Source organism: Tessaracoccus lubricantis, from assembly GCF_039544535.1.
Lineage (GTDB): Bacteria > Actinomycetota > Actinomycetes > Propionibacteriales > Propionibacteriaceae > Arachnia > Arachnia lubricantis.
Window position 1 is genome coordinate 1 of sequence record NZ_BAABLV010000016.1, and the last position, 57259, is coordinate 57259.

The 57259-nt window shown below is 69.8% G+C and carries 49 protein-coding genes, 1 pseudogene and 1 riboswitch (1 of these 51 cut by a window edge); of the genes and pseudogenes, 31 read left to right on the plus strand and 19 right to left on the minus strand.

All coding sequences use genetic code 11. The features are described 5' to 3' along the window. Nucleotides 1–86: 86 nt before the first annotated feature. Nucleotides 87–5606, minus strand: coding sequence for an ATP-binding protein (locus tag ABEA30_RS04540; protein WP_345579638.1), 5520 nt, complete (start codon nt 5604–5606; stop codon nt 87–89). A 453-nt stretch (nt 5607–6059) separates the two neighbouring features. On the opposite strand from ABEA30_RS04540, the pseudogene ABEA30_RS04545 reads away from it, so the two are divergent. The 9 genes and pseudogenes from ABEA30_RS04545 to ABEA30_RS04585 all read left to right on the plus strand — a co-directional run. Beyond that, nucleotides 6060–8354: pseudogene (locus tag ABEA30_RS04545) on the plus strand (nitric-oxide reductase large subunit); the annotation flags it as partial. Nucleotides 8355–8491: 137 nt separating this feature from the next. Beyond that, nucleotides 8492–9127, plus strand: a complete 636-nt coding sequence (locus ABEA30_RS04550; protein ID WP_345579641.1) for a hypothetical protein — start codon at nt 8492–8494, stop codon at nt 9125–9127. Continuing rightward, on the plus strand, nt 9117–9950 hold the full coding sequence (locus ABEA30_RS04555; RefSeq protein WP_345579644.1) for an SPFH domain-containing protein: 834 nt from the start codon (nt 9117–9119) through the stop codon (nt 9948–9950). The genes ABEA30_RS04550 and ABEA30_RS04555 overlap by 11 nt, the downstream gene beginning before the upstream one ends. A gap of 6 nt (nt 9951–9956) precedes the next feature. Further along, entirely contained in the window at nt 9957–10277 is a 321-nt protein-coding gene (locus ABEA30_RS04560) for a hypothetical protein (RefSeq protein WP_345579647.1), read from the plus strand. Next, nucleotides 10274–10429: a hypothetical protein gene (locus tag ABEA30_RS04565; protein WP_345579650.1), complete on the plus strand. Its 156-nt coding sequence runs from the start codon at nt 10274–10276 to the stop codon at nt 10427–10429. The genes ABEA30_RS04560 and ABEA30_RS04565 overlap by 4 nt, the downstream gene beginning before the upstream one ends. Nucleotides 10430–10469: 40 nt before the next feature. Continuing rightward, complete coding sequence (locus ABEA30_RS04570) at nt 10470–10886, plus strand: hypothetical protein (RefSeq protein WP_345579653.1); 417 nt, start codon at nt 10470–10472, stop codon at nt 10884–10886. Next, nucleotides 10886–11041 carry a hypothetical protein gene (locus ABEA30_RS04575; RefSeq protein ID WP_345579656.1) on the plus strand — a complete coding sequence of 52 codons (156 nt, stop codon included), beginning with the start codon at nt 10886–10888 and terminating at the stop codon, nt 11039–11041. The genes ABEA30_RS04570 and ABEA30_RS04575 overlap by 1 nt, the downstream gene beginning before the upstream one ends. A gap of 122 nt (nt 11042–11163) precedes the next feature. Further along, a complete protein-coding gene (locus ABEA30_RS04580; protein WP_345579659.1) occupies nt 11164–11997 on the plus strand; it encodes a DUF72 domain-containing protein in 834 nt (277 codons plus the stop codon). 249 nt (nt 11998–12246) lie between these two features. Continuing rightward, a complete protein-coding gene (locus ABEA30_RS04585; protein ID WP_345579662.1) occupies nt 12247–13098 on the plus strand; it encodes a DUF559 domain-containing protein in 852 nt (283 codons plus the stop codon). 200 nt (nt 13099–13298) lie between these two features. On the opposite strand, the gene ABEA30_RS04590 is transcribed toward ABEA30_RS04585, so the two are convergent. Continuing rightward, complete coding sequence (locus ABEA30_RS04590; RefSeq protein WP_345579665.1) at nt 13299–14033, minus strand: hypothetical protein; 735 nt, start codon at nt 14031–14033, stop codon at nt 13299–13301. Between the two features lie 40 nt (nt 14034–14073). Then, nucleotides 14074–14601, minus strand: a complete 528-nt coding sequence (locus ABEA30_RS04595) for a hypothetical protein (protein WP_345579668.1) — start codon at nt 14599–14601, stop codon at nt 14074–14076. Between the two features lie 162 nt (nt 14602–14763). On the opposite strand from ABEA30_RS04595, the gene ABEA30_RS04600 reads away from it, so the two are divergent. From ABEA30_RS04600 to ABEA30_RS04620, 5 genes are read left to right on the plus strand one after another with little or no spacing between them, the layout of a single operon-like run. Beyond that, entirely contained in the window at nt 14764–15669 is a 906-nt protein-coding gene (locus tag ABEA30_RS04600; RefSeq protein WP_345579671.1) for a PIG-L deacetylase family protein, read from the plus strand. Then, the gene (locus ABEA30_RS04605) at nt 15669–16517 is read left to right on the plus strand and encodes an ATP-grasp domain-containing protein (RefSeq protein WP_345579674.1); all 849 of its coding nucleotides are present in this window, start codon (nt 15669–15671) and stop codon (nt 16515–16517) included. The genes ABEA30_RS04600 and ABEA30_RS04605 overlap by 1 nt, the downstream gene beginning before the upstream one ends. Beyond that, the gene (locus ABEA30_RS04610; RefSeq protein WP_345579677.1) at nt 16514–17758 is read left to right on the plus strand and encodes a glycosyltransferase family 2 protein; all 1245 of its coding nucleotides are present in this window, start codon (nt 16514–16516) and stop codon (nt 17756–17758) included. The genes ABEA30_RS04605 and ABEA30_RS04610 overlap by 4 nt, the downstream gene beginning before the upstream one ends. A gap of 25 nt (nt 17759–17783) precedes the next feature. Beyond that, nucleotides 17784–19250 carry a sensor histidine kinase gene (locus ABEA30_RS04615; protein WP_345579680.1) on the plus strand — a complete coding sequence of 489 codons (1467 nt, stop codon included), beginning with the start codon at nt 17784–17786 and terminating at the stop codon, nt 19248–19250. Then, nucleotides 19247–19915, plus strand: a complete 669-nt coding sequence (locus tag ABEA30_RS04620; protein ID WP_345579683.1) for a response regulator transcription factor — start codon at nt 19247–19249, stop codon at nt 19913–19915. Before ABEA30_RS04615 ends, ABEA30_RS04620 begins: the two co-directional genes overlap by 4 nt. Nucleotides 19916–19918: 3 nt before the next feature. Here the strand turns inward: ABEA30_RS04620 and ABEA30_RS04625 are convergent, their stop codons facing one another. Together ABEA30_RS04625 and ABEA30_RS04630 are read right to left on the minus strand one after the other, a co-directional pair. Further along, nucleotides 19919–20314, minus strand: a complete 396-nt coding sequence (locus tag ABEA30_RS04625) for a hypothetical protein (RefSeq protein ID WP_345579686.1) — start codon at nt 20312–20314, stop codon at nt 19919–19921. A 216-nt stretch (nt 20315–20530) separates the two neighbouring features. Further along, nucleotides 20531–22231, minus strand: a complete 1701-nt coding sequence (locus ABEA30_RS04630; protein WP_345579689.1) for a fumarate hydratase — start codon at nt 22229–22231, stop codon at nt 20531–20533. 64 nt (nt 22232–22295) lie between these two features. Between ABEA30_RS04630 and ABEA30_RS04635 the strand changes: the two genes are divergently transcribed. From ABEA30_RS04635 to rplI, 9 genes are all read left to right on the plus strand, one after another. Next, nucleotides 22296–23018, plus strand: a complete 723-nt coding sequence (locus ABEA30_RS04635) for an SDR family oxidoreductase (RefSeq protein WP_345579692.1) — start codon at nt 22296–22298, stop codon at nt 23016–23018. Between the two features lie 350 nt (nt 23019–23368). After that, a complete protein-coding gene (locus ABEA30_RS04640) occupies nt 23369–23785 on the plus strand; it encodes a hypothetical protein (protein WP_345579695.1) in 417 nt (138 codons plus the stop codon). A gap of 287 nt (nt 23786–24072) precedes the next feature. Further along, on the plus strand, nt 24073–24396 hold the full coding sequence (locus ABEA30_RS04645; RefSeq protein ID WP_345579698.1) for a hypothetical protein: 324 nt from the start codon (nt 24073–24075) through the stop codon (nt 24394–24396). Between the two features lie 29 nt (nt 24397–24425). Continuing rightward, nucleotides 24426–24806, plus strand: a complete 381-nt coding sequence (locus ABEA30_RS04650; protein ID WP_345579701.1) for a rhodanese-like domain-containing protein — start codon at nt 24426–24428, stop codon at nt 24804–24806. Continuing rightward, a complete protein-coding gene (locus ABEA30_RS04655) occupies nt 24803–25567 on the plus strand; it encodes an SGNH/GDSL hydrolase family protein (protein ID WP_345579702.1) in 765 nt (254 codons plus the stop codon). The genes ABEA30_RS04650 and ABEA30_RS04655 overlap by 4 nt, the downstream gene beginning before the upstream one ends. 649 nt (nt 25568–26216) lie before the next feature. Beyond that, complete coding sequence (gene rpsF, locus ABEA30_RS04660; protein ID WP_345579704.1) at nt 26217–26504, plus strand: 30S ribosomal protein S6; 288 nt, start codon at nt 26217–26219, stop codon at nt 26502–26504. Nucleotides 26505–26645: 141 nt separating this feature from the next. Further along, nucleotides 26646–27182: a single-stranded DNA-binding protein gene (locus ABEA30_RS04665; protein ID WP_345579705.1), complete on the plus strand. Its 537-nt coding sequence runs from the start codon at nt 26646–26648 to the stop codon at nt 27180–27182. 150 nt (nt 27183–27332) lie between these two features. Further along, nucleotides 27333–27572 (plus strand): 30S ribosomal protein S18, encoded by a 240-nt coding sequence (gene rpsR / locus ABEA30_RS04670; protein WP_077349061.1) that lies wholly within the window; start codon nt 27333–27335, stop codon nt 27570–27572. A gap of 23 nt (nt 27573–27595) precedes the next feature. After that, nucleotides 27596–28042 carry a 50S ribosomal protein L9 gene (gene rplI, locus ABEA30_RS04675; RefSeq protein WP_345579775.1) on the plus strand — a complete coding sequence of 149 codons (447 nt, stop codon included), beginning with the start codon at nt 27596–27598 and terminating at the stop codon, nt 28040–28042. Nucleotides 28043–28099: 57 nt separating this feature from the next. Here rplI and ABEA30_RS04680 read toward each other — a convergent pair whose 3' ends face one another. Beyond that, a complete protein-coding gene (locus tag ABEA30_RS04680; protein ID WP_345579712.1) occupies nt 28100–29146 on the minus strand; it encodes an adenosine deaminase in 1047 nt (348 codons plus the stop codon). Nucleotides 29147–29210: 64 nt separating this feature from the next. Here ABEA30_RS04680 and ABEA30_RS04685 point away from each other — a divergent pair, with 64 nt between their 5' ends. Beyond that, entirely contained in the window at nt 29211–29423 is a 213-nt protein-coding gene (locus tag ABEA30_RS04685) for a hypothetical protein (protein WP_345579715.1), read from the plus strand. Here ABEA30_RS04685 and ABEA30_RS04690 read toward each other — a convergent pair. From ABEA30_RS04690 to ABEA30_RS04715, 6 genes are all read right to left on the minus strand, one after another. Further along, nucleotides 29395–30972, minus strand: coding sequence for a discoidin domain-containing protein (locus tag ABEA30_RS04690; RefSeq protein WP_345579718.1), 1578 nt, complete (start codon nt 30970–30972; stop codon nt 29395–29397). The genes ABEA30_RS04685 and ABEA30_RS04690 overlap by 29 nt on opposite strands. 195 nt (nt 30973–31167) lie before the next feature. Further along, a complete protein-coding gene (gene galE, locus ABEA30_RS04695; RefSeq protein ID WP_345579721.1) occupies nt 31168–32184 on the minus strand; it encodes a UDP-glucose 4-epimerase GalE in 1017 nt (338 codons plus the stop codon). A 104-nt stretch (nt 32185–32288) separates the two neighbouring features. Beyond that, on the minus strand, nt 32289–33665 hold the full coding sequence (locus ABEA30_RS04700; RefSeq protein WP_345579723.1) for an L-serine ammonia-lyase: 1377 nt from the start codon (nt 33663–33665) through the stop codon (nt 32289–32291). 45 nt (nt 33666–33710) lie between these two features. Beyond that, nucleotides 33711–35006, minus strand: a complete 1296-nt coding sequence (locus tag ABEA30_RS04705; protein WP_345579726.1) for an MFS transporter — start codon at nt 35004–35006, stop codon at nt 33711–33713. Next, nucleotides 34999–35460 (minus strand): MarR family winged helix-turn-helix transcriptional regulator, encoded by a 462-nt coding sequence (locus tag ABEA30_RS04710; protein WP_345579729.1) that lies wholly within the window; start codon nt 35458–35460, stop codon nt 34999–35001. The genes ABEA30_RS04705 and ABEA30_RS04710 overlap by 8 nt, the downstream gene beginning before the upstream one ends. Before the next feature lie 145 nt (nt 35461–35605). Continuing rightward, entirely contained in the window at nt 35606–36082 is a 477-nt protein-coding gene (locus ABEA30_RS04715) for a cupin domain-containing protein (RefSeq protein ID WP_345579732.1), read from the minus strand. 57 nt (nt 36083–36139) lie between these two features. Here ABEA30_RS04715 and ABEA30_RS04720 point away from each other — a divergent pair, with 57 nt between their 5' ends. Next, the gene (locus ABEA30_RS04720) at nt 36140–37024 is read left to right on the plus strand and encodes an oxygenase MpaB family protein (protein ID WP_345579735.1); all 885 of its coding nucleotides are present in this window, start codon (nt 36140–36142) and stop codon (nt 37022–37024) included. On the opposite strand, the gene ABEA30_RS04725 is transcribed toward ABEA30_RS04720, so the two are convergent. From ABEA30_RS04725 to ABEA30_RS04735, 3 genes are all read right to left on the minus strand, one after another. Then, nucleotides 36975–37652, minus strand: coding sequence for a thiamine phosphate synthase (locus ABEA30_RS04725; RefSeq protein WP_345579738.1), 678 nt, complete (start codon nt 37650–37652; stop codon nt 36975–36977). The two genes, ABEA30_RS04720 and ABEA30_RS04725, sit on opposite strands and share 50 nt — an antisense overlap. Further along, nucleotides 37649–38422: a hydroxyethylthiazole kinase gene (gene thiM / locus ABEA30_RS04730; RefSeq protein ID WP_345579741.1), complete on the minus strand. Its 774-nt coding sequence runs from the start codon at nt 38420–38422 to the stop codon at nt 37649–37651. Before thiM ends, ABEA30_RS04725 begins: the two co-directional genes overlap by 4 nt. Beyond that, on the minus strand, nt 38419–39759 hold the full coding sequence (locus ABEA30_RS04735; protein WP_345579744.1) for an MFS transporter: 1341 nt from the start codon (nt 39757–39759) through the stop codon (nt 38419–38421). Before ABEA30_RS04735 ends, thiM begins: the two co-directional genes overlap by 4 nt. Continuing rightward, nucleotides 39750–39859, minus strand: a riboswitch (TPP riboswitch). (Overlaps the previous gene by 10 nt.) A gap of 64 nt (nt 39860–39923) precedes the next feature. Here ABEA30_RS04735 and ABEA30_RS04740 point away from each other — a divergent pair. Further along, nucleotides 39924–40280: a plasmid stabilization protein gene (locus ABEA30_RS04740; protein ID WP_345579747.1), complete on the plus strand. Its 357-nt coding sequence runs from the start codon at nt 39924–39926 to the stop codon at nt 40278–40280. 1 nt (nt 40281) lies between these two features. On the opposite strand, the gene ABEA30_RS04745 is transcribed toward ABEA30_RS04740, so the two are convergent. Further along, nucleotides 40282–40971 carry an SDR family NAD(P)-dependent oxidoreductase gene (locus ABEA30_RS04745; protein WP_345579749.1) on the minus strand — a complete coding sequence of 230 codons (690 nt, stop codon included), beginning with the start codon at nt 40969–40971 and terminating at the stop codon, nt 40282–40284. 81 nt (nt 40972–41052) lie between these two features. Here ABEA30_RS04745 and ABEA30_RS04750 point away from each other — a divergent pair, with 81 nt between their 5' ends. Continuing rightward, nucleotides 41053–41418 carry an RNA-binding S4 domain-containing protein gene (locus tag ABEA30_RS04750; RefSeq protein WP_345579751.1) on the plus strand — a complete coding sequence of 122 codons (366 nt, stop codon included), beginning with the start codon at nt 41053–41055 and terminating at the stop codon, nt 41416–41418. A gap of 91 nt (nt 41419–41509) precedes the next feature. Here ABEA30_RS04750 and ABEA30_RS04755 read toward each other — a convergent pair whose 3' ends face one another. After that, nucleotides 41510–43120 (minus strand): alcohol dehydrogenase catalytic domain-containing protein, encoded by a 1611-nt coding sequence (locus ABEA30_RS04755; RefSeq protein WP_345579755.1) that lies wholly within the window; start codon nt 43118–43120, stop codon nt 41510–41512. 96 nt (nt 43121–43216) lie between these two features. Here ABEA30_RS04755 and ABEA30_RS04760 point away from each other — a divergent pair, with 96 nt between their 5' ends. Then, nucleotides 43217–44155 (plus strand): sugar-binding transcriptional regulator, encoded by a 939-nt coding sequence (locus ABEA30_RS04760; RefSeq protein ID WP_345579758.1) that lies wholly within the window; start codon nt 43217–43219, stop codon nt 44153–44155. A 119-nt stretch (nt 44156–44274) separates the two neighbouring features. Here the strand turns inward: ABEA30_RS04760 and ABEA30_RS04765 are convergent, their stop codons facing one another. Beyond that, on the minus strand, nt 44275–44835 hold the full coding sequence (locus ABEA30_RS04765; RefSeq protein WP_345579760.1) for a protein-L-isoaspartate O-methyltransferase family protein: 561 nt from the start codon (nt 44833–44835) through the stop codon (nt 44275–44277). A gap of 94 nt (nt 44836–44929) precedes the next feature. Then, nucleotides 44930–45370: an Hsp20/alpha crystallin family protein gene (locus tag ABEA30_RS04770; protein ID WP_345579763.1), complete on the minus strand. Its 441-nt coding sequence runs from the start codon at nt 45368–45370 to the stop codon at nt 44930–44932. A 164-nt stretch (nt 45371–45534) separates the two neighbouring features. Between ABEA30_RS04770 and ABEA30_RS04775 the strand changes: the two genes are divergently transcribed. The 3 genes from ABEA30_RS04775 to ABEA30_RS04785 form a co-directional block, all read left to right on the plus strand. After that, on the plus strand, nt 45535–46266 hold the full coding sequence (locus tag ABEA30_RS04775; RefSeq protein ID WP_345579766.1) for a class F sortase: 732 nt from the start codon (nt 45535–45537) through the stop codon (nt 46264–46266). 361 nt (nt 46267–46627) lie between these two features. Then, nucleotides 46628–51400: a DUF7507 domain-containing protein gene (locus ABEA30_RS04780; protein WP_345579769.1), complete on the plus strand. Its 4773-nt coding sequence runs from the start codon at nt 46628–46630 to the stop codon at nt 51398–51400. A 563-nt stretch (nt 51401–51963) separates the two neighbouring features. After that, on the plus strand, nt 51964–57259 hold part of the coding region annotated (locus tag ABEA30_RS04785) for a beta strand repeat-containing protein (RefSeq protein WP_345579772.1) (this coding region is incomplete at its 3' end). 1724 nt of the annotated region lie beyond the right edge of the window; 5296 of 7020 annotated nt are visible.

A 57259-nucleotide genomic window follows, 5' to 3' on the forward strand; every position in this document is an offset into this window, starting at 1 on the left:
CAGAAGGCATTTCGCCTGTAACGCCGCACACAAACACCCCACCACCACCGGTGGATCAAGGCTCAGGGACCGCGCACGCGTCACGGTCAGCGCTTCTCGATCACCTCGATGATCGCCGGGCGCAGCTGCGCGGGGGAGATCACGCGGTCCACCGAGCCCACCTCGACGGCGCGGTGGATGGAGTGCACGCCGTCGAACTCGCCGGCGACCTCGGAGATCTTCTCCGCCCGCACCGCTGCCCGCGCGTCGGCCAGTTCCAGCTGCAGCGCGGCCCGGTCCTGCGGCGCGGCGCCCTGCAAGCGACCCTCGAGCTCCCGGACCCGGGCGTCGGCGGCGGTGCGCTTGGCCACGTCACCGGCGAACACGACGGCGGCTGCGGGCGCGCCGCCCAGCACCGAGGCGAAGGACCCCTCGATGGCCAGCACCGTCATGTTCTCGTTGAGCTGCTTGGAGAACACCACGAACGCGCCGCCGTGGTACCGCGAGATCACCACGAAGACGATGGGGCCCTCGAAGTTGACGATGGCCCGGCCGATCTCCGCGCCGTACTCGAGCTGCAGGTTGCGCATCGACTCAGGCGAGCCGTCGAAGCCCGACAGGTTCGCCAACACCACCATCGGGCGGTTGCCCGACGCCGCGTTGATGGCGCGCGCCGCCTTCTTCGACGAGCGCGGGAACAGCGTGCCCGCGGTGAACGTGTCGGGGCCGTCGGTGGGCGGGAAGCCCGCACGGGCCACCGGCTTCGACTCGATGCCCAGCACGCTGACGGAGTGGCCGCCGATGCGCGCGTCCATCACGACGGCGGTCTCGGCCTCCGCCATGCCGGCCCAGCGCTCCACGCGCGGGTGGTCCTGGTCGCACACCGACGCGATCACCGCGCGGATGTCGAACGGCTTCTTGCGGTCCGGGTTGTGCTCGGCGGAGAAGATCTGCCCCACCGTCGCGAAGTCCGAACCGTCGGCCTGGTGCGGGAAGTCCGAGATGTCGCGATCCGACGGGTCGGTCGTCTCGGCGCGTCGAGGGCCGGTCTCGCCCGGCGCCACGTAGGTGTGGTCGTAGTGCGACAGCAGGATGCCCATCGCCGCGCCCAGGTTCGGTGCCCAGTACTGCGCCTGGCCGTTGGGGCCCATGACGCGGTCGTAGCCGCCGATGCCGAAGTTGTCCTCCGCCGACACACCGCCGGAGAAGTCCAGCGACTGCTTGCCGGTGAGCACCATCGCCGAATCCGGCGTCATCACGAGGATGCCCTTGGTGTGCATCAGCATGGTGGCCTCGGCGTTCCAGTAGGGCTGCGCGCCCACGTTGATGCCGGCCACGACGATGTTGATCTCGCCGCCCGCCTGCGTGAACTCCACGATGCGGCGCAGCGCCGCGGCCACCCAGTCCATGTTCTCGGTGCCCGACTCCATCGAGATGCGGGCGCCGGACGAGAGCGTGAACCACTCGACGGGCACGCCCATCTCCTCGGCGAGGTCGATGGCGGCGATGATCCGGGCGCACTCGGGCTCGGCGACTGCGCCCAAGCCCTTCGTCGGGTCGCCCGACAGCACGATGCGCGTGATGCCCTCGGGGTGCAGTTCGGTCGGCGTGGTGACGCGGGCGCAGATGATGCCGGCCTTGTTGCGGCCGGGTTCGCGGTCGACGTCCACCAGGCGGGCGTTGGCGTCGAGGTCCATCTCGACGAGCGAGCCGCCCTCTCCTGCCAGGCTGCCGGTGAGCTCGTAGGGGTACACCAGGCCACGACGGCGGGCGCGCAGCACCTTGCCCGCGTAGTCGTCGAGGGGCTTGAGCGGCTCCGACGGCGGCGGGGTCACCGTCGTCGTGACGCCCGCGCCCGGCTTGGCATGGAACCGCACCGCCAGGGGTTGGAGCTCGTGGGGCGCGCCGTCGCCGTCGCGGACGACGAAGCGGCCGTGGCACAGCACCTCCTCGATCCCGGCGCCGTCGGACAACGGCGTGATGCGGTCCTGCAGCGGCTTGATGTCGTCGGCGGTGAGGTCCACCGGCGGCCAGACGTAGACCCACACGTGGTTCATGTCGAGCTTCGACCCGGCCGAGCCGCGCGCCGAACGGGTGCGGCGGATGGCCTCCAGGCAGTTCGACACCGCGCGCTCGGCGTGCGGCAGGCCGATGAGGTGGCCCTCCGCGTCGCGCACCACGCCCAGCTGGCGAACCTGGGCGATGGCGATGAGCCGGCGGTCGTCCGGGTTGGACTTGGCCACGGCCTCGTACAGCAGCACGTCGTCGGGCGCGGGGAGGCGCGTGGTGTCGAACTCGCGGAGTCGCCACAGGTCCAGGCGGCGCCCGGTCATCGGGTGGAGTGCGCGGACATGCGTGTTCTCCCGCAGGGTGCGCACGCCGTCGACGTCCCCGAAGGTGAACGCCCGGTACTCGACGGTGCCGTCCGCCAGGCAGACGCCCACGGCGACGCGCTGGGTGGCGGGGTCCCACGTCCAGGCGTTGAGGAGGTCTGCGAGCTCGACGCCGATGCCCTCCTCGTCGGGGGTCTCCGGCCAGGCCACGTACAGCTCCGCCACGGCGTCGTACCCCTCGGGGCGGATGGCGAACTGCTCGCCGACGACGCGCTCCAGCGAACCGTCGACCAGCTCGTCGCGCGTGCCGACCGTGGTGACGAAGCGCCGCGGCCGGCCCTCGAGGAAGTAGTCGGCGATGACCACGGCGCGGCCGTCGATGGCGAAGCGGTGGATGTTGCCCAGGTCGTAGTCGGCGTAGTACTTGTGCAGCAGCACCTCGAGCATGGGCTCGTGGGCCGGCACGCCCTGCGCCAGGCGGGTGGCGAGGTAGTTGGCCGTCCACTCGTGCACGCCGGCCAGCTTGGCCACGCGCTCCTCGTAGTCGGCGGCCTGCGGGTTGGCGATCAGCGCCTCCAGCTCGGCGCCGAAGCCGGCCAGGATGGAGGCCCGCTCGGCGTCGACCTGCGGCTGGTCGAACCACCGGAAGCGCACCGAGCGCGCCATGTCGCCGACGGCGGGGAAGCGCAGCTGGGTGGCGCGCAGCAGCCGTTCGAGGTCTGCGCGCGCGGAGGCGGCGCGGTCGGCGTCGGGAGCCGGTTCGGCGATCCAGCGGTCGAGGATGCCCATGACGATCGAGATGTCGGCGGCCTGGCGCTTCTGCGCCAGGAAGATGCGGAACACGGCCTGCTCCAGGGCCGGCAGCCGGTCCAGGGAGTCGACGCCGTAGTGGCCCAGTACGCGGCCGAGGCGCTCCACGAACTGGCCGGGGAGGCCGGCGCGCTCGGCGTCGAGCGTGGTGAGGTAGCGGTGGAAGTGTTCCCTGTCGGAGTGGACGCGCAGCTCGGTGTTGTCCTGCTCGCCGACGGGACGGTTGCGGGAGAGTTCGGCCAGGTCGGCGAACAGCGCGATGAGCTCGATCTCGCCGGGGAGGGTGTCGATGCCCTGCCCGCGGGCCTCGTCGCGGGCGGCCAGGTAGGCCTTGAGCGTCGTGGCGGCCGGGTCGACGTCGTAGCCCATCAGCACGGCCGAGAGCTCGTTGCGGAGCTTCTCGAGGCGCTCGGCGACGTCGACGTCCTTGGGCGCGTCGGGGAGCTCGACGGAGGTGGTCTCGTCGACGGCGACCTCGCCGTTGCCGTTGCCGAGGGGCTCCAACCGCACGAGCGGCGCCATGGATTCGACCTGCGAACCCGTCATGACGTGGAGTTCCTTGACGCGCGCCGCGAACGGGGCCGGGATGACCGTCTCCATCTTCATCGACTCGAGCACGACGACCGGTGCCCCGGCCTCGACCTCGCTGCCCACCGTCACCGGCGTGGCGACCACCAGCGCGGGCGCGGGGGAGCGCAGGACGCCGCCCTCGTCGCGGGAGACGCGGTGGGTGACGCCGTCGACCTCGATGAGGTGGACCGGCCCGTGGGTGGCGCTGACGATGCGGAACCGCTCGCCGTTGACCGTGATCCGGCCGTGCACCTCGTCGAGCTTCTCGACGGTGGCGTCGGCCGTGCTGCCGTCGACCGTGACCCGGTAGCGGTTGGGCCCCGTCGCGTAGGCGGTGACGGAGTGGACGACGCCGCGCAGCTTCAGGTCGACGGTGAGGCCGGACTTGTGCTGGGTCTGCGGGCGGCCGCCGTGCGCCGTGCTCAGCAGGCGCTCGGTCTCGACGTGGGTGTTGTCGTCGTAGGCCTCGATGGCGGCGGCGACCAGGGCGATGCCGGCGTGTTCGTCGGCGACGAGGCCGCCGTCGGCGCGGACGCGGTCGATCCAGCCCGTGTCGGCCCACTCGACGGCGGCGGCGCGCCGGCCGCCCACCTCGGCGCCGGTCACCTCGGGCTGCGCGAGGAGCTCGAGGATGAAGCTCTTGTTGGTGGCGCCGCCCTCGATGACGACGGTGGTCTCCGCCATGGCGCGGCGGAGTCGGCCCAGCGCCTCGGTGCGGTTGCGGCCGAACGCGATGATCTTGGCGATCATGGAGTCGAAGTCGGCCGGGATGGAGTCGCCCTCCGCCACGCCGGTGTCGACGCGGATGCCAGGCCCGGCGGGCAGGTCGAGGCGGGTGATGAGGCCCGGCGACGGCGCGAAGTCGCGGTCGGGGTCCTCCGCGTTGAGGCGGGCCTCGACGGCGTGGCCGAACTCGGTCGGCCTGTCCTCGAGCTTGTGCCCTGCGGCGACGCAGATCTGCGCCTTGACCAGGTCGAAGTCGTTGGTGGCCTCGGTGATGGGGTGCTCCACCTGGAGGCGGGTGTTGACCTCGAGGAACGCGAACAGCTTCTCGCCCGGGTGGTAGAGGAATTCGACGGTGCCGGCGCCCTTGTAGCCGACGGCCAACGCCAGCCGCTCTGCCGATGCCTTGAGCCCGTCGTTCTGCTCCGCGCCCAGCAGCGGGGAGGCCGACTCCTCGATGACCTTCTGGTTGCGGCGCTGCACGGTGCAGTCGCGCACGCCGACCGCCCAGGCGGTGTCGCCGTCGGAGATGAGCTGGACCTCGACGTGGCGGGCGCCGGTGACGAGCTTCTCGAGGAACACGACGCCGGAGCCGAACGCGCGCTCGGCCTCGTCGCGGGTGCGCTGGTAGGCGTCGGCCAGGTCGGCGCCGGAGTCGACGCGACGGATGCCGCGGCCGCCGCCGCCGGCGGTCGCCTTGAGCATGAGGGGGTAGCCGATGGAGTCGGCGGCGGCCAGGGCATCGTCGAGCGTGTCGACGCCGCCCCGCGACCACGGCGCCACGGGCACGCCCACCTCTTCGGCGATGAGCTTCGAGCCGATCTTGTCGCCGAGCTTGCGCATGGCGTCGCCGGAGGGGCCGATGAACGTGATGCCCATGGACTCGACGAGGTCTGCGAACGCCGGGTCCTCGGCGACGAAGCCCCAGCCGACCCACACCGCGTCGGCCCGCGCCTCGGTCAGGACGCGGGCGAGCAGCTGGTGGTTGAGGTAGGGGCGCTGCGACGCGGGGCCCAGCGGGTAGGCCTCGTCGGCCTCGCGAGCGAACATCGCGGAGCGCTCGGCGTCGGTGTAGAGCGCGATGGTGACGATGGGGTCCCGGTCCGGGTGTTCCGCATTCAGGTCGCGCACGGCGTGGATGAGCCGCATGGCGGCCTCGCCACGGTTGACGATGGCGATGCGTCGGAACATTCGGACCTCCTGGCACGACGGACGGCCCCCGGCTGGGGGTTGGCGTCAATCTGTCAGGTTTGCGGGCCGTTTGGGAAACGACACGACCACCTTTCCGTCGGTTTTTCCGCCACACCCGGGCGTTGACCAAACCTTGCCGTCGAACTTTGTGCGAACCCGACAGCGGCCGCCAAAAGCCGTGCGCTATGGAGGCCGCTGGGAGCGGGGCGATGTCCGACGGCGGATTTGACAATTCCGTACAATCGTGGACCGGATGCGGGTTAGGGTGAGACACCCTGTCGCACAGGCCCGCCGGGGCTGACCTGGCGACTTCGATGCCAGCCCCACGTCTGCATTTCGCGTTGTCGCGCAATTGGTCCAAGTAACTAGTGCAAACCGCGAAACACCGCTAGTGTCCCGTTCAACATCGCACGGCAGCCCTATGTGCAGCCCCATACCAGAGGGTGGATACAGATGAGTCTGATCAACAACAACCCCGACCTCCAGCCGAGCAAGGCGGAGCTGGTCATCTCCAAAGGCTGGGTCCAGGGCGTGGCCCTGGTGTTCGTCTTCGGCTTCTTCGTCATGGGCTTCCTGGCCTACCGCACCTACACCGACGGGATGCCCATCCCGCAGCAGGTGGTGAGCGAGTCCGGCGACGTGGTGTTCACCGAGGAGGAGATCACCTCCGGGCAGCAGATCTTCCTCCGACGGGGCCTGCAGCAGTACGGGTCGATCATGGGGCACGGCGCCTACCTCGGGCCCGACTACACGGCCGAGTACCTCCGCCTGGCGAGCGAGCACGTCAGTGAGCAACTGCGCGCCAGCGGTGAGCAGGACCCGACGGCGGCCACCGTCGAGCACATGCGCGAGAACAGGTACGACGAGGCCAGCGGAGTCCTCGTCTTCACGCCCGAGCAGGTCAGCGCATTCGAGATGCTCAAGGGCCACTACGCCGAGTTCTTCGGCGAGGAGACCACGAAGAACGGCCTGCTGCCCTCGGTGATCACCGATCCGCAGGAGATCCACGACCTCACGGCCTTCTTCGGTTGGACCGCGTGGGCCAGCGCCGCGGAGCGCCCCGGCCACGACTACTCGTACTCGAACAACTGGCCGGCCGAACCCCGCGTCGACAACAAGCCCACCGCCGACATCCTCGTGTGGTCCGCCATGTCGCTGATCGCCCTCCTCGCCGGGCTCGGCGCGCTGTTCGGCGTCTACGGCCGCTGGAGCAAGAAGATCGGCTGGCAGTCGGCGGAGACCCCGGCGCTCCGGTTCCTGCAGCCGGGCACGGTGGGCATCACCAAGGCCCAGAAGGCCACCGCCTGGTTCTTCCTCGTGGTCTCCGTGCTGTTCCTGGCGCAGTCCACGCTGGGCGCGGCCGTCGAACACTACCGCGCCGAGATCGACAGCTTCTTCGGCATCGACCTGGCCCAGGTCCTCCCCTACAACCTCGCCCGCACCTGGCACCTTCAACTGTCGCTGCTCTGGACCGCCGCCGCCTTCCTCGCCGCGGCCATCTTCCTGGCCCCGATCATCTCCGGCCGCGAACCGAAGCGTCAGCACTGGCTGGCCTACGGGCTGCTCGGCGCCCTGTTCGTCGTCGTCGCGGGCACGCTCGGCGGCACCGCCGTGTCCACCTTCGGCCCCGACTGGGCGAAGGGCTCGATCTTCTTCGACCAGCAATGGGAGTACCTCGACCTGCCCAGGTTCTGGCAGATCCTGCTCGTGGTGGGCCTGTTCATCTGGATCATCATCATCTACCGCGCGATCCGCTCGCGCCTGAGGTCCGAGTCGAAGTTCAACATGCCGTGGCTGTTCTTCTACTCCGGCCTGGCCATCCCCGCCTTCTACGCGGTGGGCCTGTTGGCCACCAACGGCACGCACCTCACCGTCGCCGAGTTCTGGCGCTTCTGGGTGGTCCACCTCTGGGTGGAGGACTTCCTCGAACTGTTCACCACCGTGATGGTGGCCTACATCTTCGTCATGCTCGGCGTGGTGCGGCGCAAGATCGCCATCCAGATCATCTTCATGGACGTCATCCTCTACTCGGTGGGCGGCGTCATCGGCACCATGCACCACCTGTACTTCTCCGGCACCCCCGTGGAGCACATGGCGCTGGGCGCGTTCTTCTCGGCGCTCGAGGTCATCCCGCTGACGTTCCTGACGGTGGAGGCCTGGGCCTTCCTGCAGTTGGGTTCCAAGCAGGAGTCGCGCAGCAGCGCACCCTTCCCGCACCGCTGGGCCGTCATGTTCCTGGTGGCGGTGGGCTTCTGGAACTTCGTGGGCGCCGGCGTCTTCGGCTTCCTGATCAACCTGCCCATCGTCTCGTACTACCAGATCGGCACGGCGCTGACCGCCAACCATGCGCACGGCTCGATGATGGGCGTCTACGGCATGCTCGCCGTCGGCATGGCACTGTTCGCGCTGCGCTACATCATCAAGCCGGAGAAGTGGTCCGACAAGATGGCCAAGATCTCCTTCTGGTGCCTCAACATCGGCTTGGCGTGGATGGTGTTCGCGACGCTGCTGCCGCTGGGCGTGCTGCAGCTGTGGCACTCGGTCAACGACGGCTACTACGAGGCCCGCACGCTGGGCTACATCGCCGAACCCGGCAACGTGATCCTCGAATGGCTCCGGATGCCCGGCGACGTGGTCTTCCTGATCGGCGGCATCCTGCCGTTCGTGTACCTCGCCTGGTTGGGCGTGCGGCACGCCATCCCTGCGACGGTGACCGTGATGGAGCCCGAGACGCTCTTCGTCCTCGAGCACGAGGAGGCGCGCGAGGACCGCACCGGCGTGCCCGCCTCGATGGGCACCGCGGTCGACGGCGACGACACGCTGCCGCCCAGCCGCAGCAGGTACGCCTCGGACCGACGGCCCCCGGTGGACCCGGAGGACCAGCCGTGATCGACATCGAGCTCAGCGCCTGGCTGGGCGCCGCCTACGGCGTGGTCCTGTTGCTGGTGTCCTACGGCATCGACCACATGGCCCGGCGGGCCCAGACCAAGGTGGAGACCCACCGCAACGGCGGCTTCACCTACCACAAGAGCCACGACGCGTGGCTCTGCCCGGAGGACCAGTGGCTCTTTCCCCGCTCGTTCGACCCGGACAACCGAGTCATGCGCTACCGGGGGGTCCCGCTGGTGTGCAACTCGTGCCCCGTCAAGGACAACTGCACCGAGTCCGACGACGGGCGGGAGATGAGCCGGGCGGTGGACCCGTGGCCGGCGTCGGAGTCGGCCCGGTTCCACCGGGGCATCGCGTGCTCGATCACGGTCCTGGCCTTCCTCTGGCCCGCGCTCACCACGTTGGTGGTGGAGCACTGGACCAGCCAGGTGCTGACCATGGTGACCGCGTCCCTGATCGCACTGGGGTCCATCCCGCTGTGGGCGTTCCTCAAGCGGACGCCCGCAGACCCCCTCGGCGCCGTCGTGCGCACGGCGGACCAGACCGCCGCAGACCGTGAGGCCGCAGCCGCGGCGCTCGCCCGCCTACGCAGCAGCTATGCGTCAGATAGGAGAACTGACAATGCCCACTGAAGCCGTACTGGGGCTCCTCGCCTTCCTCCTCGTGGTGGCGTTCCTCTTCGCCTCCCTGCGGATCGTGCGCGAGTACGAACGGGTGGTCGCGTTCCGCATCGGCCGCCTGCGTGGTGCGCTCGGCCCGGGCCTGGTCTTCCGCCTCCCGTTCCTCGACAAGCTGATCAAGGTCGACCTCCGGACCGTCACGTTGACCATTCCGCCGCAAGAGGTCATCACCCGCGACAACGTCACGGCCCGCGTCAACGCCGTCGTGATGTTCCGCGTGACGGACCCCGTCCTGTCCGTGATGTCGGTGGAGAACCATGCCATCGCCACGTCGCAGTTCGCCCAGACCACGTTGCGCTCGGTCGTGGGCCGCGCGGAGCTCGACACGCTGCTGGCGCACCGCGCGGACCTCAACGAGGACCTCGCCCGCTCGATCGCGACCCAGACCAAGGAATGGGGCGTGGAGGCCTCCGTCGTCGAGATCAAGGACGTCGAGATCCCCGAGATGATGCAGCGCGCCATGGCCCGCGAGGCTGAGGCGGAACGCGAGCGCCGGGCCAAGGTCATCAGCGCCCACGGCGAACTGCAGGCGTCCGTCGAACTGCGCGACGCGGCCCTCACCCTGAGCGAGGCGCCTGCCTCGCTGCAACTGCGCTACCTCCAGACCCTGCTGGAGCTGGGCGCCGACCAGAACTCCACCGTCGTGTTCCCGCTGCCGATGGACATCGTCGGGCCGCTGGTCCAGGCCGTGCAGAAGTTCACGGGGGAAGACGAGGCCCCCACCCAGCCCCGGAAGCCCGGGCTGGCCGTAGTCGACCGACCCCTGGAAGGGTGAGAACAGATGAGTGAATCACACGACGCCCGCGCCGGCCGGCCCATCCGGCTGGCACCTGTCGCGCCCGGCTTCTGGGCGACGACGCTGGGGGTGGCGTTGGCCGCCCTGGCGCCGCTGTTCGGCTTCCTCGTCGGCGTGATGAGCCAAAGCCCCACGGACGACGTGATCCTGAGCCCGCTCTACGTCGGGCTCTTCACAGGTGTCATCCTGGGCGGCATCGGGGTGGCCGTCGCAGTGGCCGGCGGCGTGCGCCTGTGGCGCCACCTGCACCGCGAGGACGTCGCCGGACCCGTCGTGACCGAGGCAACCGAGGGAGGTGCGGCATGAGCTCCGAAGCAGAGCAGCCGTTCGACGTCGAGAAGTATGAGGCGGAGCACAAGAAGCCCAGTGAGGTGGAGAGCGCAGTGCTGACCATCCTCCTCTTCGCGTCCATGGTGGTGTTCACCGTGGGCTGCGTGATGCTGGACTGGTTCAAGTGAGCCGCTTGGCACTCACTGCGTTGACGGGGAAGATGTGACCATGACAGAGACCACCACGGCCACGCCGGCCGTCGCGGCAGCTGGTTTCCGCTCCGACGGCGCCGCCGACCGCTTCATGCGCCGGCTGCTCGGCATCCGGGGGCCCGCGCGGACGTCGTCGTCGGAGGCGGCGCACCGCGCCTTCCGGGTCTCGGTGGTCATCTCCGGCGTGCGGTGCCTCATCACCTACCTCTTGGTGCCGGTGCTCGTGCCCATGCTCAGCCTCGCCGGCTGGGTGGCGGCGCCCATCGGCATCGTGCTGTGCGTCTACGCCGTGATCAACGGAGTCGTCAGCATGCGCCGCTTCTGGGGGTCGGACCACCGGCAGCGGTGGATGTACACGATCTTCATGGCCGTGGTGTTCGTGGTGCTGGGCATCGCCATGGTCTCGGACATCAGCCGCCTGGTGGCCGTGTGATGCCGACCGGAGCCGGCGAGCCCGTCGTCGACGACCACCGCGACGCTGACGAGGGGAACCCCAACGACCTGCGCAGCTCGATGGTGACCCTGCTGCTGTTCGTGGCGATGGTCGTGTTCCTGCTCGGCTGCACGGTGTGGGGCTGGTTCGGCTAGCCCGCTCGGCGGCTGACGGCCCGCACGCTGGGCCGTGACGTCGCAGACTGCGACGGTGCGGCCAGGCGCTCTGGGTACGCCTTTTCCCCAGCCGACGGGTGGGCGTGGCGTAGGCTCGCCGTGTGAGCAGGTGCTACGTCGGCGTCTCCGGCTGGCGCTACAAGGGCTGGCGCGGCGACTTCTACCCGGCCGGCCTCCGCCAGCGCGACGAGCTGCGCCACGTCGCCGGGAAGATGAACTCGGCGGAGATCAACGGCTCGTTCTACTCGCTCCAGCGCCCCACGTCCTACGCCAGGTGGGCCGAGGAGACGCCGCCCGAGTTCAGGTTCGCCGTGAAGGGCGGGCGCTACATCACCCACATGCTGCAACTGCGCGGCATCGACACCGCGCTGGCGAACTTCTTCGCCTCGGGCGTCCTCGCGCTGGGCCAGCGGCTCGGGCCCGTGTTGTGGCAGCTGCCGCCGAGGATGGCCTTCGACCCCACCAAGATGCGCGACTTCCTCGCCCTCCTGCCCCGCACCCACGCCGAGATCGCCGCCCTGGGCGCCCGCCACGGCGACAAGCTCGCGCCCGACCGGGTGCTGCTGGAGGTGGCGCCGGACGTGGACCCGTCGACGGTGGTGCGCCACGCCGTCGAGCCCCGTCACGACAGCTTCAACTCGCCAGAGGCACACGCGCTGTTCGCGGAACACGACGTGTGCATGGTGATCGCCGACAGCGCCGGCACCTGGCCCGTGATGCGCGACGCCACCAGCGACTTCCGCTACGTGCGCCTGCACGGCGAGCAGGAGCTGTACGCGAGCGCCTACACCGATGGGTCGCTGGACCGGTGGGCCGAGCAGTGCCGCGCATGGCTCGCGCTCGACCTCGACGTCCACGTGTACTTCGACAACGACATCCACGGCCACGCGCCGCACGACGCCGTGCGGCTGCTGGAGCGGCTCAGCGCAGGGTGAGCGACTGGGCGTGCTGCACCACCCTGCCGTCGCCGAGCTCGCCCTGTCGCGCCGGCCGGCCCTCGGCGATTGCGCCACAAGTTGCCGGGCTCGCGCTGGGCGTCGCCATCGTTGTCCACAAGATGGGCCCACCCTCCAGCCTTTGGGGAGGGGGTGGCCCATCGTGGGGACACATATTGCGCGGGGGACTTGTCCACAGATTTCGTTCTCCATGAAGGGCCAGCGGGTGCGCTGGCCATTGATGGAGGCATGCATCCTGACATCGAGGCCATCCTCAGCGAACAACTGATCATCTCCGTCCGCCAACACCCCAAGCTGACCACTTCGATCCGGTACCACGCGCGCAGGGGCCAACTGCGGCACGTGCTCGGCGGCTTCTACTCAACCCCTGAGGCTGCCGATTCCTTCGAGGTCAGGGTGGCGGCCGCCCGCGCAGTGGACCCCAACGGCGTCTTCGTTCGGGAAACTGCGGCCCGGCTGACCCACTGGCCCGAGCTCGATGTTGGCCAGATCCATGTGGCCGGCGCACGGCGACACCAGGTCAAGGGGTACCGCTTCGAACGGCGCACCATCGCCCCCGAGCTCGTGACGTGGAACGGGCACCACTACCTCTCCGCTCCGGCACTGACCGTGCTCGATCTCGCAGCTGCCTCGGGCGCTGCCATCATCAGCGATGCCCTGAGGCGTGGGGTGGTCACGATCGAGGATCTCGAGGAGGCGCTGCGGCTGAACAGCTGGCGGCCGGGAGTCCAGCAACTGGCGCAACTGGTGCGGGAATCGCGCGACCAGCCGTGGTCCGAGCTGGAACGGGAGGCCCATGTCCTCCTTCGTGCCGCCCACTTCCAGGATTGGGTCGCCAACCATCCCGTCCTCATCAAGGGCTGTCTCTACTTCATCGACCTTGCCGTGCCCGACCTCAAGCTGGCGGTGGAGGTGGATGGGTGGCAGGTGCACCGCACCTTCGACGCCTTCGTCAATGACCGCATCAAGTGGAACAACCTCACGTTGGAGGGCTGGACCGTGCTGCACTTCACCGCCGGCACCGTGGCGGACCTCGTCCCCCAGTTGCAGGAAGCGGTTGCGATGCTGAAGAACAGGTAGGGCACCTGCGGCGGGCTCATCACCGAGCACGCCACCGATGTCCTCAAGACGGGCTCACCCCCTGCTCCTTCTGGGGAGGTGGCTCCATCTCGCGGACATCCATGGCGTTGGCCCACCGGAGCCGTTCCTTGACGGTCAGAACTGATGGCGAGGGACGCGTGTGCACGCCGGGATCGGCCAGCACGGAGTGCGCAGTCGGCTCAGCGCAGGGTGAGCGACTGGGCGCGCTGCACCACCCTGCCGTCGCCGAGTTCGCCCTGTCGCGCCGGCCGGCCGCGGTAGGCCTCGATGAGCGCTACGACGGCCCGAGGGTCAGAGTCGATGCTGCTCACGCCCACCTGGAGCTGGTCCTTGTCGGCGGGGATCAGGAGCCGGGGGCCCTTGATCTCGGGGGCACCACTCAACTGTGACCACGGCACGCGCACCTCCTTTCCCATGCTGCCCACCGTCGTCACGTGGCTGGGCGACAACACCAGCCCGGGCGGGTTGCGGTACGCGAAGTAGCCCTCGGCGATGCCCCAGCCGACGACGAGGGCGAGCATGACGGAGAAGGTCATGCCGCCGTCGTCGTGGAGGTAGCCGGCCAAGCGCAGGACGATGTCGACCAGTACCACCACACCGGCCAGCGCAGTCAGCAGCAGGGGCACGAGCCGCGACGAGGGTGCGGGGCCCAGGCGGGTGCTTCCGCGGCTCAGGTCGAGGCGGAGCTTGCCGGAGCGGCCGCGCCGGTTGAGGTACTGCGCGACGAAGATGGCGGCCAGGGCCAGCGCGAGGGCCAGCGACGAGGTGACCAGCCACGGAAGCTCGTAGACGATGCCGAGCACCACCGCCACGACGGCGAAGACGGGGAAGAGGACGACGCCGATCAGCGCGGAACCGGGGAACACGGGTTCCTCCGGCGCGTTCACCTCGACGACGGTGCGGGTGTCTTCCATGGGTCCTCCGGTGGTGGGGCTCCCAGCATCCTACGGCCGCTCAGTCGTCGTCGCCGTCGTCGTCCCCGTGGTCGTCGTCATCCCAGTCGTCGTCGCGGTCGTCGCGGTCGTCGTCCCAGTCGTCGTCATCGTCGTCGTACACCGGCACGGAGGTGGTCTTCTTCACCGTGGCGGCGGCCTTCTTCGTCGGCTTGGCGGCGACGGCCGCAGAAGCCTGGGTGGCCGGCGCCGACGCGGCTGCCGGGGCCGGTGCGGGCGACTGCGTCTGCTCGTCGTCGCAGATGAGGTCGTCGTCGAGGTCGTCGCACAGGTCGGTGCCGGTGATCACCACGGTCTCGGTGACGGTGGGGGTGGCCGGCGGTGTGGCCGTGGGGCTCGCCTCGGGGGAGGGGCTCTGCGTCGGCGCCGTCACGATGATCGGCTCCATGTCCGGCGAGGGCGACTGCGCGGCCGTCGTGACGGCCGGCGTCGGCTTGGGCGCGGCGACGGAGGCCAGCAGCCCGCCGCCCACCGCTGCGACGCCGAACGCCGCCGCGACGAGCCAGGTGGTGGAGGTCTTGAGAGCCATGTGAGTTCTCCTTCGTGGCTTGTCCGATGCCGCCATCACACTGCCCGCAGATGAGGCCAACCCCGGTGGATTCGTGAGAGGTCTCTCATGCGTGGCACCCGGTGAGAAACCTCTCAGAAACCCCTCATGACGGCCTCAGCGGTGGGGCCTTGGATCGGTGCCATGAACATCTCGGCCCACCTGCTCGTCGCCGTCGCCCTCGTGGCCACGGCCTTCATCGTCGTCCTCGCCGAAGCCACGCTGCGCCGCCGGGTGCGCGGCTTCCGCACCCTGCAACTGTTCGTGATCGTCTCCGGGCTCATCCTCGTGCCCGCCAACGTCGTCTCCGCGCTCGACGCGGGCCGCACCGCCGCCCAGCTCGCGTGCCTGGTGGCGGGCGTCGCCGCGTTCGTGGCGCAGTTCGGCCTGGCGGCCCTGTCGTGGCTCCCCGTTGACAGGGTGCAGCGCCCGCGCCGCATCCTGGCCGTCGGCGCCCATCCGGACGACCTCGAGCTGGCCGCCGGCGGCACCCTCGCACGCCTCGCCGACGCCGGCCACGAGGTGCACGCGCTCATCATGAGCGACGGCGCGGTCGGCGGTGACCCCACGGCCCGGCCGGGGGAGGCCTACGCCGGCGCGGCGTTCCTGCGGCTCACCGACTGCGAGGTGCTCGGCCTGCCAGACACCGAACTCGCCTCCCACGACTGCACCATGGTCCAGGCCATCGAGGCCAAGATCGTCTCGCTCAACCCCGACCTGATCTTCACCCACTCCAGCAACGACCAGCACCAGGACCACGAGGCGGTGCACTGGGCCACCATGCGCGCCGGCCGCCGGCACCCGGCGATCCTCTGCTACGAGTCGCCGTCGGTGACCCGGGCGTTCTCGCCCCAGGTGTTCGTCGACATCGCCGACTACGTCGACGCCAAGGCCAGCGCGGTGGCGGCGCACCACGACCAGGCCGACAAGCCGTACATGAACGCCCAGTCGCTGGCCGGCACGGCCACCTTCCGCGGCGCGCAGGGCAAGCTGCCGATGGCCGAGGGCTTCGAGGCCGTGCGCATCAACGGCTTCGCGGGGGTGCTGTGATGCGCGTCCTCGTCACCGGCGCCAGCGGCCCCGCCGGCCGCACCCTGCTCGACCAGCTCCGCGCCCGTGGGATCTGGGCCATCGGCACCGACCTGCTCCCGCGACGCCGCCGTGGCGACGTCGAGATCCTCCGCTCGCTGCCGGCCCTGGACCCCGGCTATGTCGCGCAACTGCGCGCCATGGTCGAGGCGCTCGACGTCGACCTGGTGCTGCCGACGGTGCAGGAGGAGCTGCCGATCGTGGCCGCGGTGGGCCTGCCGCAGGCGGTGATCGGGCCCAGCGCCGCCGTCGACGTGGCACATGACAAGTGGCTGACCGCGCTGGTGCTCAGCCAGGGCGGGGTCGCCGTGCCCCGCACGGTGTGTGGCGGTGCGCTGTCCGCCGCGCTGATCGACTGGGTGGGCCGGCCGTTCGTCACCAAGCCGCGCGTCTCGCGCGGTGGGCGGGGCGTCGTCGTGCACCGCTCTTGGCCACCCACCGTTCTCCTCGACGACGACCAGCTGCTCGCCGAGTTCCTCCCCGGCGCGGAGTACGCACCCAACGTCTTCATCGCCGACGACCCGGCCGACGACGTCGTGGTGGTGCTGCGCAAGACCGGCCTGAAGGGCGGCGAGGTGGGCAACGCGACGGGCGTGGCCCGCGTGGAGTTCCCCCGCGTCGGCGTGCTCGCCGTCGACGCTGCGCGGGCGCTGGGGCTGCACGGCCCGGCCGACGTCGACATCCGGCTGCGCGCCGACGGCACCCCCTGCGTGATCGAGGTCAACGCCCGCTTCGGCGCCAACAGCGCCGCCGCCCCCGAGGTGCTCGACGCGGTGCTGGCGGCCGCCCGCAAGGCGGTGCCAGCGTGACCCCGCTGACCACGGTCCTGCTCATGGTGGCCATTCCCGGCCTCATCATGGGCGCTTTCAACTGGGCGCTCCATCCGCTCGCGGTGCTGTTCGAGTTCCGCCAGAAGACGCCGCCCGCGCTGCCGGTGCGGCCGCGGGTGAGCGTCGTGATCCCCGCGTACAACGAGTCGGTGGTGCTGGCCGGCTGCCTCGACTCCGTCCTGGCCTCCGGCTACCCCGACCTTGAGCTCCTGCTCGTCGACGACGGGTCCAGCGACGACACGCTCCAGATCATGCGCCGCTACGAGGCCGACGCGCGGGTCACGGTGATCAGCAAGGCCAACGGCGGCAAGGGCTCGGCGCTCAACGCCGGCATCGCGCGGGCCACCGGCGATGTGTTCGTGTTCGCCGACGCCGACGGCGTGTTCACCCCCCACACCATCCCCAGGCTGCTGGAGGGCTTCCGGCACGACAAGGTGGGCGCCGTGTGCGGCAACGACCTGCCGATCAACGTGGAGTCGCCGCTCACCGCGCTGCTCGCGCTGATGACGCACGTCGGCACCGGCATGACGCGCCGGGCGCTGGCCCTCGTCGGGATCCTGCCGATCGTGGCGGGCAACTCGGGCGCGTTCCGGGCCGACGTCGTGCGCGAGCTGGGCGGCTTCCGGGAGGACACCGTCGGCGAGGACCTGGAACTCACCTGGCGGGTGCAGTTCAGCGGCTACGACGTGGAGTTCGCGCCGCACGCGAAGGTGCTCGCGGAGGTTCCCTCGACGCTGAAGGGCCTGTGGAAGCAGCGGGTGCGCTGGCAACGCGGCCTGATCCAGACCGCGCGGATCCACAGGGCACGGTTCGAGCAGTGGCCGTCGCGCCCGGTGGATGCGTACCTGCCGCTGAACCTGCTCTCCATGCTGGCGTTGCCGGTGCTCCAACTGGCGGCGCTGGTGTTGTCGGTGGTGGCGATTGCGGTGGGCGACCTGCGGTTCGACGGGCTGCTGGGGATGCTGATGTGGGCCGGGCTGGGCCTCGCCCTGGGCGTGAGCGTGCTGGCCCTGATCCTGGACCGTGACTGGCGCGACTTCCGCCTCCTGGTGTTCCTCCCGCTGTGGGTCCCGTTCTCCGTGATGATGTCGTGCGTGACCGTGGCGGCGCTGTGGCACGAGGCGCGCGGCACGGAGGCGCGCTGGAACAAGCTGCAGCGCACCGGGGTGCGGACCATGGTGGGCCGGGCCGGGCTGGCCAGCGGTACCGGAACGCCGTGAGCACGGGCTCTGGAAGGATGGGCCCATGACCGCGCAGCCCGATCTCGTCGCCAGGGTGACGCTGCGGTCGCGGCTGATCATCACCATGGTGCTGCTGGCGGTGTTGGCGCTGCTGGCCTCGGGTGCCATCGTGGCGGTGCTGCAGCACCGCAGCATCCACGGCTCGGTCGACGACCAGCTGCTGCGAACCAGGGACGAGCTGCGGGTGCTCGCCGAGCAGGGCATCGACCCCGAGACCGGCCAGGCGTTCGCTGGCCCGTCCGAGCTGCTGCACACGTTCCTGGCGCGCACGGTGATCGGCGCTGCGGAGGGTGAGCTCGCCGTCGTGGACGGGCAGGTGCTGTGGGTGGCGTCGGAGGACGTGCCCCTGCGGCCCGAGGACGACCCGGACCTGGTGGACCACGTGATGCCCCTGGCGGCGGGCGACGAGATCGTCGTCGACACCGTCCGCACCGACACCTCGCACTACCGGGTGCTGGTGGCGCCGGTGCAGTACCCGCAGTCGACGGGGGCGCTGGTGCACGTGTTCGACCTCGACCTCACGGAGGCGGAGCTGCGCCGCACGATGACGCTGTACGCCGCGGTCGCCGTCGGCACGGTGGTGCTGTTGGTGCTGGTGGCGTGGATCGCGGTGGGCCGGCTGTTGCGCCCCATCGAGGAGCTGCGGAAGGCGGCCGACTCGATCGACGAACGTGACCTCACCACCCGCGTGCCGGTGCGCGGCAGGGACGACCTGGCGGCGTTGTCGGCGACGATCAACCGCATGCTGGACCGCGTGCAGCGCTCCGTGGAGGGGCAACGTCAGCTGCTCGACGACGTCGGCCACGAGCTGCGCACCCCCATCACGGTGGTGCGCGGGCACATGGAACTGGTGGACGCGGAGGACCCCGTCGACGTGCGGGACACGCGCGCCCTGGTGCTCGACGAACTCGACCGCATGGGCGTGCTCGTCGGCGACATGTTGATGCTGGCGAAGGCCACCGAATCCGACTTCGTGCAGCCGAGGTGGTTCGACATCGCCGCATTGACGGACCAGGTGCTGGAGAAGGCCCGCGCGTTGGGCAACCGGAGGTGGCGGCTGGAACGCATCGCGTCGACGGAGGCGTTCCTCGACCCCGGCCGCATGACACAGGCCTGGCTGCAGCTGGCGGCCAACGCGGTGAAGTACTCCGAGCCGGGCACCGCCGTGACGCTCGGGTCCGCGCTGGAGCGTGGCGAGGTGCTGATGTGGGTGCGCGACGAGGGCATCGGCATCGAGCCCGACCAACTCGCACTGGTGCGCGAACGCTTCGGCCGCACCAAGGCCGGCGCGGCGCACGCGCAGGGCGCGGGGCTGGGGCTGAGCATCGTCGAGTCGATCATGGCCGCGCACGGCGGCCGCCTGGACATCGAGTCGACGGTGGGTGAGGGCTCCACGTTCACCCTCGTGCTGCCGCTCGGGCCGGTGGACCCGGCAGACCTGGAACCCACCCTGAAGATGGAGGCCATATGAGCACGATCCTGATCATCGAGGACGAGGCGCGCATCGCCGGCTTCATCGCCAAGGGGTTGAAGGCCGCGGGCTTCACCTCGCACACCACCGCGTCGGGCTCCGAGGGTGCCACGCTGGCGGTGCACGGCAACTTCGACCTGGTGGTCCTCGACGTCGGGCTCTCCGACATCGACGGCTTCGAGGTGCTGGAGCGGATCCGCGGGCAGGGGGTCGCCGTGCCGGTGATCATGTTGACGGCCCGGTCCTCCGTCGCAGACCGCGTCGCGGGCCTCGAGGGCGGCGCGGACGACTACATGCCCAAGCCGTTCTCCTTCGAGGAGCTGCTGGCACGGATCCGGCTCCGGCTGCGGACGGAGTCGTCACAGCAGGCCGGGCAGGGCGTGACGCAGCTGGCGCACAACGGACTGGTGCTGGACTTCCGCACACGGAAGGCGCAGGTCGACGGCGAGTGGGTGGACCTGTCGGCACGCGAGTTCACGCTGGCGGAGACGTTCCTGCGCAACCCGGGACAGGTGCTGAGCCGCGAACAGTTGCTGAGCAACGTGTGGGGGTTCGACTTCGACCCGGGCAGCAACGTCGTCGACGTGTACGTGCGCTACCTGCGGGGCAAGTTGGGCAAGGAACGCTTCGAGACCGTGCGGGGGATGGGCTACCGGTTGGTGTGACGCTCAGTCGTCATCGTCGACCTCGCCGTCGTCGTCGTCATCGTCGTCGTCATCGGTGGTCTGGGTGGGCGCAGGGCGCACCGGTGGCGCGGGCTTGACGGGTTTCGGCGCCACCGTCGTCGGCGAGGCGGGCGGGGGCGTGACCGGCGTGGCCGTGGTCGGCGTGGGGCTGGCGCCGGCGGTGCCCGAGGGCGGCGCGCTGGGCGCCTCGACGGTGGGGCTGGGCGTGGGGCTGGGTTCCGCCGTCGTGGGCGACGGCACGGCGGTGACCACGATCGCCGGTTCGTTCAGGGGCCTGGCCGGCGGCGCGGCGAGCGCGACGACCAGCCAGCCCACGAGCAGGCCGGCTGCCACGGCCAGGGCCACCAGCCCCACCGTCGCCTTCCGTCTGCCGTCCATGCGCGCGCCTCCTCCCCCTAGTGAAGGGGGTCAACATGAGGCGGGGCAAATGCGAGGATGAGAGGTCTCTCATCTCCCGCTGGTTGAGCCGGTCGTACCCGAGGTACGAGGGTCGCGACCGTGTCGAAACCCGGTGAGCGTCACAGCACGCCCAACCACCCCGGCGAGTGTCACGGCACGCCCAAGCACGCCACCCGGCGACCCCCAGCCGTCGGCTCAGAGGCCCTCGCGCTTCGGGATGGTCAGCACCAGCGGCTTGTTGACCTCGGCGAAGAAGTCGTTGCCCTTGTCGTCGACCACGATGAACGCCGGGAAGTCCTCCACGTCGATCTTCCAGATGGCCTCCATGCCGAGCTCCTCGTACTCGACGACCTCCACGTGCTTGATGCAGTCCTGCGCCAGCCGGGCGGCGGGGCCGCCGATGGAGCCCAGGTAGAACCCGCCGTGGGTGTCGCACGCGTCGGTGACGGCCTGCGAGCGGTTGCCCTTCGCGAGCATCACCATGGAGCCTCCGGCGGCCTGGAACTGGTCGACGTAGGAGTCCATCCGGCCCGCCGTCGTGGGCCCGAACGAGCCCGACGCCATGCCCTCGGGCGTCTTCGCGGGGCCGGCGTAGTAGACGGGGTGGTCCTTGAGGTACTGCGGCATGTCCTCGCCGGCGTCGAGGCGCTCCTTGATCTTGGCGTGCGCGATGTCGCGGGCCACGATCAGCGGGCCCGTCAGCGACAGGCGCGTCTTGACCGGATGCTTGGACAGCTCGGCGAGCACCTCGGGCATCGGGCGGTTGAGGTCGATGCGCACGACGGCGCCCTTGCCGGTGCCGGCCACGCCGTCGGTTGCCTCGTCGAGGTCCTCGTCGACGTGGTCGGGCATGAAGCGCGCCGGCTCCATCTCCAACTGCTCGATGAACACGCCCTCGGGCGTGATCTTGCCCAGGCACTGGCGGTCCGCGGAGCAGGACACCGCGATCGCCACCGGCAGCGAGGCGCCATGGCGCGGCAGGCGGATGACGCGCACGTCGTGGCAGAAGTACTTGCCGCCGAACTGGGCGCCGATGCCCATCCTGCGGGTCAGCTCCAGCACCTCCTGCTCGAGTTCGACGTCGCGGAAGCCGTGCGCCTCGATGGAGCCCGTCGTCGGAAGGGTGTCGAGGTACTTGGCGGAGGCGTACTTGGCCGTCTTCAGCGCGAACTCGGCGGAGGTGCCGCCGACGACGATGGCCAGGTGGTACGGCGGGCAGGCCGCGGTGCCCAGCGAGCGCAGCTTCTCGTCGAGGAACGTCATCATCGAGGCGGGGTTCAGGATGGCCTTGGTCTCCTGGTACAGGTAGCTCTTGTTCGCCGAGCCACCCCCCTTGGCCATGAAGAGGAACTTGTAGGAGTTCTCGTGCCCGGCGGCGGTGTCGGCGTACAGCTCGATCTGGGCGGGCAGGTTGGAGCCGGTGTTGCGCTCGTCCCACATGGTCAGGGGCGCGTTCTGCGAGTAGCGGAGGTTGAGCTTGGTGTAGGCGTTGAAGACGCCCAGCGACAGGGGGCGCTCGTCGGTGCCCTCGGTGAGCACCTGCTGGCCGCGCTTGCCCATGACGATGGCAGTGCCGGTGTCCTGGCACATGGGCAGCACGCCGCCGGCGGCGATGTTGGCGTTCTTGAGGAGGTCGAGCGCCACGAACTTGTCGTTGGCGGAGGCCTCGGGGTCGTCCATGATGGTGCGCAGCTGCTGCAGGTGGGCCGGGCGCAGGTAGTGCGCGATGTCGTGCATCGCGGTCTCGGCCAGCAGCGTCAGCGCCTCGGGCGACACCTTCAGGAACTGCCGGCCCTCGGGCCCCTCGACCACCTCGACACCCTCCGTCGTGAGGAGTCGGTACGGGGTCTGGTCGACCCCGATGGGCAACATGTCTGCGTAGCGAAACTCCGGCATCGGACCTCCTGGTAAGCGTTCGATTCAGTCTCCCACGCGGGATTTCGTGGGTTAGCGTGGGGGCATGTTGTCACTCGACGGGAAGCGTGCCCTGGTCACGGGCGCCAGCAAGGGCATCGGATTCGCCGCGGCGAAGTTGCTGCGCCAGATGGGCGCGGAGGTGACCATCGCCGCCCGGATGGAGGAGGACCTGCGCGCGGCGGCAGAGGAGATCGGGGCTGCCTGGGTGGTGGCGGACGTGGCCACGGTCGACGGCGTGCGCGCCGCCGTCGAGGCCGCCGGCGAGGTGGACATCCTGGTGTCGAACGCGGGCGGCCCACCGCCGGGGCTGCCGTCCGAGGTGACGGGGGAGGCCTGGCAGGCGGGGTTCGAGACGACGTTCCTGTCGACGGCGCGGCTGGTCGACGCGGTGCTGCCGGGCATGAGGGCCCACGGCTGGGGGCGGATCATCGCGATCACGTCGCTGACCGTGGGGCGGCCCTCGCTCACGCTGCCGGTGAGCAATGCGATGCGGGCCGCAGTGACCAACCACCTGCGGACGCTGGCGCTGGAGGTGGGCGCCGACGGCGTCACGTGCAACACGGTGGCGCCCGGCTACACCGCCACCGATCGGCTCAAGCGGCTGCACGCCGACCCCGAGGCTGCTGACTCCATCCGACGGAAGATCCCGGCCCGTCGGTTCGGCGAGCCCGAGGAGGTCGCCGCCGCGGTGGCGTTCCTCGCGTCGGAGGAGGCGGCCTACATCACCGGCCAGGAGCTCCTCGTCGACGGCGGCTTCAGCATCTGATCCCACGCCACTTCCGCCTCGCCGCCTGGCCGCGACGTCGCAGACTTGCCGTGACGTCGCAGACCTGCCGTGACGTCGCAGACCTGCCGTGACGTCGCAGACCTGCCGTGACGTCGCAGACCTGCCGTGGCCTCGCAGACAGTCCTCTGTCTGCGACGACGGCCGAGGTCTGCGACGACGGGGCCAAGTCTGCGACATGGCGAGGCACGGCACCGGTGCGGGAACCGAGCCGAAACTGCCCGATCCCGGCAGCTCGACTTATCGCTACCGAAAGGAGGGGGTCGATGTGGATTATCCACACCGGCCCCCCTTCCGCGGTAGAGATAGTCACACGGGCCTACGCTGGGCGCATGGACGAGCACCTCACAGAGCGCCAGAGGGCAGCGCGGATCCGTGCGGAACTGGGCGCCAGCCACGCACGCAACGAGGCGGCCCGCGCGCAGGTGCTCATCGACGAGTTCCTGGCCGCCGCCAAGGAGAAGGGCCTCGAGCCCCGGCCGCTGAAGGCTGTCACGCTCGACGGGCACACCGTCAAGACCGACAAGGTGGGCTGGTACCTGCGCACCAACCACTCCATCGCCATCGACAGTGAGGGCAACTACTACTCACTCACCGTGCCGGGCGGCTTCATGTCCCGCTTCCGGGGCGTGAAGCTGGAACCGCAGCTCGCGCCGCTGGTGATCGGCCGCGGCGGCCGCGACGGCGAGACCGGGGACCTCAAGGAGTTCCTCGCCTGGGTACTCGACGGCCGCATCCCGCAGGACTAGCCCCGTCTGCGGCGCGACGACCGCGGGACCACCCCCAAGCAGAGTGAAGTTGTGCACCAGCATCGCTGCACAACTCAACAATGCCCGGGGCGCCGTCGAACCACTGGTTGGGCAGAGTGAAGGTGTGCATCCGCATCGCTGCACAACTTCACTCTGCCCGAAGCCGGCCACGGGCCGGGCTCCGGCGTGCCTACACCCGCCTCCGCGGCGGACCGTGCCGGCGAACCTCGACCCGGGCAGCGCGCGGTGCCCAAGGAGCCGCCGGACGAACACGTAAGCTCGGCGGCGTGAGCAGACGCATCTGGTGGAGCACCTGGCCCGGCGCGTTGGGGCTCGGGCTGCTGTCGCTGCTGCTGGTCGCGCCCGGCACGGTCGCCGGCCTGATCGTACTGCTCATCCCCGACACAGGCGGCGCCGGAGTCGACTTCTCCGTCGACACCGTGCCGCTCTGGCAGCAGGTCTTCGCCTGGGTCGCCATCGCAGCGGCCGTCGTCCTGCCGTTCCTCACCGCCCTCTGGGCCCGCCGCGCCTGGCTGGGCTACGTGCTCCTCTCCCTCGGCCTGAGCCTCGTCGTCGGCGTCATCGGGCTCGGCCTGTTCGGCATTGTCTGACCACTCCACGCGTGAGCGACAATGGACGCATGGGTTTGCTGGATTTCCTCGGGAAGCGCTCCGACGACGGGCTGAGCATCGATGAGACGCTCCTCGCGCTGAGCAGGGGCGCCGTCCTCATCGACGTGCGCTCGCAGCACGAGTACGAGGCCGGCCACGCGCCGGGCGCCCGGCCCGTCGAGCCCGCCGCGCTCCACGACAACCCGGTCGACGCCATCCACGGCGACGATCCCCTCGCAGACCGCGACGCCGCCGTCGTCGTCATGTGCGACACGGGCCTGCGCTCCTCCTTCATCGCCGCGATGCTCCGCGACAAGGGCCTGCTCGCCGAATCCGTCGGGGGCGGGCTGCGCGCCTGGGCCAAGGACGGCAACCCCGTGCTCCCCGGCCCCTACCGCGGCCGGCGATGAAGCGCGCGCTCGGGCTGCTCGCGGGCCTCGCCGCCGGCGCCCTCGTCTCGGCTGGCACCGCGTCCTACCTGAAGGGCCGCCGCGACATCATGCGCCACGTCGCCGACTACGGCGTCCACTGGGGCGAACGAGTCGACGGCGGGGCCGGCGCGCTGCGCTACGTCGCGCTGGGTGACTCCGCAGCCCAGGGCGTCGGGGCGACGCACGTCAGCAGGGGCTACGTGCCGAGGATCGGGGCCAAGCTCGCGGAGGCGACCGGCCGTGAGGTCATCATCACCAACCTGTCGGTCAGCGGCGCCACCAGCGCAGACGTGGTCCGCGACCAGCTGCCCCTCTTCAGGGACCTGCCGTTCACGCCCGACCTCGTCACGCTCGACATCGGCGGCAACGACGTCGTGTTCCCCGGCCACACGCCGTCGTCGTTCGAGGCGAACATGGACGTCATCCTCGAGGCGCTGCCCACGGGCGCGTTCATCGCCGACGTGCCGTGGTTCATGGTGCCCGTGCTCGGCCGCCAGTCACAGCAGATGGCGGGCCGGGCGTCGATCCTCATCGAGCAGCACCACCATCACCTCGTGCCGCTGCACCGCGGCACCCGGGAGGCCGGCTTCTGGCGCTACCACCGCTACACCGCGGGGGACTGGTTCCACCCCAACGACCTCGGCTACGAGGAGTGGGCCGAGGCGTTCTGGGCGGTGATCGAGGCCAGTGGTGTCGTCGAGACGCTGCGCGCACCCGACGGCGGGGTCAGCGAGGGCTGACCGCCTGGGGGGTTTCGACCGCGCTGGCTCCTTCGTCGCTGGCGCGGCTCAACCAGCGTGGGGGTCGTTCGCCGCTGGTGTGGCTCAACCGACGGCGGTCCTTCGGCGCTGGCGCGGCGCACCCGACGGCGGGGTCGGGGAGGGCTGACCGTCTGGGGGGTTTCGACCGCGCTGGCTCCTTCGTCGCTGGCGCGGCTCAACCAGCGTGGGGGTCGTTCGCCGCTTGTGTGGCTCAACCGACGGCGGTCCTTCGTCGCTGGCGCGGCGCACCCGACGGCGGGGTCGGGGAGGGCTGACCGTCTGGGGGGTTTCGACCGCGCTGGCTCCTTCGTCGCTGGCGCGGCTCAACCAGCGTCCGGTCCTTCGTCGCTGGCGCGGCTCAACCAGCGTCCGGTCCTTCGTCGCTGGCGCGGCTCAACCAGCGTGGGGCCTTCGTCGCTGGCGCGGCTCAACCAGCGTGGGGTCCTTCGGCGCTGGTGTGGCTCATCCGACGGTGGTCTTCGGCGCCGGCGCGGCTCGACCGACGTCGGGTTTGGGCGCGGGAGCCCGCAGCCGGTAGTCTGTCCCATTGACTGGCCCCAGGTCAGTCATGCCCTCCTGCCGCGGGATGGACCCGCGGCCGTCAGTCCGAAGGAGGTGGGGCTGAAGCATGCGCAAGTACGAGGTTATGGTGCTCATCGATTCTGATGTCGACGAGCGTCAGGTCCCCGCGCTGGTCGAGAAGCATCTCGAGGTCATCACCCAGGGTGGTGGCACCGTCGACAACCAGGACATCTGGGGACGTCGTCGGCTCGCATACGACATCAACAAGAAGTCCGAGGCCATCTACGCCGTGCTGCACGTCACTGCGGAGCCTGCGACCGTTGCCGAGATGGATCGTCTCATGACCATCGACGAGCGGATCGTGCGCACCAAGGTGCTGCGTCGCGAGGACTGAGTTTTCCACAGCGAAGAAACTGAGCGAAAAATGTCGCCGCCACCGGCCAAAGTGGTGGGCGGATAGATTTCACTCAGACCTCGACGACGAGGCCCAAGCCGCGTCGTCACAAGTCCGAAGTTATCGGAGGCATCAGAGAACATGGCAGGCGAAACCCAGATCACGGTGATCGGCAACCTCACCGCAGATCCCGAGCTCCGCTTCACGCCCAACGGCGCAGCGGTGGCAAACTTCCGGATCGCGTCGACCCCCCGGGTGTTCGACCGTCAGTCCAACGAGTGGCGGGACGGCGAAGCGCTGTTCCTGAACTGCTCGGTGTGGCGCCAGTACGCCGAGAATGTGGCCGAGACCCTGCGCAAGGGCATGCAGGTCATCATTCAGGGCCGCCTGAAGTCGCGCACGTACGATGACCGTGAGGGCGTCAAGCGCACCGTGTTCGAGATCGATGTCGACGAGGTCGGACCCACCCTCCGCTTCGCCACGGCAACCGTCAACCGCTCCGGCGGTGGAGGCGGCGGCGGTGGCGGCCAGTGGCAGGGCAACCAGGGCGGTGGCAACACCGGCGGTGGTCAGGGTGGCCCGCAGGGCGATCCGTGGGCCAGCTCCGGCAACACCGGCGGCAACCGCGGCGGGAATGACCCGTGGGCGCAGTCGCAGCCGGACGAACCGCCGTTCTGATCCAGCGCGTGAAGGTGAGGGGTCGAACCCTCAGCTGACGCATGAAGAAAAGCATCCATGTTGACTGACCCCTGAGGGGGTCCACGGGGTTTCCCGTGTGGGACATTCCGTCGCAAGACGGGCTTTCAGTACTAGAAGGAGAGCACCACAATGGCCGGTCCACAGCGCAAGTCTGTGAACAAGAAGAAGATCATGCCGGTGAAGACGACGCGCGTCGCCAACATCGACTACAAGGACATCAACACGCTCAAGAAGTTCATCTCTGAGCGTGGCAAGATCCGCGCCCGTCGCGTCACTGGCCTCTCGGTCCAGGACCAGCGCAAGGTCGCCCTCGCCGTGAAGAACGCGCGTGAGGTTGCCCTGCTGCCGTACGCGTCGACCGCCCGCTGATCGGAAGGGTTGAAGACATCATGATGAAGCTCATTCTGACCAGCACCGTTGACAAGCTCGGCATCGCCGGCGACGTCGTCGAGGTGAAGGACGGCTACGGCCGCAACTTCCTCCTGCCCCAGGGCAAGGCGATCCGCTGGACCCGCGGCACCGAGAAGCAGATCGAGGGCATCAAGCGCGCCCGCGACGCCCGCGAGGTGCGTGGCGTGGAGCACGCCCAGGAACTGCGCAGCCAGATCGAGGGCCTCAAGGTCACCGTCGCTGCCCGCGCCTCCGAGGCCGGTCACCTGTTCGGTTCCGTGACCGCTGCGGATCTCGCCCTGGCCGTCAAGAAGGCCGGTGGCCCCACCGTCGACAAGCGCACCGTTTCGTTCCCGAAGCCGGTGAAGTCGGTCGGTACCCACACCGCCGCCATCAAGCTGCACCAGGCCGTCACCGCGCACGTCCCGTTCGAGGTCGTCGCCCAGTGATCGCCTGATCGCACACGCGTGAGAGCCCCGGCTTCGGCCGGGGCTCTTCGCTTGTCGTCACTTCGGGGGCGTCGCGAGCCAGTCGTCGACCTCGGCCCGCCACCGCCGCTTGTCGTCGGCCGGCGCGAAGCTCGCGTCGATCGACGACTTCGCCAGCCGGGCCAGGGCCGCGTCATCCAGCTCGTGGGTCTCCCGGGCGGTCACGTACTGGTCGGTGAGCCGTGAGAGGAACAGCAGCGGGTCGTCGGCGCCCAGCGCCACGGCGGCTCCGGCGTCGAGGAGGTCGCGCAACGGCACGTCGTGGTGCTCCCGGTAGACGCCCAGCTGCACGTTCGACGCGGGGCACACCTCGAACGCGATCCCCTCGTCCACCATTCGCCTGAGCAGGTCCGGGTCCTCGACGACGCGGACGCCGTGGCCCACGCGCGTGGGCCGCAGGTGCTCGACGACCTCGGCGAGGTGGTCTGCGCCCCGCAGCTCGCCTCCGTGCGGCACGCCCGGCAGCCCGGCCCGGCGCGCGATGCGGAAGGCGCCCTCCCACTCGTGGGTGCGGCCCTCGCGCTCGTTGTTGTTCAGCCCGAACGCGCACACCTCGCCGGCTCCCTGGCCGGCGTGCCTGGCCGCGATCCGGGCCAGCGTCCTGGCGTCGAGCGGGTGCCGGATCCGGGAGGCGGCCACGACGATGCCGACCTGCACGCCAGACTCCGCCGACGCCAGCCTCGCCTCGTCGCAGACGATCTCCAGCGCCTCCTGCAGCCCTCCCACCGAGGACGCGTACGACGTCGGGTCCACCTGCAACTCCAGCCGTCGTGAGCCTTCCGCCGCGTCCTCGCCGGCGGCGTTGCGGACCACGGCGCGCAGCGCGGCCTCACCGCGGACGGCTGCCCGGGCCACGTCGTAGAGGCGCTGGAAGCGGTTCCAGCCGCGCTTGTCGTAGGGCACGTCGAGCGCCACGCCGTCGACCAGCTTCGCGGGCAGTTCCATCTCCCGCGCCTCCGCCAGCCGCTTCAGGGCCGGGACGCTGAGCGACCCGGTGAAGTGGAGGTGCAGGTGGGCCTTGGGCAGGGCTGCGAGATCCCGCCCTCGCCGAACCTCCTGCACCATGCGCCGATCGTAGTGAACCCGGCCAAGCGCCGGGGCGTCCCGCATGGTTGTAGCCTTGACCCCCATGAGCGCCCGATTCCTCACCACCTGGCCCTGCCAGGATGCCTGCGGCACGATCAAGACCGACGAACGGGTCGAGGGCGCCCCCGTCTACCGCTGCCCAGGCTGTGACAGCACGTGGATCGAGCTGAACGAGCGCACCGGGCAGGCAAAGGCCGCCGCGGATACCCGCGGCGGCCAGCCTGACGTCAGCGGAGCTCAGGGCCCCCGAACATGACGATGTTGTTGAACACCCACTCGTTGCGCTGGCTGAACGCGTAGCCCCCGGTGGCCTTCGCGGTGGCCGAGTAGACCGTCACGTAGGTGTAGGAGCGGCAGCCGTTGCGGCCGGTGCGCGCGGTGTCGCACTCGGTGCGCCACTTGCGGCCGTCCGTCGTGGCCGTCCACTCGTTGGTGGACCCCAACGGGTTGGTGCCCCATGCCTCCCGCGTCATGTACGGCAGGTAGGTGAGGTTGTTGAACGTCCAGCCGCTCTTGCGCACGAACTGGCCGCCCTCGATCACCACGACGGTGGCCCAGATGTCGGTGCGGCAGCGTTCGGTCTGCGAGTACGGCTCACAGGTGGTGTTCCAGTCGCGGCCGTTGAGGCCCTTGTGCACGCCGGGCAGCGTGTAGGGGGCGGTGCGCTCGAACTTCGGCTTGGCCGGGCTGGTCGGCGGCGTGGCAGGCGTCGTCGGCTTGGTGGGGGTCGGCGACGGCGAGCTTGTCGGCGTGTCCGGGGTCACCCGGCCATTGACCGTGTCGCTCACCACTGCCGGGAAGAACGGCGCGTCCACCGTCGCCTCCACCGCAAACGGCGTGCCGGCCTTGGCGGTGCCGCGGATGACCGACTCCCAGTCCAGCACCAGGGTGTGGCCGGCGGGGAGGGAACCGTCCCACGTCAGCACGCCGTCGACGATGGCGCCCTGGGGCACCTCCATGCCCTGCTCGGGGCCGTCCCAGACCTCGAACTCGAACATCGACACGCCGTACTTCAGGCCGTTGACGGCGGGGGTGCGCTCGATGGCCTGCATCCGCACGAACTTCACGGGCTCGGTGGTGGTGAGCGTCTCGCGGGAGATGCTCTGGACCGTCGCCCGGAGCTCGGCCGTGGCGTCGGTCCAGGTCACGCCGTCGGTGGAGGTCTGCAGCTTGTACCGCGCGGCAGCCAGCTCCCAACGGATGGTCACGTGGTCCACGACGGTGGGCTCGGGCAGTTGGACGGCGATCCAGGCAGAGTCGGACTCGTTGGAGGAGTAGCGGGTCGACACGTCGCCGTCCACGGCCAGGGCGGGGCCCCACCGATCCGGGACTTCCTGGCCGGAGGCGCGCACCGTGGCGCCGAGCGCCAGGTTGGTGCCCGGGGCCTCCACGACCGCGCCGGCGTCGTCGAGCAGGGTCGTGGTCAGCCCCTGCACGTCGGCGACTGCAGCCAACTCGGCGAGGTCTGCCCGCACGTCAACGGGGGCCGCAGCGGCGCCGTCGTTGCTCAGAGTCACGACGGTGGGCTCGACGTTCAGGCCCAGGCCGTGCGCCAGGTCGAGGGCGACCAACTCGTCGACCAGCAGTTCCGCCTCGTCGACGAGGGAGCCGTGGGTGGCGATGATCCGCGTGGTGGGGGAGACGAAGAAGGCCGCACCGGCCGACGGCGTGAACTCCTGCACCTCGGGCACGACGGCGGTCAGACCTTCGCCGGACAGGCTGCGGTCAGCGGCTCCCGCGTCGACGGGGAGCAGGGCGCTGAACGCCAGGGAGAAGGCGGCGGCGGTGGCGAGTAGTCGTTTCATGGCATTCATTCGTCGTTGAACTGGTCGTCCGGGATGGTTCAGGGAAGTCCGGCCCCGGACGGGGCGCTCGCCGATGGCGCCATGGGCATCATGGCACCGAGGATGCAGCAAGTGGCCTTGCTGCGGCCACTTGCGAAGTCCGACTGCGCGCTCCGCCGTCGTCCTCGCGTCGGCTCATCGAGAGCCCCGCGAGGTTCAGGCGTCGGCGAAGCCGTTGGGGTTCTGGGACTGCCAGCGGTAGGTGTCGGCGCAGGCGTCGGCCACCGTCTTGGCGGCACGCCACCCGAGCTCGGCGTGGGCCTTGTCCACGTTCGCGTAGCTCTCCGCGACGTCACCGGGGCGGCGCGCCACGACCTGGTACGGGATCTCCTGGCCGGCCGCGGCCTCGAACGCGTGGACGATCTCCAGCACCGACGACGGCTGGCCTGTGCCCAGGTTCCACACGTGGTAGCCGGCGTGGTCCGTGAGGTAGTCGAGCGCGGCGAGGTGGCCGGCGGCGAGGTCGACGACGTGGATGTAGTCGCGGCGGCCGGTGCCGTCAGGGGTGGCGTAGTCGTCGCCGAAGACCATCAGCTTGTCGCGGCGGCCGGCGGCGACCTGCGCGACGAACGGCAGCAGGTTGTTCGGGATGCCCTTCGGGTCCTCGCCGATGCGGCCCGACTCGTGCGCGCCGATGGGGTTGAAGTAGCGCAGGACCGCCACCGACAGCTCGGGGTTGGCCGCTGCGGCGTCCTCGAGGATCTGCTCCAGCATGTGCTTGGTGCGGCCGTACGGGTTGGTGGCGCCGGTGGGGGCGTCCTCGGTGAACGGGGGCTCGGACTCCTCGCCGTAGACGGTGGCGGAGCTCGAGAAGACGATGCGGGTGCAGCCGTGCTTGGCCATCGTCTCGACCAGCGTGATGGTGGAGCCGATGTTCTCGCGGTAGTACGTGAGCGGGATCTCGGTGGATTCGCCCACGGCCTTCCAGCCGGCGAAGTGGATCACCGAATCGGGGCGGAAGTCGGCGAAGGCCTTGTCGAGCGCGGCCTCGTCGCGCACGTTGGCCTCGACGAACTGGGCCTCGCGCCCCGCGAGCTCTGCCACGCGGCGCAGGGACTCCTCGGAGCTGTTGGACAGGTCGTCGACGACCAGGACGTCGTGACCGGCCTGAAGAAGGGCGAGAGTGGTGTGGGAGCCGATGTAGCCGGCGCCGCCGGTGACGAGCACGCGCATGGGTGGGGTTCCTCCTCTGGTTCACCACCACTCTAGACCTGCTCATCCGGAGCTGAGCGATCAGGTGCGCAGCGTGCGCGAATCGCTCAGTCGCAGTGGGCCGCTCAGCACTCGATGAAGGCGACGGCGAGGCCGCCCTCCGAGGTCTCCTTGTACTTGCTGAGCATGTCGCGGCCGGTGTCGCGCATGGTGCGGATGGCCTGGTCCAGGGTCACGCGGTGCCTGCCGTCCCCGCTCAGCGCCAGCTGGGCCGCGTTGATCGCCTTGACCGACGCCATCGCGTTGCGCTCGATGCACGGCACCTGCACCAGCCCGCCGATCGGGTCGCAGGTCAGCCCGAGGTTGTGCTCGAGGCCCACCTCGGCGGCGTTCTCCACCTGCGCCGGCGAACCGCCCATCACCTGGGCCAGTCCCGCGGCGGCCATCGCGCAGGCCGAGCCCACCTCGCCCTGGCAGCCCACCTCCGCCCCGGAGATGGACGCGTTCATCTTCAGCAGCACCCCGACGGCGGTGGCGGCCAGCAGAAAGTCCACCACGTCGTCGTCCCCGGCGCCCTGCTGGAAGCGCATGTAGTACTGCAACACGGCGGGGATGATGCCGGCGGCCCCGTTCGTCGGTGCGGTCACGACGCACCCGCCCGCTGCGTTCTCCTCGTTGACGGCCAGGGCGTAGAGGTTGACCCAGTCCATGGCGGAGAACGTGCGGGTGATGAGGTTGGGCGTCTCCTGTGACTTCAGGTGCCGGTACAGCTCCGGGGCCCGCCGTCGGACCATGAGTCCGCCGGGGAGGTGGCCCTCCTGCCGCACCCCGCGCCCGATGCACGCCTGCATGGCGCCCCAGATCTCGAGCAGCGCGGCTCGGGTGTCCTCCGCCGGCCGCCAGGCCAACTCGTTGCGGGCCACCAACCGGGCCACCGTCAGGTCGTGCCGCGAGCACAGTGCGAGCAGTTCCTCGGAGGTGGTGAACGGGAACTCGACCTCGACGTCCGCCACGCCCGTCTCCCCCGCGGCGGCCTGGGCCTCGTCGACGACGAACCCGCCCCCGATGGAGTAGTAGGTGGTCGACAGCAGCGTGCCGCCGTCGCCGTCGAGTGCCGTGATCGTCAGTGCGTTGGGGTGCCAGGGCTTGGATTCGCGGTTGAACAGCAGGTCGGTGGACCACTCGAAGGCAAGCGTGCGCCCGCCGAATTCCAGCCCGCCGCCGCGTACCACGTCGTCGACGGCGGCCTTCATCTCGTCTGGGTCCACCCGCTGTGGTTCGAACCCGAGCAGCCCGGCGACGACGGCGCGGTCGGTCCCGTGGCCCAGCCCGGTCGCCGCGAGGGAACCGTAGAGGTCGACGCGAACCCGGGCCACGTCGTCGGCGTGCGGGCCGGCCACGACCTGGGCCCGGAAGAGGGCGCCCGCGCGCATGGGGCCCATGGTGTGGGACGACGACGGCCCCACCCCGATCTTGAACAGGTCAAGCGCGCTGATGGCCATGGACCGACGATACCCGTCACCGCATCCGATTGCTCACGGAGGGCCTCAGCGGGCACCCCCGTAGGCCGGGCGACGGCCGGGCAGGGAGGTGCGGATGCGGATGGGGTGGCCGCGCTCGATGTGGAGGCGCAGCCCGTCGTGCACCATGAACCAGGCCAGCACGCCGATGGCTGCCAGCCCGGTAGCCACGGAAGCCGTCAGCACCGAGGCGCGCGGGCCGAGCACCTCACCCAGCCAGCCGATCAGCGGCGCACCCAGCGGCGTGCCGCCGGCGAAGATCGCCATGTAGACCGACATCACCCGACCCCGGAACTCCGGGGCCGTGGCCAGCTGCACGGCCGCGTTCGCCGTCGTCATCACGGTCAGCGCGAAGAAGCCCGACGGGATCAGCAGCAGCGCGTAGACGAGGTAGGTCGGCGCGAACGTCAGCGCGAACGTGCTCAACGCGAACCCGGTCAACGCCAGCATCACCGTGCGCAGCGTCGGGGTGGTGCGCCTCGTCGCGACGAGGGCGCCGCCCAGGGTGCCGATGGCCATGATCGTGCCCAGCAGGCCGAACTCGCGGGCGCCGGAGTGGAAGACCTCGGTGGCCATCGTGGCGTTGAAGATCTGGAAGTTCATCCCGAAGGTGCCCAGCATGAACACGATCACCATCACCACGATGATGTCGGGGCGCCCGGCCAGGTAGCGCAGGCCGTCCCGTGCGGCGCCCCTCGCCTCGACGTGCGGCGCGGGGTGCAGCTCGTCTGCCCGCATCAACCACAGGGCGCCGATGAACGCGAAGAAACTCAGCCCGTTGATCAGCAGCGTGGGGCCAACGCCGACGGCGGCCACCAGCACGCCGGCCAGGCCCGGGCCGACGAGGCGCGCCCCGTTGAACGACGTGGAATTGAGCCCCACGGCGTTCGGGAGGAGCCGCGTGGGCACCATCTCCGAGACGAAGGACTGGCGCGCCGGGTTGTCGAACGCCGTGACCGCGCCCGTGAACAGTGCGAAGACGTAGACGTGCCACAGCTGCACCGTCCCGGTGGCCACCAGGGCCCACAGCGCAAGCGCGGAGGCGGCCAGCGCCAACTGGCTGACGACGAGCACCCGGCGCTTGTCGAACCGGTCCACGACGGCGCCCGCATAGGGGGCCAGCACCGGGATGGCCAGGAACTGCAACGCCGTCACGATGCCGAGCGCGGTGCTCGAGTTCTCGGTCAGCTCCGTGAGCACCAGCCAGTCCTGGCCGATGCGCTGGATCCACGTGCCGAGGTTGCTCACCAGGGCGCCGAGGAAGAAGAAGCGGTAGTTGCGCACCGCGAAGGACGCGAACATCTTCCAGCGGGTCTCAGGCATGCGACACCTCCAGCAGGAGGTCGGCGGCCTTTCTCAGCAGGGCCAGCTTGTCGTCGTCCAGGGAGTCGATGTGCGCGAGCATCCACATGTCGCGGTGCGCGATGGTCTGCTGCACCACGTCGTCGCCGGCCCGGGTGGACTGGATCAACACCTGGCGGCCGTCGTGCGGATGGGGCTGCTTCTCGACGAGGCCCCGCTCGCACAGCGCGTTGAGCGTGCGCGTCATCGACGGCGTGCTGACGCGGTCGTGTTCGGCGAGCTGGGTGGGGGTCTGGGGGCCGACGCGGTTCACCCGGGCCAGCACGGAGAAGAGGTGCGGCGCCAGTTCGCTGGTGGACTCGAACCGGACCCGGCGCGCGATGCGCTGGCAGGCGAGTCGGAGGTCGTTGGCGAGGGCGGGTTTGTCGAGGGGCTGGTCGGCGCTGCCTGGCGCGGTGGGGGTGGGATTCGTCACGGTTTCCTTTCGCGGGCCGGACGTTACCCTAGCTCATTACCTCAGCTAATCAAAATTGCATCATCCCTTGTCCGAAACGAAAGACGCTGGTGGCCCTGCGCTCGGATGAGGGCAGGGCCACCAGCGTGGCTTGGTGTGAGGGTGCCTAGGCGGACTGGTCCTCGGCGTTCGGCGCGGGCTGGTGGCTGAAGCTCGGCGGCTCGTCGCCACCGGCCTCCTCGTCGGCCTCCGCCATGGCGGCGGTCTCGTGCACCTTGCCCTTCGAGTGGTGCGTGGGGGCGTAGACGACGTACAGCTGAAGGGGCTCCTCGCCGGTGTTGATCACGTCGTGCCACGTGCCGCACGGCACCTGGATGGACCAGCCGTCCTCGACCTCCTGCTCGTAGTCGAGGTTGTCCTTGCTGGGCCCCATGACGCACTTGCCCTTGCCGGCGTCGATGCGGAGGAACTGGTCCGTCTCGGGGTGCATCTCCAGCCCGATGGACTCGCCCACCGGGATGGACATGAGCGTGACCTGGAAGTACTTCCCGGACCAGGCGACGGTGCGGTAGTTGGTGTTCTCGCGGGTGGCGGTCTCGATGTCGAACGTGTTGGGCTTGGGCCCGTTGTCGGTGATCTTCATGTTTCCTCCTACCCACGTCAGACTAGCCGTCCGGGCCGCCCACGTAGTCTGGGAAGCATGAAGCCGCTCGCCCGCTTGCGCTCGTTGCTGGGCCGCACCCTGCGCTCGCGCGTGGCGGGCGAGGACGCCGACGCGAAGGCCAAGCTGATCTGGGGCGCCGAGGGCCAGCGCTGGCACACCCCCGACGACGTCATCTGGCACGTCAACGGCGACGCGGCGATGTACGTCGGCGGCATCCGCGCCCTCCTTGTGCAGGCGCTGCATCCGGCGGCGATGGCCGGCGTGGCCGGGCACTCCGGGTACCGGTCGGATCCGTGGGGCCGCCTGCAACGCACCTCCGAGTTCATTGCCATGACCACCTACGGACCCATCCCGTCCGCGGAGGCGCTCATCGACCGCATCCGGGCCGTGCACGAACGCGTGCGCGGCAAGACCGATGACGGCACGCCCTACCGCGCCTCCGACCCCCACCTCCTGGCATGGGTGCACATCGCCGAGACGCAGAGCTTCCTGGCGGCCTTCCAGCACTACGGCGACCGCCGCCTCACGCCGGAGGAGACCGACGAGTACGTGGCGCAGGCCGCCCCCGTCGGCGAGATGCTCGGCGCCGTGGACCTGCCCCGCACGGAGGCGGAGCTGCTGGCCGCCATCGAGGGGTTCCGGCCCGAGCTGCGCGCGTCCGCAGCCGCGCTCGACACCGTCGACTTCCTGCTCAGGACCCCGCCCGTGCCCTGGCCCGCGCGGCCGGGCTACTGGATGCTGGCCGCCGGCGCCATCGCGACGCTGCCCGCATGGGCCCGCCGCGAGCTGAAGCTGCCGTCGGGCCGCTGGTTCGACGTGCTGGTGGGCCGCCCGCTGGGGCGGTTCTCGACGGCGATCGTGCGCTGGGCGCTCACGCCCGAGAGTCGCCGCGACCGCCTGGGCGCGCCGCCCCGCGCGTGAAGCCCCGGAGGATCTCCCCGACGACGGCCGCCGGGTCTTCGGCGCCCATCACCGCCCGCACCACGGCGACTCCTGCCACCCCGGTGCCCGCCAGTGCCTCGGCGTCCGCCGGCTGCACGTCGCCGATCGCGACGATGGGCAGCCGGGTGGCGGCCACCATCGGCGGGTATCCCTCGAGGCCCACCGGCTGGCGGCCGGAGTCCTTCGTGGGGGTGCGGCGGAAGGGGCCCGAACCGAGGTAGTCGACGACTCCGGCCAGCTCGTCCGCGGCCCGCACCATTGCCAGCGTCCCGGTGGTCAGGCCGATGACGGCGTCCGGCCCCAGCAGCGCACGCGCCGCGGCGGGCGGCAGGTCGTCCTGCCCCAGGTGCACGCCGTGCACCCACGGCGACTCCTGCATCGCGGCGAACGCGACGTCCGCCCGGTCGTTGACCACCACCCTCGACGCCGGGTTGGCCCGGTGCACCGCGCGGCCCACCTCCAGCGTCAGGCGCAGCAGCTCGCGCGCCGGCAGGAACTTCTCGCGCACCTGGACGACGCCGGCCCCGGCGCCTGCCGCCGCGGCCACCTTGGCCACCACGTCCGGCCCGTGGCCGGTGGTGACCACGTAACAGCGCAGGTCGATCATGCCAGGGCCCTCTCCTCGACGGCGTGGGGGTCGACGGCGGCCAGCGCGTCCAGCAGCGCCACCTTGAACGAGCCGGGCCCGGCTGCCGCGCCAGCCGCGTCCTCTGCGGCGACGCACAGCCACGCCGTCGCCGCGTGCGCCGCCTCGAACGGGTCCGCGACGGCGGCGCAGGCCGCGGTGAGCGCGCCCAGCGTGCAGCCGGTGCCGGTGACCCGCGTGAGCAGCGGGTGCCCGGCCGTCACCGCGACGCTGCGCTCACCGTCGGTGATGAGGTCGCGGGCCCCGGAGACCGCGACGACCGCGTGCGTGGCCAGGGCCAGCAGGTGGGCCGAGTGGGCGGCCTGTTCCGGGACGTGGACGGTGTCGGCGCCGCGCCCGCCCGTCCCGGCCCCGGCGAGGTTGAGGATCTCCGAGGCGTTGCCGCGGATCACGGCGGGCCGGTGCGTCAGGAGGTGGCGGGCCAGTGGGGTGCGGACGGGGGCGAGCCCCACCGCCGTGGGGTCCAACACCCAGGGCGTGCCCAGCTCGCGAGCCCGCGCCGCCGTCGCCGGGATGCCCGCTGCGCCATCTGTGGAGAGCGTGCCGAGGTTGACGAGCAGCGCGTCGGCGGCCTGAACCATGACGGGGGCCTCCTCGAGCGTCTCGGTCATCATCGGCCGTGCGCCGGCGGCCAGGACCGCGTCGGCGACGAAGTTGAGCGACACCGCCGCGCTCAGGCAGTGCACCAGCGGCGCCCGCTCGCGCACCGCCGCGATCACGTCGGCGATCATGGCCGCCCCTGACGCGAGGACACGGCCTCGAGGTCGTCGTCGATGTCCGCCGGCCGCAGCGCCGGGCCGAGCGCGCCGCACACCGCCACCAGCGTGCCGCCCAGCACCATGAGGGCGAGCACGGCGGTGTCGCGGCCGAGCCAGCCCTCGAGGGTGGGCAGGTAGAACGGGTACAGCGCAGGGATGACGATCGACAGGCTGTAGGCGGTGCCGTAGCCGGTGGCGCGCACGGCGGTGGGGAAGCGCTCCGACAGGTAGGCGCCGATCGGGCCGTACGCGGTGACCGTCAGCACCTGGAGCGCGACGGCGCACGCCGCGACCAGCCACACGGCGGGGCCGCTCATGATGGCCAGCCACAGCAGCGGCGCCGACACCGCGGCCACCACGCCCCAGATGATGAAGAACCGGCGACGCCCGAGCAGCGTCGACAGGTGCCCGGTGACGCCCATCACGATGGCCTGCCCGACGGCGGCGCAGCCCATCACGACGCTGACGCTGGTGGCGTCCAGGCCCACGTCGGTGCCCAACCGGGGGGTGAGCATGATGACGGTGGTGTTGGTGAGGAACCACAGGCCGCTCATGAGGCCGAACATCTGCCAGAACGAGCGGGCGTGGGTGCCGCTGAGCACCTCGACGAGGCCGAGCCTGCGCCGCGTGGAGCGGTTGCGGTGGAACACGGGGGCGTCGGTGACGTGGACGCCGTAGTACATCAGCATCGCGACGGAGGCGAGGCCGCCGGCGGCGAACGACGCGCGCCAGCCCCATGCGGCGTAGGCGTCGGGGCCCAGTGCCACCAGCAGGACGCCGGTGGTGAAGGCGATGGTGGCCTGCGCCCATGGCGCCATCGACATGATCAGGCCTGAGTAGAGCCCCCGGCGCCGCGGCCTGGACCACTCCATCGCCAGGGGGATGGCAGCGGAGTACTCGCCGGCGATGAACACGCCGCCGAGGAAGCGCAGCGCGATCACGATCAGGATGGCCGCGCCGCCGATCACCTCGTGCGTGGGCACCGCGGCGATGCCCAGGGTGCAGGCGGCGGTGCCGGCGATGGCCACCTTCGTGGTGGTGGTGCGGCCCAGGCGGTCGGCGATCTGGCCGAACACCATGCCGCCGATGGGGCGGCCCAGCAGCATGGCCATGACCACGATGGCGCCGGTGGTGGCCGCGGCGTGTGGACCTGCCAGCACGGGGAGCGCCGGCACCAGCGCCACGAGCGGCAGGAAGATGTGGAGCTGGTCGACGTAGTTGCCGAGGACGCCGCCGCGGAGGGCTGCGCGGCCCTCGGGCGGCAGCGCCGCGGCCGGGTGGGTGAGGGGGGTGGCAATGGTGTGCGTCATCACTAACTTCCTTCGCCGGCATGACCCGGACAGGTTCGGACGGTCCGGGCGGCATCAGCCCCATCTCAGCCCCCTGCCGAGGGCACCCGTGTGGATGGCCAGCACCTTAGCCCACGAAGCGACGGTGCCAAAGGAGGTAGCCGGGAGTGAGACTCCGTCGTAGCGTGGAGGGACCCGAGCAGGAGGTCGACATGACGCCCAGGGCATGGAGTGACAAGCGCGAGCGCCAGTACGAGCACATCAAGGAAGGCCTCGAGAAGCGTGGCGAGAGTGAGGACACGGCCGAGGAGATCGCCGCCCGCACCGTCAACAAGGAACGCGCCAGGGCAGGCGAGGCCAAGGAGTCGAGCAAGCTGTCCAGGGAGGACATCTCGTCGGGCCGACGCGGTGGCCTGCGCTCACACAAGGGCCCGGGCGGCCGCACCCGGGACCAGCTCTACGAGGAGGCCAAGCGCAAGAACATCGAGGGCCGCTCGAAGATGAACAAGGCCGAGCTGCAGAAGGCCGTCGACGCCAAGTAGCTCAGCCGGCGTCGCGGACGTCTGCCAGCACCTTCTGGCCGAAGTCTGCGCGGTTGACCAGCGCCAGGATCTTGGCCGCGGCGTCCTCCGGCGTGCTCAGGCGGCCCTTGTCCTTCATCGCCCGGAACCGGTCACGCGCCGGGAAATCCGTCGCGCGGATGTGTTCCTGCATGTCGGTATCCACCACCCCGGGCGCGATCGAGGCGACGCGCACGCCGTCGAGGCCCTCCTCGGCCAACGTCAAGGCGTGCATGTCGACGGCGGCCTTGGAGGCGCAGTAGGTGCTCCACGTGCTGTGCGCGGCGCGGGCGGCGCCGCTGCTCACGTGGACGACGCGCAGCGGGGTGCCCTCACGGCGCAGCCGCACGACGGCGTCGGTGAGGATGAGGGGCGCCGTGACGTTGATGGTGACGCACTGTTCGATCTGGGCGGGGTCGAGCGTGCCGACGAAGCCGATGGGCGAGACCGCCCCGGCGTTGTTGACGAGGATGACGTCTGAGGCGTCCGCCAGGAAGGCCGCCAACGCGCCCGAGCTGATCCATTCGGTGAGCGCCGACGGCTGCCCGAGGTCCACCCGTTCACCCGCCGAGCGCGAGACGCCCAGCACGACCCAGCCGTCGGCCTCCAACTGCGCGGCGATCGCGGCGCCGAGGCCCTTGCTGTGGCCGGTGACGATGGCCTTCTTGGACATGGGGATCCTTTCGTCAGGTGACGCGGCTTACGGTACTCGGCGCCGCCGACACCCGTTGTGGTGCGCGTTAGGATTCTGCGCATGACCCGACTGGACGCCTGGCTGTGGGCGGTGCGCGTGTACAAGACACGCTCGCTCGCCACGACGGCGGTGCGCGGTGGCCACGTCAGGGTCAATGACCTGCTGCCCAAGGCGTCGCAGCACGTGGTGGCCGGGCAGGTGATCCGGGTGCGCAAGGACCAGGAGGAGAAGATCCTCGAGGTGGTTGACGCCACGCTCGCCAAGCGGGTGGGTGCGCCGCTGGCGCAGGCGGCCTACATCGACCGCACGCCCGAGCGGCCGCCACCCATCCCCGAGATGGCGGGGAAGGTGGCGGTGCGGGACCGCGGCGCCGGCCGCCCGACGAAGCGTGACCGCCGGGCGATCGAGCGGCTCCGCGGCCACTGACGGGGCTGCGTTCCCTGAGCCAGCCGCCTGCGACTGTTCGAAGCGCCCCGCGTTCCCTGAGCCAGCCGCCTGCGGCTGGTCGAAGGGCCCGTCACTCGCCGGCCAGCAGCGCCTGCTCGGCCTCCTTCGTCCACACGCCGTTGTTCAGCTTGGCCGCCACGTGCGGCAGCTTCTCGGGCATGTCCACCAGCCGCGTCAGCCCCAGGTCGTGCAGCATCGGGAAGACCATGATCTTGCCGCCGCTGGTGCGGTTCATCACAGAGTCGATCGCATCCTGGAACCCGGCCATGCCGGTGACGGCGTCCAGGCTGATGTGCGTGTCGATGATGCCTTCCTCGATCTTGCGCAGGACCGTGCGCATGTCCGAGACGTCGGAGCCCGAGGTGCCCAGCATGAAGATGCGGCGCTCGACGATGCCCTGCAGGTCGAACTCGCCCAGCGTGCCGGCGGGGATGCCGGCGAACGCGTTGAGGATCGCGCCCTCCCCGGCGAGGTCGACGGCCTGGCTGACCAGCGCCGGCACCGGCACCATGCACGAGACGTGCGTGAAGCCGGGCTGCAACTGCTCCTCGCCGGTGTTGACGTAGGTGATGGGCACGCTGCGCTCGGCCGCGATGGGGTCGACGGTGCGGGCGAGGTGGGTGAGCCGCTCGTCGCTGAGGTCGGTGCCGGTGACGCGGATCCCGTCGATGCCGGAGGTGACGGCGCGGATGGTGTGCATCATGCCCATGGGGCCGGCGGCGCCGACGATCGCGACGTTGTCGCCGTCGCGCAGCTCGCCGTTGGCCGGCACCCAGGCGTAGCCGTCGGCCGGGTCGTCGCCGGTGGTGCCGACGAAGCGGATGAAGTCGTAGTGCACGCGGCCGATGTCGAGGGCCACCTTGCGGCCGATCGTCGCGCCGCCGAGCACGAGGCAGTACGTGGCGCGGGTGCCGAGCAGGGGCGCGGTGGCCTCGATGACCTCGGGGTCGGCGCCGTAGTAGATGATGTCGTCGAAGAACTGGCCCTCGAGCGAGGCGACCTCGGCTGCGGTGACCCGCACGGTCTCCGCCGGCGCGTGCGCCCACGTGAGCGCGTCCAGCCCGGTGGGTTCACCGTCGGCCACCACCAGCAGGCGGCCGCCGTCCTTGAGGTGGTTGCGCTCGGCCCAGGCGTAGGAGCCCTCGACGGTGGCCCAGGGCTCGATGAGGCCCACCGCGGCGGCGCTGGGGCCGTCGGAGACGTGGATCAGGAACTCCTCGCCGTTGGGGGCCACCACGCACCGTTCGTCGATCAGCGCGTACTCCTGCAGGGCGCCGTCGAAGTTGTAGCCGAACGCACCGTTCGACTTGGCCGTGCGCAGGTGCTTCCAGTCGGCCTGCACGAGGACGCGGTCACCCACCTGGAAGTGCGTGACCTCGCTGCCCACCTTGACGATGCGGCCGACGGGCTCGTGGCCCGGCACGACCGGCGCGGAGCCGGGATGGTACGACGGGATCTCGGGCAGGGCGTCGAGGTCGATGCCGCTGACCACCTCGGCCTTGCGCGGGTGGGAGTCGAACGCGTGGAGCAGCTTGGTGTCGGAGAAGCAGATCCCGCAGGCCTCCACCTGGAGGAGCATCTGGTGCGGGCCGACCTCGTCGACCGGCTTCTCGGTGTTGAGCACGATCTCGTCGACGCCGACGAACTGGATCGCGTGCTGGAGGGCGGGGATCTGGGTCACGTGGGACACCCTTTCTCTGAGTGCTACACCCCAAATCTAGGCCGGTTCACGCGTGAAGGAAGGCGTCACGGGACAACTGGGCATATGCTCACCCACGTGCTGACGCCCACGCCGAACGACCTCGACCTGGTGGTGCGCGCCGCCTGGCTGTACTACGAGGACGGGCTGACCCAGGCACAGGTCGCCAAGCGCCTGTTCGTGTCGCGGCAGACGGTGGGCCGGCTGCTGGAGGCCGCCCGGCAGCAGGGCATCGTGCGCATCGAGCTGGACTCGCAGTACCTCGCCGCGATGCAGTTGGCCACCCGGTTGAAGGACGCCTCGGGGCTCAGCGACGTCATCGTGGTGCCCACGGCGGAGGGCCGGCTCTCGCGTGAACGCACCAACGAGCGGGTGGCGGCCGCGCTGGCCGCGTACGCCCGACGACACCTCCACCCCGGCGCCGTCGTCGGGGTCTCCTGGGGCGACTCGGTGGCCCGGGCCCTCGTCGAGCTGTCGGAGGAGTCGCTCGACGGCGTGCAGTTCGTGGCCTGCGCCGGTGAGCTGAGCGGCATCGACGACGTGCTCACCCGCTCGCCGGGCGTGCTGCGCCGCCTGCGCACGGTCCCAGCGCCGCTCCTGGTCTCGAGCGCGGAGATGGCGCAGGCGCTGGCGGCCGAGTCGGCCGTGCGGGAGGTGCTCGACCTGGCCCGGTCCGCCGTCGTGACGCTGACGGGCATGGGGTCGGCCACCCCGGGCGGTTCAGCGGTGCTGGCGGGCGTGACGACCGACGCCGAGGTGGCGGAGTTCGCCGCGCGCGGCGCAGTCGGCGACATGCTGGGGGAGTGGTACGACGCCGACGGCCGGGTGGTCGAGACCAGCTGGTCGGAGCGACGGATCGGCCTCGGGCTGGACGAACTGCGCGGCATGGGCAACGTCGTCGGCGTCGCGGGCGGGGTGGAGAAGGTCGCGGCCATCCGTGGCGCGATCCGCGGCGGGCTCATCAAGGCGCTCGTCACCGACGAGCCCACCGCGCACGCGCTGCTCTCCGGCTCCTGAGGGGATCGCCCCGGTTCCTGAGGGGATCGCCCCGGTTCCTGAGGGGATCGTGAACCGGTTCCTGAGGGGATCGTGAGCCCTGGCGAACATCCCACGAAGGACCGGTTGACCGCGACGCCTCAGCGCAACTCGACGAAGCTGAACATGCCGGCGGCGGCGTTGCGGGTGAGCTTCCCGTCGGCGTCCTTGTGCACGATGATGATGCGTTGCGCCGCAGGCAGCACCATCCGCCCGCCCGGCGCCAGTTGCGCCTCGAGTTCCTCGGGCACGCGGCCGCCGTCGGCCGACACGAGGATGCGGTCGTACGGCGCCGACTCCGGCCAGCCCAAGACGCCCTCCTCGGCCTCCTCGAACCTCGCCCACGGGAAGCGGTCGTCCATGTGCCGGCGGCCCATCTCCACCAGTTCCGGCACGATGTCGACGCCGACCACCCTGCCGGTTTCCCCGACGAGGTAGGCCAGCAGCGCGGTGGTCCAGCCGGACCCGCTGCCGACGTCGAGCACGCGGTCGCCCGGCTGGGGGTCGAGGTGCTCCAGCATGTAGCGCACCGTCCACGGCTGCGAGTTGGTGGCGTCGTGGCCGATCGCCAGCGCCCGGTCCAGGTCCGCGAAGGGCCGCACCTTCGGCGGGAGGAAGTCGGCGCGCGCCACCACATCGAATGCGTCGTCGAGCTTCGTCATGTGCCCAGTGTGCCCCGTGGCGGCCGTCATCGGAACGAAGGAGAAGGGCGCCGCACTCGCGTGCGGCGCCCGTGGCGACTTTCCTCCGTGGGGATCAGCCCTCGTCGCCTTCCTCCACGACCTCCGAGCTGATCTCGCGCTGGCCACCGGAGTGGGCCACGGAGATCTTGCGCGGCTTGGACTCCTCCGCGACGGGGAGGGTCACGGTGAGCACGCCGTCGGTGTAGTCGGCCTCGATGCGGCCGGCGTCGATGCCGCGGCCGAGCATCAGCTGGCGGGCGAACGTGCCGGTGGCGCGCTCGCGGGTCAGCCACTGCGTGTCGTCGGAGGCGCGGCTCTTGCGCTCGGCGCGGATGGTCAGCGTGCGGTCGTCGATGTCGATGTCGATGCTCGAGGGGTCGACGCCCGGGAGGTCGATCTCCGCGACGAAGTGCTCTGCCGATCGGTAGACGTCCATGTTCATGCCCGGCTGAGAGGTCGAGCGCTGCTCGAACAGGCGCTCCATGTCGCGGAACGGGTCAAACGTGCGTGCCATGGTTTCCCTTTCTGTGTTCTGTGTGCAGCTCGTAGTTGAGCCTCATGGACTCAAGTTTAATCAGTCTCGTGAAGGTGTCAAGCCCAAGTTGAGCGCAGGCGACTCAACTTGGTTGGCGAGTCTCGGGCGGCACGTCCTGCGGGTGACCGGGTTACGCTGGTCGGGTGACTGGAGTGCGGCGCCGCAGGGGGTGGCGGGTGGCCCTGTGGGTGCTGCTCGCCGTGGCACTGGCTGCGGGCGGGGGATTCCTCGTCTGGAAGGGCCTGCAGGAGAGGCCGCCGGAGGAGACGCCGGAGCCCAGCCGGACGTTCTCGATGAGCGCAGAGGAGGCGGTTGCCGCCCGGCCCTCAGACGCCCCGGACGTGGAGACGATCGTGATCCCGCCGGAGCTCAAGGAGTCGCTCGGCCCCTACGTGCGGACCGAGCCGGTCCCCGAGGACACCGAGGGCGACTTCATCAGCCGGCTGCAGATCCCGTCGATCTACGTCGACGCCGGCATCGTCGACCAGGGCGTCTCCGCCGACAACGCGATGAACCTGCCCAGGAACCTGTCCAAGGTCGGGCTGCTCGACACCGTCCAGCCGTTGCGCGCCCGGAGCGGCTCGACGTTGATCGCCGGCCACGTCGTCTACAACGGCGATCGCGGCGCGCTCTACTACCTGGGCGAGGTCAAGCCGGGTGCCGCCGTGTCCACGTGGGACGACCGCGGCCGACGCCAGGAGTGGGTCGTGAGTGGCGTGCACCTCTACCGCCAGACGGAACTCCCCGATGAGCTGTTCGCCACCGACGGCGAACGTCGGCTGTACCTGGTGACCTGTGGCGGGGACTTCATCCGGACCAGCCGCGGATGGCTCTACTCCGACAACATCGTCGTGACCGCCGTCCCGGTCTCCTGACGGCCGGGCGCAAGGACCGGCTCGCCGCGACGGGGGGCTGAGCCGGGCGCGCGGCTCCCGGTGTGCGTCGACGACGTGGTGTGCCTCGACGACCATCCACCCCGATTCGGCACCCGCCCCTGGCGCGGGCCTGTGTGGAAGAAAATTCCGTAAACTCACTACGAAGGGGTGGCGACATTGCGTCCCCGTTGTCATAGTGTGCGAAGCAAGGATTACAAGGGGGGCACCTTCCAGCGCGGGGGATCAATTCCTTTCGCAACAGCATTCCCTGCGCGTGCCAGACGCCTCCCGGGGATACTTCCCGGGGCAGCTGGGGCAATGAATGCCGCAGCCTCCGGCGCGAGTGAAGAGGGGAAGATTGATGTCCAGACAGCCCAACAACGTAGGTCATGTGCCATGGCGCAGCCGCACCTGGAGGGTGGTCTCCACCTGGTCCGCGTTCATCCTGGTGCTCCCCCTGATGGGGGTCCTCGGAGCGCAGGCCACGGAGACGCCCGCCCAGGACCCTGCCATCGCCGCGATGGCAGCAGAGACCCCGACCGCCACCTTGACCGAGGTCGATCCCGCAGCGGTCACCCCGACGCCCGAGGTGTCGGTCAGCGAGCAGGCGGCCCCCGTGGAGGAGGCACCGCCGGCTGAACCGCCAGCAGAGGAACCGATCCCCACGGAAGTGGTGGAGGAGCCCGCGCCGGAACCGGCACCGGCCCCTGAGCCGGTCGTCGTCGAGGAGCCGGCCGTCGAGGAACCCGCCGTCGAGGAACCGGCGCCCGTGCCGGCCGATCCCGTGGTCGAGCAAGCGGAGGCACCCGCTCCGGTGAACGTGGCACCTCCGGGCGAACTGCCGGCGCTCGAGACCGAGACCGCTCCTGCGGCTGAGGCCCTCGTCGAGCCGCTCGCCACCGAGAACTGCACCGTCGACGCGGTGACGCCCATCAACTGGAGCGGGTCGCCGTCGTTCGTCTACGACGCCTGCGGCAACGCGACGGACGACATGTTCACCCAGGGCTCGAAGGAGGACGGGAGCCTCGAGGACTGGACGCACGAGTTCCCCAGCTCCGGCAAGAGCACCGACATCGTGAGCGCCGCAGTCGACGTGGCCTACGTCGGCGACGACCCCATCCTGTACTTCGGCTTCAACCGCTACTCGGTCGAGGGCGATGGCGCGTTCTACCTTGAGCTCAACCAGGAACCCAACACGGTCAACGGCAACGGCACGCCCATCCCGAACCGCACGGTCGGTGACCTGCGCTTCGCGTTCACCACCTCCACCACCGAGGGCTTCTCCGCGCAGCCGCTCGTCTACGAGTGGGACGGCGACTCCTGGGTGCTCGTCACGGGCATCCCGTCGACGGCCTTCACCTACGCGGTCAGCGGCGACACCGTCGAGTTCACCTTCAACCTCAACGCCCTCGTCGGCGATGGCGAGGAGATCGAGTGCGGCCGGCTGGGCTTCAACTCGCTGTACCTGCGTTCGACGGCGTCCTCCAGCCTCGACTCGTCGCTGAAGGACTTCGTGACCGGCCCGGTCGACGTCGACCCGTGCCCGAGCCTCGAGATCAAGAAGCTCGACATGGACGACAACCTGGTCGGTGGCGCCACCTTCGAGATCTCGCCGGACCCGCGGGACCGCAGCATCGATTCCGTGACCATCACCGAAAACGGTGACGGCGACGACTCCGACACGCTGGGCATCATCCGCTTCGACGAGGCCAAGAACGGCGAGTACACCATCGAGGAAGTCTCCGCGCCTGACGGTTACCTGCTCCCGCTCCCGGCGGACCGGGTGGAGACGATCACGGTGGGCCTGACAGACGACGTGTCCGTCAGCTTCCATGACCCGCAGGTCCCGACGCTCTCGAAGACCGCCGTCGCGACCTACCACGAGACCTACGTGTGGGAGATCGTGAAGATGGTCGACGGTGAGGAAACGGTCACCCATCACGTGGGCGACGAGCCGGTCGTCGTCGGCTACGACGTCGAGGTCTCCCTCGTCGGCGTGCAGCGCTCCGGCTACTCGCTGACGGGCGTCATCACCGTCGTCAACCCTGACGTGGCGATGAAGGTCTCCCTGTCGGACGAACTGGCACCCGGCATGGAATGCACCATCACGGGCGTCGCCGCCGACACCGGCAACGTGAACCTCGCCGTCGGCACGAACGAGTTCACCTACACCTGCATCGGCGACGGGCAGCTGGGCGACATCCCGCTCAGCGGCACCAACACCGCCACGCTGAAGGTCAGCGAGGCCAACTGGTCCACCGCCTTCCCGGACGGCACCGACGACGTGACCGTGACCGCCACGCAGGACTACGCGTTCGCCGGCGCCACCGCCTCCAACCAGACGGTGACCGTCACGGACACGTTCGACGGCGTGACCACCCAGCTGGGCACGGTCACCGCCAACGACGCGGGTACCGCCGTGACCGCGGCGGCGACGACCGGCACGGTTGTCACCAGCGGCACGACGGCGACCTTCAGCTACACCCGCACCCTCGAGGGAGATCCCGAGGCAGACGAGTGCCAGGTGTACACCAACACCGCTCGCATCGTTGAGACGCAGCAGTCGTCCGACGCCGAGGCGACGGTGTGCGTGCCTGACATCTCGCTGACCAAGACCGCCTCGCCCACGATCTACGACGCGGTCGGCGACGTGATCACCTACACGTTCGTGTCGACCAACACCGGCCAGTCCACGCTGACCGACGTCACGATCACCGACCCGCTCGAGGGCCTCAGCGCGCTCGTCTGCATGCCGGCGCAGCCCGCCACCCTGCTCCCGGGTGAGTCGATGACCTGTACCGCGACGTACCTGATCACCCAGGACGATCTCGACTCGGGCTCGGTCTACAACCTCGCCACCACCGTCGGCACGCCGCCGGAGGGTGAGGACGTGACCGACACCGATGACGAGACCGTCACCGGCCAGGAGTTCCCCGCGATCCAGCTCCTCAAGTCGGCCGATGTCGATTCGTACGACTCGGTGGGTGACGTGATCACCTACACGTTCGTGTCGACCAACACGGGCAACGTGACCCTCACCGACGTGATGATCACGGATCCGTTGGAGGGCCTCAGTGAGCTGACCTGTGATCTGGAGGCTCCTGTGACGCTGGCTCCGGGTGAGTCGTTGACCTGCACCGCCACGTACGTGGTGACGCAGGCTGATCTCGACGACGGGTCGGTCGACAACGTCGCCACCACCGTCGGTACCCCGCCGGAGGGCGAGGACGTGACGGACGACGACGACGAGACCGTGCCCGGCGAGCAGCTGCCCGCCATCGACCTGCTCAAGACGGCCTCGCCCACGATCTACGACGCGGTCGACGACGTGATCACCTACACCTTCGTGTCGACCAACACGGGCAACGTGACCCTCACCGACGTGATGATCACGGATCCGTTGGAGGGCCTCACCGAACTCACGTGTGACCTGGAGGCTCCTGTGACGCTGGCTCCGGGCGAGTCGCTGACCTGTACTGCGACGTACCTCATCACCCAGGACGATCTCGACTCGGGCTCGGTCTACAACCTCGCCACCACCGTCGGCACGCCGCCGGAGGGTGAGGACGTGACCGACGACGATGACGAGACCGTCACGGGAGAGGCCTTCCCGGTGATCGAGCTTGTCAAGACGGCCGATGTCGATTCGTACGACTCGGTGGGTGACGTGATCACCTACACGTTCGTGTCGACCAACACGGGCAACGTGACCCTCACCGACGTGATGATCACGGATCCGTTGGAGGGCCTCACCGAGCTGACCTGTGATCTCGAGGCTCCTGTGACGCTGGCTCCGGGCGAGTCGCTGACCTGCACCGCCACATACGTGGTGACGCAGGCCGATCTCGACGACGGGTCGGTCGACAACGTCGCCACCACCGTCGGTACCCCGCCGGAGGGCGAGGACGTGACGGACGACGACGACGAGACCGTGCCCGGCGAGCAGCTGCCCGCCATCGACCTGGTCAAGACGGCCGACGTCGAGTCGTACGACTCGGTGGGTGACGTGATCACCTACACGTTCGTGTCGACCAACACGGGCAACGTGACCCTCACCGACGTGATGATCACGGATCCGTTGGAGGGCCTCAGTGAGCTGACCTGTGATCTCGAGGCTCCTGTGACGCTGGCTCCGGGCGAGTCGCTGACCTGCACTGCCACCTACACGGTGACGCAGGCTGATCTCGACGACGGGTCGGTCGACAACGTCGCCACCACCGTCGGTACCCCGCCGGAGGGCGAGGACGTGACGGACGATGACGACGAGACCGTGCCCGGCGAGCAACTGCCCGCCATCGAGCTGGTCAAGACCGCAGACCGTGCCGAGTACGCCGAAGTCGGTGAGATCATCACCTACACCCTGGTGGCGACCAACACCGGCAACGTCACCCTCACCGATGTGGTGATCGACGACGAGCGCTTCGACGTCGAGGACGCCCTCTGTGCAGAGTCGCTGGCACCGGGTGAGGAGTGCGCGATCGAGCTGAAGTACGAGGTGACCCAGGACGACATCGACGCGCGTTCGATCGTCAACGTCGCCATGGTCGAGGGCACCGCGCCCAACGGCGAGACGGTCACCGACGAGGACGACGCCCTCGTCGAGGGCCCGATCCCGGCCGGTCCGGAACTCACGCCCGGCATCCAGCTGATCAAGCACGCCGACAAGGCCGGCCCCGTCCGCCAGGGTGACGCGATCGTCTACAGCTTCACCGTGACGAACACGGGTGAGACCGTCCTCACCGACGTGCGCGTCGACGATCCGAAGCTCGCGGCGGCGGGAATCTCGGTGACCTGCCCGGTCACCGAGCTCGATCCCGGCGAGTCCACCACCTGCACCGCCTCCGCGGCCTATGTGGTCACGGCGGCGGACGTGGCGGCGGGCAAGGTGCTCAACCTGGCCACCGCGACCGGCGAGACGCCCGAGGGCGAGCCTGTCACGGACCAGGACGACCACCAGGTGCCGACGGAGCCCACCCCTGTCGTGAGGCCTCCGGCGCAGCCGAAGCCCATCGTCAGGAGCGGTGACCCGACCGGAGGCGGTATCGACACGGGCTCCGTGCTCACCGGTGTCGCACTCCTGGTGCTGGCCGGAGGCGCGGCGGCAATGGCCGGTACGAGGCGGCGCCGCAGCTGAGGCGTGAGCCTCCGGGCCGAGCTCACCCCCCGGCTCTGTTCGGAGGTTTGCCAGGTCCGGCTTCGACTGGATCAAAAGGGCCGCCCCCGCGTCGAAAGACGCGGGGGTGGTTCCTTTGTGACAAAAGTAACTTTCCGCGAGAAATTCGGTTGCCAGACCACCCGGCAGTGTCGGCTAAAAAGATGACATCGGCACCGGCTTTGACACCAGATTCCCGATGTGCTTCGCGCGCGCTCCCGTCTCTCCCGCGTGATGTGGCGGATTCATTGCGTGAACGACGACGTGTAGTTTTCTCAGGAAAATCTTGGCATACCAGAAATACAGAAAGTTCCTTACGGATGGAACTGGTTGACATGCCGGTTCCATGCCGTTCACCCCTCCGCTCAGCACACCTCCCGCGGTCGTCCCCGGGGGAGTTGGGGCGCATCGTGCCGGCTTCCTCAGGAGTCCGAAAGAGGAAGATGATGTTTGGGCAGTCGCACACCGTAAGCCATGGATCATGGCGCAATCGCACGTGGAGAATCGTCTCCACCTGGTCCGCCTTCGTCCTGGTCCTCCCGCTGATGGGGGTCCTGGGGGCGCAGGCCGACACCGAGGAGACGGCGGCCCCCACGCCTGCCGTTGCTGCCATGGCCGAGGAGTCTCCGACGGTGACGTTCGGGGCACTGGCGGCCGAGAGTCCCACCAGCGAACCGGTTGCAGAGGAGGAGACTCCGGCAGCGACGCAGGTCGCGGAAGTTGAGCTGCCCGCCAGCCCCGAGCCTGTGCCGTCGGAGGTGGCGGCCGAGACCACGCCAGACACGGGCGAGAGCGCCGAGCCGGCGCCCGCCGAGGCGACGGAGGCGCCCGCTCCTGCCGAGACCATCCAACAGGCGCCTCAAGCCCCCGCAGCCAGGCCAGCCCAGAACGCCGAGCCGGCAGCGGCGCCGGCCTCCGACCCCAGCGGCTCCCAGGCCCCACTGGCGGCCGAGGTGCAGCAGGAAGCAGAGATCGGCGTGCTGGCCACGGCCAGCTGTGACAGGGACCGGTTCACGCCCATCGCCTGGACCGGCACCCCGCAGTACGTCGACGACGCGTGCGGCAGCAATCCCGACGACATGTTCACCCAGGGCTCGAAGGAGGGTGATCCGCTGAGCACGTGGCAGCAGGGTTCCCCGTCATCCGGCGCCAGCACCGACATCGTGAGCACGGGCGTCGACATCGCCTACGTGGGCGACGATCCCATCCTCTACTTCGGCTTCAACCGCTACGCGGGCCAGGGTGACGGCGGTTTCTACCTCGAACTCAACCAGAAGCCCAACACCACCAACTCCAAGGGCGCCCTGGTGCCTGACCGCACCGTCGGTGACCTCCGGTTCGCCTTCACCACCTCCACCAACAGCGGCTTCTCCCAGCCCACCGTCTACGAGTGGAACGGCTCCACGTGGGTGGTGAAGACCGTCTCCGCGGACGCGTTCACCTACCGCACCGCCGGAGACACCGCGGAGTTCACCTTCAACCTGTCGGCGCTGATCACCGGCGGGGGCCAGCTCGAATGCGGGCGCCTCGCGTTCAACTCGCTGTACCTGCGCTCCACCGCGTCTGCCGAATTGTCGTCGTCGCTGAAGGATTTCGTGACCGGCGCCATCAATGTCAACCCGTGCCCCAGCTTCCAGATCGAGAAGCGCGACATGCAGGACAACTTGGTGGGCGGCGCGACGTTCCGCATCTCGCCGGATCCGCGTGACCGCACGGTCGCCTCGGTGACCGTCACCGACAACGGCGCCGGCGACGACTCGCCCACCGCCGGCATCATCAAGTTCGATGAGGCGAAGAACGGCGCCTACACCGTCGAGGAGATCACGGCGCCCACCGGCTACCTGCTCCCCGCCACTGACCAGCGCACCAAGACTGCCACCGTCACCCTGCGCGACGGCGCCACGCTGCAGTTCGCCGACCCGCGGGTGCCGACCGTCACCAAGACGGCGTCGGCCACCTTCACCGAGACCTACGTGTGGGCCATCGAGAAGACCATCGACGGCGTGAAGGAAGTCACCTACCACGTCGACGGCACGGCACCGGTCGTGGCCGGCTACGACGTCGAGGTGTCCCTCGTGGGCGTGCAGCGGTCGAACTACGCCCTGACCGGCACCATCACCGTCGTCAACCCCGACGTCGCGATGAAGGTCAGGCTGACCGATGCGCTCGGTTCTGGCGAGGCCTGCACCATCACCGGTGTCGAGGCCGGCACGGGCAACCTCGACCTGCCCACCGGCACCACCACGTACGACTACTCCTGCATCGGGGACGGCCAGCTCGGTGACATCCCGCTGACCGGCACCAACAACGCCACGCTCACCGTGAGCAAGGCCAACTGGGCAACCGCCTTCCCGGCCGCCGACGGCGGCGCCGCGAACGCGTCGGTCACCGGCAGCGTCGCCTACACCTTCTCGGCGGGCAACCGCGTGAACCAGTCGGTGACCATCACCGACACGTTCGAGGGTGCCACCGGGACGCTCGGCACCGTCACGGCCAACGACGGCGGCACCGCCCTCACGGCACCTGACGCCACCGTCGACGGCCTGAGCGCCACGTTCAGCTACGACCGCGACCTGGCTGCAGACGCCGCCGTCGCCACGTGCGCCGTGTACGACAACACCGCGACCATCACGCAGACGGGTCAGACCTCGAGCGCCGAGGGCGTCGTCTGTGTGCCGGAGATCACGCTCGTGAAGTCGGCTTCGCCCGCCACCTACGATGCGGTCGGTGACGAGATCACCTACACGCTGACGGCCACCAACACCGGGCAGTCGACCCTCACCCACGTGACGATCACTGACGCCATGCTCGGCCTGGCCGACGCCCCGTGCGCCACCACGCTGGCGCCGGGCGCCTCGTGCACCGTCACGGACACCCACGTCGTCACCCAGGTCGACCTCGACGCGGGCAGCATCTTCAACACGGCCACCGCAACGGGTACGGATCCTGCTGACAACCCGGTCAGCGACGATGACGACGAGACGGTGACCGGAGACCGCTTCCCGGCGATCTCCCTGACCAAGGAAGCCGACGTCGCGACGTACGACGCGGTGGGTGATGTGATCACCTACTCGTTCGTGTCGACCAACACCGGCAACGTGACCCTCACGAATGTGACGATCACGGATCCGCTGTCGGGCCTGAGCGCCTTGACGTGTGACGTCGCGGCTCCGGTGACGCTGGCTCCGGGCGAGTCGCTGACCTGCTCGGCGACGTACTCGGTGACGCAGGCCGACCTCGACAACGGCATCGTCGAGAACACCGCCACCACGGTGGGTACCCCGCCGGTGGGCGACGACGTGACCGACACCGACGAGGAGGACGTGACCGCGGTGCAGACCCCGGCCATCAACCTCGTGAAGTCGGCCACCCCCACGATCTACGACTCGGTGGGCGACGTGATCACCTACTCGTTCGTGGCGACCAACACGGGCAACGTGACGCTCACGGACGTGACGATCACGGATCCGCTGCCGGGCCTGAGCGCACTCACGTGTGACATCGCGGCCCCGGTGACGCTCGCTCCTGGTGCGGAGTTGACCTGTTCCGGCACCTACGCCATCACGCAGGCCGACCTCAACGCGGGCTCGGTCTACAACGAGGCCACCGCCGAGGGCACCCCGCCGCAGGGCGACGACGTGACCGCCACCGACGACGAGACGGTGACCGGCGACGAGTTCCCGGCCATCTCCCTCACGAAGACGGCAGACGTGGCGTCCTACGACTCGGTGGGTGACGTGATCACCTACTCGTTCGTCGCGACCAACACCGGCAACGTGACGCTGAGCAACGTGACGATCACGGACCCGCTGCCCGGCCTGTCCAGCCTCACCTGTGACCTGACCGTCCCGGCCACGCTGGACCCGGGGGCCCAGCTCACCTGTAGCGCGACCTACTCCGTCACCCAGGCGGACCTGGACAACGGCTCGGTGGACAACACGGCCACGACGTCGGGCACATCCCCGGCCAACGAGACCGTCAACGCCACCGCCGATGAGAGCGTGCCCGCACGACAGGCCCCTGCCATCAGCCTGGTCAAGGAGGCCAATGTCGCGACGTACGACGCGGTGGCTGACGTGATCACCTACTCGTTCGTCGCGACCAACACCGGCAACGTGACCCTCACGGACGTGACGATCACCGACCCGCTCCCGGGCCTGAGCGCACTCACGTGTGACGTCGAGGCTCCGGTAACGCTGGCTCCGGGTGAGTCGCTGACCTGCTCGGCGACCTACTCGGTCACCCAGGCCGACGTCGACAACGGCATCGTCGAGAACACCGCCACCACGGTGGGTACCCCGCCCGTGGGCGACGAGGTCACCGATACCGACGAGGAGGACGTGACCGCGGTGCAGACCCCGGCCATCAGCCTGGTGAAGACGGCCGACGTGGAGACCTACGACGCGGTGGCTGATGTGATCACCTACTCGTTCGTGGCGACCAACACCGGCAACGTGACCCTCACGGACGTGACGATCACCGACCCGCTCCCGGGCCTGAGCGCACTCACGTGTGACGTCGAGGCTCCGGTAACGCTGGCTCCGGGTGAGTCGCTGACCTGCTCGGCGACCTACTCGGTCACCCAGGCCGACCTCGACAACGGCATCGTCGAGAACACCGCCACCACGGTGGGCACCCCGCCCGTGGGCGACGAGGTGACCGACACCGATGAGGAGGACGTGACCGCGGTGCAGACCCCGGCCATCGCCCTGGTGAAGTCGGCCACGCCGCTGACGTATGACGAGGTGGGTGACGTGATCACCTACTCGTTCGTGGCGACCAACACGGGCAACGTGACGCTCACGGACGTGATGATCACCGACCCGCTGACGGGTCTCTCGGCGCTGACCTGTGACATCGCGGCTCCCGTGACGCTCGCCCCTGGTGCGGAACTCACCTGCTCTGGCACCTACGCCATCACGCAGGCCGACCTCGACGCGGGCTCCGTGTTCAACGAGGCCACCGCCGTGGGCACCCCACCGCAGGGCGACAATGTGACCGACACCGACGACCAGACCGTCACGGCAGCCTTGGAGCCGGCCATCGATCTGGTGAAGACGGCGAACGTGGACACCTACGACGCGGTGGGTGACGTGATCACCTACTCGTTCGTGGCGACCAACATCGGCAACTTGACCCTCACGAATGTGATGATCACGGATCCGCTGCCGGGTCTCTCGGCGCTCACGTGCGACGTCGCGGCGCCGGTGACGTTGGCTCCGGGTGAGTCGCTGACCTGTTCGGCGACCTACTCGGTGACCCAGGCCGATCTCGACAACGGGATGGTCGAGAACACTGCCACCACGGTGGGTACCCCGCCGCAGGGCGACGATGTGACCGACACCGACGAGGAGGACGTGACTGCGGTGCAGACCCCGGCCATCGACCTGGTGAAGACGGCCGACGTCGAAACCTACGACGCGGTGGCTGACGTGATCACCTACTCGTTCGTCGCGACGAACACGGGCAACGTGACCCTCACCGATGTGACGATCACCGATCCGCTGCCGGGCCTGAGCGCCTTGACGTGCGACGTCACGGCTCCGGTGACGCTGGCACCGGGTGAGTCGCTGACCTGCTCGGCGACCTACTCGGTCACCCAGGCCGACCTCGACAACGGCATCATCGAGAACACCGCCACCACGGTGGGTACCCCGCCGCAGGGCGACAATGTGACCGACACCGACGAGGAGGACGTGACCGCGGTGCAGACCCCGGCCATCGACCTGGTCAAGACGGCCGACGTCGAAACCTACGACGCAGTGGCTGACGTGATCACCTACTCGTTCGTCGCGACCAACACGGGCAACGTGACCCTCACCGACGTGACGATCACGGACC

Excerpts from the sequence above, each read along its gene's own strand:
- ABEA30_RS04685 (WP_345579715.1), top strand. The coding sequence starts at position 29,211 with ATGAGCGCCCGATTCCTCACCACCTGGCCCTGCCAGGATGCCTGCGGC.
- ABEA30_RS04555 (WP_345579644.1), top strand. The coding sequence starts at position 9,117 with ATGCCCACTGAAGCCGTACTGGGGCTCCTCGCCTTCCTCCTCGTGGTG.
- ABEA30_RS04630 (WP_345579689.1), bottom strand. The coding sequence starts at position 22,231 with ATGCCGGAGTTTCGCTACGCAGACATGTTGCCCATCGGGGTCGACCAG.
- ABEA30_RS04650 (WP_345579701.1), top strand. The coding sequence starts at position 24,426 with ATGGGTTTGCTGGATTTCCTCGGGAAGCGCTCCGACGACGGGCTGAGC.
- ABEA30_RS04735 (WP_345579744.1), bottom strand. The coding sequence starts at position 39,759 with ATGACGCACACCATTGCCACCCCCCTCACCCACCCGGCCGCGGCGCTG.
- ABEA30_RS04765 (WP_345579760.1), bottom strand. The coding sequence starts at position 44,835 with ATGACGAAGCTCGACGACGCATTCGATGTGGTGGCGCGCGCCGACTTC.
- rpsF (WP_345579704.1), top strand. The coding sequence starts at position 26,217 with ATGCGCAAGTACGAGGTTATGGTGCTCATCGATTCTGATGTCGACGAG.
- ABEA30_RS04565 (WP_345579650.1), top strand. The coding sequence starts at position 10,274 with ATGAGCTCCGAAGCAGAGCAGCCGTTCGACGTCGAGAAGTATGAGGCG.
- ABEA30_RS04600 (WP_345579671.1), top strand. The coding sequence starts at position 14,764 with ATGAACATCTCGGCCCACCTGCTCGTCGCCGTCGCCCTCGTGGCCACG.
- ABEA30_RS04540 (WP_345579638.1), bottom strand. The coding sequence starts at position 5,606 with ATGTTCCGACGCATCGCCATCGTCAACCGTGGCGAGGCCGCCATGCGG.
- ABEA30_RS04655 (WP_345579702.1), top strand. The coding sequence starts at position 24,803 with ATGAAGCGCGCGCTCGGGCTGCTCGCGGGCCTCGCCGCCGGCGCCCTC.
- ABEA30_RS04575 (WP_345579656.1), top strand. The coding sequence starts at position 10,886 with ATGCCGACCGGAGCCGGCGAGCCCGTCGTCGACGACCACCGCGACGCT.
- ABEA30_RS04560 (WP_345579647.1), top strand. The coding sequence starts at position 9,957 with ATGAGTGAATCACACGACGCCCGCGCCGGCCGGCCCATCCGGCTGGCA.
- ABEA30_RS04745 (WP_345579749.1), bottom strand. The coding sequence starts at position 40,971 with ATGTCCAAGAAGGCCATCGTCACCGGCCACAGCAAGGGCCTCGGCGCC.
- ABEA30_RS04680 (WP_345579712.1), bottom strand. The coding sequence starts at position 29,146 with ATGGTGCAGGAGGTTCGGCGAGGGCGGGATCTCGCAGCCCTGCCCAAG.
- ABEA30_RS04715 (WP_345579732.1), bottom strand. The coding sequence starts at position 36,082 with ATGAAGATCACCGACAACGGGCCCAAGCCCAACACGTTCGACATCGAG.
- ABEA30_RS04605 (WP_345579674.1), top strand. The coding sequence starts at position 15,669 with ATGCGCGTCCTCGTCACCGGCGCCAGCGGCCCCGCCGGCCGCACCCTG.
- thiM (WP_345579741.1), bottom strand. The coding sequence starts at position 38,422 with ATGATCGCCGACGTGATCGCGGCGGTGCGCGAGCGGGCGCCGCTGGTG.
- rplI (WP_345579775.1), top strand. The coding sequence starts at position 27,596 with ATGAAGCTCATTCTGACCAGCACCGTTGACAAGCTCGGCATCGCCGGC.
- ABEA30_RS04595 (WP_345579668.1), bottom strand. The coding sequence starts at position 14,601 with ATGGCTCTCAAGACCTCCACCACCTGGCTCGTCGCGGCGGCGTTCGGC.
- galE (WP_345579721.1), bottom strand. The coding sequence starts at position 32,184 with ATGCGCGTGCTCGTCACCGGCGGCGCCGGCTACATCGGCTCCCACACC.
- ABEA30_RS04625 (WP_345579686.1), bottom strand. The coding sequence starts at position 20,314 with ATGGACGGCAGACGGAAGGCGACGGTGGGGCTGGTGGCCCTGGCCGTG.
- ABEA30_RS04705 (WP_345579726.1), bottom strand. The coding sequence starts at position 35,006 with ATGCCTGAGACCCGCTGGAAGATGTTCGCGTCCTTCGCGGTGCGCAAC.
- ABEA30_RS04585 (WP_345579662.1), top strand. The coding sequence starts at position 12,247 with ATGCATCCTGACATCGAGGCCATCCTCAGCGAACAACTGATCATCTCC.
- ABEA30_RS04700 (WP_345579723.1), bottom strand. The coding sequence starts at position 33,665 with ATGGCCATCAGCGCGCTTGACCTGTTCAAGATCGGGGTGGGGCCGTCG.
- ABEA30_RS04635 (WP_345579692.1), top strand. The coding sequence starts at position 22,296 with ATGTTGTCACTCGACGGGAAGCGTGCCCTGGTCACGGGCGCCAGCAAG.
- ABEA30_RS04690 (WP_345579718.1), bottom strand. The coding sequence starts at position 30,972 with ATGAAACGACTACTCGCCACCGCCGCCGCCTTCTCCCTGGCGTTCAGC.
- ABEA30_RS04720 (WP_345579735.1), top strand. The coding sequence starts at position 36,140 with ATGAAGCCGCTCGCCCGCTTGCGCTCGTTGCTGGGCCGCACCCTGCGC.
- ABEA30_RS04665 (WP_345579705.1), top strand. The coding sequence starts at position 26,646 with ATGGCAGGCGAAACCCAGATCACGGTGATCGGCAACCTCACCGCAGAT.
- ABEA30_RS04615 (WP_345579680.1), top strand. The coding sequence starts at position 17,784 with ATGACCGCGCAGCCCGATCTCGTCGCCAGGGTGACGCTGCGGTCGCGG.
- rpsR (WP_077349061.1), top strand. The coding sequence starts at position 27,333 with ATGGCCGGTCCACAGCGCAAGTCTGTGAACAAGAAGAAGATCATGCCG.
- ABEA30_RS04620 (WP_345579683.1), top strand. The coding sequence starts at position 19,247 with ATGAGCACGATCCTGATCATCGAGGACGAGGCGCGCATCGCCGGCTTC.
- ABEA30_RS04750 (WP_345579751.1), top strand. The coding sequence starts at position 41,053 with ATGACCCGACTGGACGCCTGGCTGTGGGCGGTGCGCGTGTACAAGACA.
- ABEA30_RS04725 (WP_345579738.1), bottom strand. The coding sequence starts at position 37,652 with ATGATCGACCTGCGCTGTTACGTGGTCACCACCGGCCACGGGCCGGAC.
- ABEA30_RS04590 (WP_345579665.1), bottom strand. The coding sequence starts at position 14,033 with ATGGAAGACACCCGCACCGTCGTCGAGGTGAACGCGCCGGAGGAACCC.
- ABEA30_RS04770 (WP_345579763.1), bottom strand. The coding sequence starts at position 45,370 with ATGGCACGCACGTTTGACCCGTTCCGCGACATGGAGCGCCTGTTCGAG.
- ABEA30_RS04640 (WP_345579695.1), top strand. The coding sequence starts at position 23,369 with ATGGACGAGCACCTCACAGAGCGCCAGAGGGCAGCGCGGATCCGTGCG.
- ABEA30_RS04570 (WP_345579653.1), top strand. The coding sequence starts at position 10,470 with ATGACAGAGACCACCACGGCCACGCCGGCCGTCGCGGCAGCTGGTTTC.
- ABEA30_RS04780 (WP_345579769.1), top strand. The coding sequence starts at position 46,628 with ATGTCCAGACAGCCCAACAACGTAGGTCATGTGCCATGGCGCAGCCGC.